General features: G+C 62.5%; 51 protein-coding genes (2 of these 51 cut by a window edge). 22 read left to right on the top strand and 29 right to left on the bottom strand.

Translation table 11 applies throughout. The features are described 5' to 3' along the window. Window positions 1-1,410, top strand: the 3' portion of a protein-coding gene (locus O3303_RS16055; protein ID WP_269559397.1) for a TonB-dependent receptor. 1,329 nt of this gene lie to the left of the window's left edge; 1,410 of the gene's 2,739 nt are visible here — the last part of the coding sequence; its start codon lies beyond the left edge, outside the window; its stop codon occupies window positions 1,408-1,410. A gap of 67 nt (window positions 1,411-1,477) precedes the next feature. After that, window positions 1,478-1,648, top strand: a complete 171-nt coding sequence (locus O3303_RS16050) for a TonB-dependent receptor (protein WP_269559396.1) — start codon at window positions 1,478-1,480, stop codon at window positions 1,646-1,648. 84 nt (window positions 1,649-1,732) lie between these two features. Here O3303_RS16050 and O3303_RS16045 read toward each other — a convergent pair whose 3' ends face one another. The 6 genes from O3303_RS16045 to O3303_RS16020 form a co-directional block, all read right to left on the bottom strand. Next, complete coding sequence (locus O3303_RS16045; RefSeq protein ID WP_269559395.1) at window positions 1,733-2,332, bottom strand: alpha-ketoglutarate-dependent dioxygenase AlkB family protein; 600 nt, start codon at window positions 2,330-2,332, stop codon at window positions 1,733-1,735. Between the two features lie 23 nt (window positions 2,333-2,355). Beyond that, a complete protein-coding gene (locus O3303_RS16040; RefSeq protein ID WP_269559394.1) occupies window positions 2,356-3,066 on the bottom strand; it encodes a hypothetical protein in 711 nt (236 codons plus the stop codon). A gap of 240 nt (window positions 3,067-3,306) precedes the next feature. After that, window positions 3,307-4,590: a kynureninase gene (gene kynU, locus O3303_RS16035; RefSeq protein WP_269559393.1), complete on the bottom strand. Its 1,284-nt coding sequence runs from the start codon at window positions 4,588-4,590 to the stop codon at window positions 3,307-3,309. A 26-nt stretch (window positions 4,591-4,616) separates the two neighbouring features. Beyond that, window positions 4,617-5,642, bottom strand: a complete 1,026-nt coding sequence (locus O3303_RS16030; protein WP_269559392.1) for an amidohydrolase family protein — start codon at window positions 5,640-5,642, stop codon at window positions 4,617-4,619. Window positions 5,643-5,808: 166 nt separating this feature from the next. Beyond that, complete coding sequence (locus tag O3303_RS16025) at window positions 5,809-7,122, bottom strand: glycosyltransferase family 39 protein (protein ID WP_269559391.1); 1,314 nt, start codon at window positions 7,120-7,122, stop codon at window positions 5,809-5,811. Next, on the bottom strand, window positions 7,123-7,659 hold the full coding sequence (locus O3303_RS16020) for a 3-hydroxyanthranilate 3,4-dioxygenase (protein ID WP_269559390.1): 537 nt from the start codon (window positions 7,657-7,659) through the stop codon (window positions 7,123-7,125). It lies immediately after the preceding gene. Between the two features lie 147 nt (window positions 7,660-7,806). On the opposite strand from O3303_RS16020, the gene O3303_RS16015 reads away from it, so the two are divergent. Further along, window positions 7,807-8,592 carry an SDR family oxidoreductase gene (locus tag O3303_RS16015; protein WP_269559389.1) on the top strand — a complete coding sequence of 262 codons (786 nt, stop codon included), beginning with the start codon at window positions 7,807-7,809 and terminating at the stop codon, window positions 8,590-8,592. A gap of 179 nt (window positions 8,593-8,771) precedes the next feature. After that, window positions 8,772-9,494: a glycosyltransferase family 2 protein gene (locus O3303_RS16010; protein ID WP_269559388.1), complete on the top strand. Its 723-nt coding sequence runs from the start codon at window positions 8,772-8,774 to the stop codon at window positions 9,492-9,494. Between the two features lie 98 nt (window positions 9,495-9,592). On the opposite strand, the gene O3303_RS16005 is transcribed toward O3303_RS16010, so the two are convergent. The 3 genes from O3303_RS16005 to O3303_RS15995 form a co-directional block, all read right to left on the bottom strand. Beyond that, window positions 9,593-10,894: a hypothetical protein gene (locus tag O3303_RS16005; RefSeq protein ID WP_269559387.1), complete on the bottom strand. Its 1,302-nt coding sequence runs from the start codon at window positions 10,892-10,894 to the stop codon at window positions 9,593-9,595. 197 nt (window positions 10,895-11,091) lie between these two features. Continuing rightward, window positions 11,092-11,631: a carbohydrate binding domain-containing protein gene (locus O3303_RS16000; RefSeq protein WP_269559386.1), complete on the bottom strand. Its 540-nt coding sequence runs from the start codon at window positions 11,629-11,631 to the stop codon at window positions 11,092-11,094. 66 nt (window positions 11,632-11,697) lie between these two features. After that, a complete protein-coding gene (locus O3303_RS15995; protein WP_269559385.1) occupies window positions 11,698-13,002 on the bottom strand; it encodes a hypothetical protein in 1,305 nt (434 codons plus the stop codon). A gap of 111 nt (window positions 13,003-13,113) precedes the next feature. On the opposite strand from O3303_RS15995, the gene O3303_RS15990 reads away from it, so the two are divergent. After that, window positions 13,114-13,860, top strand: a complete 747-nt coding sequence (locus O3303_RS15990) for a class I SAM-dependent methyltransferase (protein WP_269559384.1) — start codon at window positions 13,114-13,116, stop codon at window positions 13,858-13,860. Then, entirely contained in the window at window positions 13,844-14,839 is a 996-nt protein-coding gene (locus tag O3303_RS15985; protein ID WP_269559383.1) for a glycosyltransferase family 2 protein, read from the top strand. Before O3303_RS15990 ends, O3303_RS15985 begins: the two co-directional genes overlap by 17 nt. Before the next feature lie 172 nt (window positions 14,840-15,011). Here the strand turns inward: O3303_RS15985 and O3303_RS15980 are convergent, their stop codons facing one another. Next, window positions 15,012-16,772 (bottom strand): DUF6311 domain-containing protein, encoded by a 1,761-nt coding sequence (locus O3303_RS15980; protein ID WP_269559382.1) that lies wholly within the window; start codon window positions 16,770-16,772, stop codon window positions 15,012-15,014. Between the two features lie 111 nt (window positions 16,773-16,883). Between O3303_RS15980 and O3303_RS15975 the strand changes: the two genes are divergently transcribed. Next, the gene (locus O3303_RS15975; protein ID WP_269559381.1) at window positions 16,884-18,326 is read left to right on the top strand and encodes an aldehyde dehydrogenase; all 1,443 of its coding nucleotides are present in this window, start codon (window positions 16,884-16,886) and stop codon (window positions 18,324-18,326) included. A gap of 102 nt (window positions 18,327-18,428) precedes the next feature. Here the strand turns inward: O3303_RS15975 and O3303_RS15970 are convergent, their stop codons facing one another. The 3 genes from O3303_RS15970 to O3303_RS15960 form a co-directional block, all read right to left on the bottom strand. Further along, a complete protein-coding gene (locus O3303_RS15970; protein WP_269559380.1) occupies window positions 18,429-19,007 on the bottom strand; it encodes a Uma2 family endonuclease in 579 nt (192 codons plus the stop codon). A 47-nt stretch (window positions 19,008-19,054) separates the two neighbouring features. Beyond that, the gene (locus O3303_RS15965) at window positions 19,055-20,554 is read right to left on the bottom strand and encodes an energy transducer TonB (RefSeq protein WP_269559379.1); all 1,500 of its coding nucleotides are present in this window, start codon (window positions 20,552-20,554) and stop codon (window positions 19,055-19,057) included. Between the two features lie 125 nt (window positions 20,555-20,679). Then, a complete protein-coding gene (locus tag O3303_RS15960; RefSeq protein WP_269559378.1) occupies window positions 20,680-20,952 on the bottom strand; it encodes a hypothetical protein in 273 nt (90 codons plus the stop codon). 205 nt (window positions 20,953-21,157) lie between these two features. Here O3303_RS15960 and O3303_RS15955 point away from each other — a divergent pair, with 205 nt between their 5' ends. After that, window positions 21,158-21,550, top strand: coding sequence for a VOC family protein (locus O3303_RS15955; protein ID WP_269559377.1), 393 nt, complete (start codon window positions 21,158-21,160; stop codon window positions 21,548-21,550). 228 nt (window positions 21,551-21,778) lie between these two features. On the opposite strand, the gene O3303_RS15950 is transcribed toward O3303_RS15955, so the two are convergent. Further along, window positions 21,779-24,004 (bottom strand): S9 family peptidase, encoded by a 2,226-nt coding sequence (locus O3303_RS15950; RefSeq protein ID WP_269559376.1) that lies wholly within the window; start codon window positions 24,002-24,004, stop codon window positions 21,779-21,781. Window positions 24,005-24,132: 128 nt separating this feature from the next. Here O3303_RS15950 and O3303_RS15945 point away from each other — a divergent pair, with 128 nt between their 5' ends. After that, window positions 24,133-25,089, top strand: a complete 957-nt coding sequence (locus O3303_RS15945; RefSeq protein WP_269559375.1) for a hypothetical protein — start codon at window positions 24,133-24,135, stop codon at window positions 25,087-25,089. A 72-nt stretch (window positions 25,090-25,161) separates the two neighbouring features. Here O3303_RS15945 and O3303_RS15940 read toward each other — a convergent pair whose 3' ends face one another. Both O3303_RS15940 and O3303_RS15935 read right to left on the bottom strand, forming a co-directional pair. Then, the gene (locus O3303_RS15940; protein WP_269559374.1) at window positions 25,162-26,706 is read right to left on the bottom strand and encodes an OmpP1/FadL family transporter; all 1,545 of its coding nucleotides are present in this window, start codon (window positions 26,704-26,706) and stop codon (window positions 25,162-25,164) included. Window positions 26,707-26,773: 67 nt separating this feature from the next. Next, the gene (locus O3303_RS15935; RefSeq protein ID WP_269559373.1) at window positions 26,774-28,153 is read right to left on the bottom strand and encodes a hypothetical protein; all 1,380 of its coding nucleotides are present in this window, start codon (window positions 28,151-28,153) and stop codon (window positions 26,774-26,776) included. Between the two features lie 196 nt (window positions 28,154-28,349). On the opposite strand from O3303_RS15935, the gene proS reads away from it, so the two are divergent. From proS to floA, 3 genes are all read left to right on the top strand, one after another. Beyond that, window positions 28,350-29,825: a proline--tRNA ligase gene (gene proS / locus O3303_RS15930; protein ID WP_269559372.1), complete on the top strand. Its 1,476-nt coding sequence runs from the start codon at window positions 28,350-28,352 to the stop codon at window positions 29,823-29,825. A 200-nt stretch (window positions 29,826-30,025) separates the two neighbouring features. Beyond that, window positions 30,026-30,493, top strand: coding sequence for an NfeD family protein (locus O3303_RS15925; RefSeq protein ID WP_269559371.1), 468 nt, complete (start codon window positions 30,026-30,028; stop codon window positions 30,491-30,493). Window positions 30,494-30,598: 105 nt separating this feature from the next. Then, window positions 30,599-31,600: a flotillin-like protein FloA gene (gene floA, locus O3303_RS15920; protein ID WP_269559370.1), complete on the top strand. Its 1,002-nt coding sequence runs from the start codon at window positions 30,599-30,601 to the stop codon at window positions 31,598-31,600. A 263-nt stretch (window positions 31,601-31,863) separates the two neighbouring features. Here floA and O3303_RS15915 read toward each other — a convergent pair whose 3' ends face one another. Further along, complete coding sequence (locus O3303_RS15915) at window positions 31,864-33,906, bottom strand: OmpA family protein (RefSeq protein ID WP_269559369.1); 2,043 nt, start codon at window positions 33,904-33,906, stop codon at window positions 31,864-31,866. Between the two features lie 242 nt (window positions 33,907-34,148). Between O3303_RS15915 and O3303_RS15910 the strand changes: the two genes are divergently transcribed. Then, window positions 34,149-36,266 (top strand): hypothetical protein, encoded by a 2,118-nt coding sequence (locus O3303_RS15910; protein ID WP_269559368.1) that lies wholly within the window; start codon window positions 34,149-34,151, stop codon window positions 36,264-36,266. A gap of 226 nt (window positions 36,267-36,492) precedes the next feature. After that, the gene (locus O3303_RS15905) at window positions 36,493-37,200 is read left to right on the top strand and encodes a DUF4349 domain-containing protein (RefSeq protein WP_269559367.1); all 708 of its coding nucleotides are present in this window, start codon (window positions 36,493-36,495) and stop codon (window positions 37,198-37,200) included. Between the two features lie 73 nt (window positions 37,201-37,273). On the opposite strand, the gene O3303_RS15900 is transcribed toward O3303_RS15905, so the two are convergent. Further along, window positions 37,274-38,107 (bottom strand): hypothetical protein, encoded by an 834-nt coding sequence (locus O3303_RS15900; RefSeq protein WP_269559366.1) that lies wholly within the window; start codon window positions 38,105-38,107, stop codon window positions 37,274-37,276. Window positions 38,108-38,240: 133 nt separating this feature from the next. Here O3303_RS15900 and O3303_RS15895 point away from each other — a divergent pair, with 133 nt between their 5' ends. Both O3303_RS15895 and chrA read left to right on the top strand, forming a co-directional pair. Continuing rightward, window positions 38,241-39,218, top strand: coding sequence for an isopenicillin N synthase family dioxygenase (locus tag O3303_RS15895; RefSeq protein ID WP_269559365.1), 978 nt, complete (start codon window positions 38,241-38,243; stop codon window positions 39,216-39,218). 179 nt (window positions 39,219-39,397) lie between these two features. Then, window positions 39,398-40,645 (top strand): chromate efflux transporter, encoded by a 1,248-nt coding sequence (gene chrA / locus O3303_RS15890; protein ID WP_434086403.1) that lies wholly within the window; start codon window positions 39,398-39,400, stop codon window positions 40,643-40,645. Between the two features lie 152 nt (window positions 40,646-40,797). Here chrA and rfbA read toward each other — a convergent pair whose 3' ends face one another. From rfbA to prmC, 7 genes are all read right to left on the bottom strand, one after another. Next, window positions 40,798-41,676 carry a glucose-1-phosphate thymidylyltransferase RfbA gene (gene rfbA / locus O3303_RS15885; RefSeq protein WP_269559364.1) on the bottom strand — a complete coding sequence of 293 codons (879 nt, stop codon included), beginning with the start codon at window positions 41,674-41,676 and terminating at the stop codon, window positions 40,798-40,800. 145 nt (window positions 41,677-41,821) lie between these two features. Next, window positions 41,822-42,829, bottom strand: coding sequence for an SDR family oxidoreductase (locus O3303_RS15880; protein WP_269559363.1), 1,008 nt, complete (start codon window positions 42,827-42,829; stop codon window positions 41,822-41,824). Window positions 42,830-43,009: 180 nt separating this feature from the next. Next, window positions 43,010-44,062, bottom strand: coding sequence for a dTDP-glucose 4,6-dehydratase (gene rfbB, locus O3303_RS15875; RefSeq protein WP_269559362.1), 1,053 nt, complete (start codon window positions 44,060-44,062; stop codon window positions 43,010-43,012). Window positions 44,063-44,214: 152 nt separating this feature from the next. Beyond that, entirely contained in the window at window positions 44,215-45,240 is a 1,026-nt protein-coding gene (gene galE, locus O3303_RS15870) for a UDP-glucose 4-epimerase GalE (RefSeq protein WP_269559361.1), read from the bottom strand. 91 nt (window positions 45,241-45,331) lie between these two features. Next, entirely contained in the window at window positions 45,332-46,630 is a 1,299-nt protein-coding gene (locus O3303_RS15865) for a nucleotide sugar dehydrogenase (RefSeq protein WP_269559360.1), read from the bottom strand. A 75-nt stretch (window positions 46,631-46,705) separates the two neighbouring features. Then, window positions 46,706-47,299: an acyltransferase gene (locus O3303_RS15860; RefSeq protein WP_269559359.1), complete on the bottom strand. Its 594-nt coding sequence runs from the start codon at window positions 47,297-47,299 to the stop codon at window positions 46,706-46,708. A gap of 164 nt (window positions 47,300-47,463) precedes the next feature. Continuing rightward, window positions 47,464-48,330 carry a peptide chain release factor N(5)-glutamine methyltransferase gene (gene prmC / locus O3303_RS15855; protein WP_269559358.1) on the bottom strand — a complete coding sequence of 289 codons (867 nt, stop codon included), beginning with the start codon at window positions 48,328-48,330 and terminating at the stop codon, window positions 47,464-47,466. A gap of 155 nt (window positions 48,331-48,485) precedes the next feature. Between prmC and ribD the strand changes: the two genes are divergently transcribed. From ribD to O3303_RS15835, 4 genes are all read left to right on the top strand, one after another. Continuing rightward, on the top strand, window positions 48,486-49,547 hold the full coding sequence (ribD, locus tag O3303_RS15850) for a bifunctional diaminohydroxyphosphoribosylaminopyrimidine deaminase/5-amino-6-(5-phosphoribosylamino)uracil reductase RibD (protein WP_269559357.1): 1,062 nt from the start codon (window positions 48,486-48,488) through the stop codon (window positions 49,545-49,547). Between the two features lie 91 nt (window positions 49,548-49,638). Next, complete coding sequence (locus O3303_RS15845) at window positions 49,639-50,121, top strand: GAF domain-containing protein (RefSeq protein WP_269559356.1); 483 nt, start codon at window positions 49,639-49,641, stop codon at window positions 50,119-50,121. 12 nt (window positions 50,122-50,133) lie between these two features. Continuing rightward, window positions 50,134-50,673 carry a dihydrofolate reductase family protein gene (locus O3303_RS15840; protein ID WP_269559355.1) on the top strand — a complete coding sequence of 180 codons (540 nt, stop codon included), beginning with the start codon at window positions 50,134-50,136 and terminating at the stop codon, window positions 50,671-50,673. Window positions 50,674-50,786: 113 nt separating this feature from the next. Then, entirely contained in the window at window positions 50,787-51,683 is an 897-nt protein-coding gene (locus O3303_RS15835) for a hypothetical protein (RefSeq protein ID WP_269559354.1), read from the top strand. Between the two features lie 107 nt (window positions 51,684-51,790). Here the strand turns inward: O3303_RS15835 and O3303_RS15830 are convergent, their stop codons facing one another. The 4 genes from O3303_RS15830 to O3303_RS15815 form a co-directional block, all read right to left on the bottom strand. Further along, window positions 51,791-52,471, bottom strand: a complete 681-nt coding sequence (locus O3303_RS15830; protein ID WP_269559353.1) for a phosphatidylserine decarboxylase family protein — start codon at window positions 52,469-52,471, stop codon at window positions 51,791-51,793. A 267-nt stretch (window positions 52,472-52,738) separates the two neighbouring features. Next, window positions 52,739-54,028, bottom strand: coding sequence for a Glu/Leu/Phe/Val family dehydrogenase (locus O3303_RS15825; protein WP_269559352.1), 1,290 nt, complete (start codon window positions 54,026-54,028; stop codon window positions 52,739-52,741). A gap of 251 nt (window positions 54,029-54,279) precedes the next feature. Further along, window positions 54,280-55,206 carry a phosphatidate cytidylyltransferase gene (locus tag O3303_RS15820; protein WP_269559351.1) on the bottom strand — a complete coding sequence of 309 codons (927 nt, stop codon included), beginning with the start codon at window positions 55,204-55,206 and terminating at the stop codon, window positions 54,280-54,282. A gap of 71 nt (window positions 55,207-55,277) precedes the next feature. After that, window positions 55,278-56,324 carry a CPBP family intramembrane glutamic endopeptidase gene (locus O3303_RS15815; protein WP_269559350.1) on the bottom strand — a complete coding sequence of 349 codons (1,047 nt, stop codon included), beginning with the start codon at window positions 56,322-56,324 and terminating at the stop codon, window positions 55,278-55,280. A 198-nt stretch (window positions 56,325-56,522) separates the two neighbouring features. Between O3303_RS15815 and dusB the strand changes: the two genes are divergently transcribed. Together dusB and O3303_RS15805 are read left to right on the top strand one after the other, a co-directional pair. After that, entirely contained in the window at window positions 56,523-57,512 is a 990-nt protein-coding gene (gene dusB, locus O3303_RS15810) for a tRNA dihydrouridine synthase DusB (RefSeq protein ID WP_269559349.1), read from the top strand. A gap of 154 nt (window positions 57,513-57,666) precedes the next feature. After that, a protein-coding gene (locus O3303_RS15805) for a DMT family transporter (protein WP_269559348.1) crosses the window boundary here: on the top strand, window positions 57,667-57,671 show its 5' portion. Its footprint extends 955 nt past the window's final position; the window shows 5 of its 960 coding nt (coding positions 1-5); it begins with the start codon at window positions 57,667-57,669; its stop codon lies off the right edge, out of view.

The following is a 57,671-nucleotide window of genomic DNA, read 5'->3' as shown; positions in this document are numbered from 1 at the left end:
GCCCCGGTGGCCGATGGCAGCACCGTCCGTAATGTCGACCAGTATTTCGGCACCTACAACGGGGCCTACAAGCAGGCCCGCAGCACCGGCGCCACGCCGGAGCAGGCGCAGGCCGTGGCCCAGACGCAGGCCAACGCCACCCAGCTCGACCCCAATGGTGCGCGCTTCCAGGAGCTGCGCAGCCAGATCATCAACGACGCTACGCCGGGTCGCGGCGCACGCCTCAACCCCAGCTCGTTGCTGAACGAAGGCAACGCCCAGTACAACCTGCCGCTGGCCGAAGGCACCGACCTGATTGTGGGCGCCGCCTACCGCAAGTTCCGCCTGGGCTCCAACGGCAACCTGTACTCCGACGACGACGCCCGCATCCAAAACCGCGAAATGGGCGGCTACGCCCAACTCACGCAGAAGCTGCTGGACGAGCGCCTGAAACTGGCCGTGGCCGGCCGCGTGGATGCCTTCAAGAACTTCGACGCCGCCTTCTCGCCCCGCGCCTCGGTGGTGTACTCGGCCGGCGCCAGCAAGCAGCACAACTTCCGCGCCTCCTACGGCCGCGCCTTCCGCTCGCCCACGCAGCTCGACCAGTACATCCGCCTCGACGTGGGGCAGGTGCTGCTGCTGGGCAACGTAGGCAACGGCTTCCAGGGCTACACGACGGGCGCGGCCACGCAGGCCACCATCGTATCAGCCCAGGCCAACCCGGCCGTGCTGACGCCCTTCGAATACAGCGCCGCCGCTCTTAAGCTGGAGCGCCTGAGCACCTACGAAGCCGGCTACAAAGGCACGCTGGGCGAAAAGCTGGCTCTCGACGTGAACTACTACCAGAGCTATTACAACGACTTCATCGGGGCCCAGCGCTTCGTGGGCAACCGCGACGGCAGCCGCCCAACGCCAACGCAGCTGCTCACGGCCCTGCAGACACCCCAGCCGTTTCAGGGCGCCACCTCCCCTACCCGCATTCTGCAGGCCTGGACCAACGCCAGCCAGGAAGTACGCACCCGCGGCGCTGCCGTGGGCGCCAGCTACAGCGTAGCGCAGCCCCTGACCCTGACGGCCAACTACTCGCTGAACGTGCTGGACAAGAGCAACCTACCAGACAACTTCCAGTCGTTCTTCAACACGCCTAAGCACAAGTACAACGTGGGCGTCAACGGCCTCGTGAACAGCCGCCTTAGCTACGCTGTGAACTACCGCTGGGCCCAGGGCCACCTCTACGAGCTGCCCTTCGCCGTGGGTGAACTGGCCGACTACAGCTCCGTGGATGCCTACGTAGGCTATGCCATTCCGCAGTTCTACACGACGCTGCAGGCCGGCGGCTCCAACCTGCTGGATGCCACCAACACCCAGGTATACGGCGGGCCGAACATCGGCCGCCTCGTATTCGTGGGGTTGCAGGTAGATATCAAGTAGCCCTTCGAAATACCGCATAAGAAAGGCGCCGCCTTATTCCCGTTGTGGGAATAAGGCGGCGTTTTTTATGACTGGCTACAGCACCCTCGACGCCTACCTGGGCTACACGCTGCCAAAGCTGGGCGCCACGCTGCAGCTAGGCGCCTTCAACATCCTCGACAGCCAGAACGTGCAGGTATACGGCGGCCCCGGCGTCGGCCGTCTGGCCTACGCAGGGCTGCTATTTGAGCTGAAATAGCAAGTCGTTACGCTACAGCTGATAACCAAAACGGCCGGCTTCCAGATGGAAGCCGGCCGTTTTGGTTTGGATTGACTTGAGCACTCACACGCCCACAATCTGGCGAAACGTGAGGTTGAGGCGGGGGCCGGCGAAGCGGGCGGTTTTGGGCACGGCGTGCAGCCAGTGCTGCTGGGTGGCGCCGCGCATCAGCAACAGGCTGCCGCCGGGCAAGTCCAGCGAAACGGGGGCGTGGGGGGTACGGGCCAAGTTGCGGGGGCGCAGGCGGAAGCGGCGGGTGCTGCCGAGGCTGAGCGAGGCAATAACGGGCGCGGGGCCCAGCTCGGGCTCGTTGTCGGCGTGCCAGCCCATGCTGTCCTGGCCGGAGCGGTAGAGGTTGAGCAGGACGCTGTTGAAGCGGGCGCCGCTGGCGGCTTCCAGCTGCTGGCGCAGGTGCCGCAGCGCGGGCGTCCAGGGCTGGGGCTCCAGCGCGAGGCCGGAGTAGCGGTAGCGGGCCGTGGGGTCGCCGTGCCAGGCCGTGAGGCGGGGCTGCAGCACTTCCTTGCCGAACAGCTTAATGGGTTCGTGCCGCCAGGCAATGGTGTCGGTCAGCTCCCGGAGCAGAGCCTCAGCGGCGACGGGCGTCAGGAACGCCTCGTCGAGCAGCACGTCGGCGTCGGGCAGAGGCAGAGAAACCAGCGGCACGGGCGAGGGCGGTTAGCGGGCCGTTACTGGCGCTTCATTATCTGCTCCATCTGCTGCTTCACGTCCGGGGGCTGGTTTTTCAGGATGTAAGGCATTAGCAGCTGCAAACCCCAGACGAGGGCGAAGCAGATAATCATGGGCGGCACCAGGCTGCGGCTGCGGTACGTGGCCTTTTGCACGTAGCGGGGCCAGAACCAGAACAGGTAGGCCAGCACGGCCGGCACGTTGAACAGCACGATGGCCAGGTACGGGTTCAGCCCCTGCAGCATGGCCCAGGCCATAACGTTGGACACCACCAGGAGATACACCACCATAAACAGCAGCAGCCCCAGCAACGCGCGCTTGCGCCCCAGCCGAAACAGGTTCATGGCCATTAGCACGCCCCCGCCAATCATCATCGACATGGGCAGCATGGAAAACAGCACGATGGTGCCCGGCGAGTACAGCGCCGGCTCCTCGGCCGCGGCCGGCTGGCCTGCGGCGCTGGTTGGGCGGCTGCCCGGCACGGGGGCGGCGGTGGCTTCGCGGGATTTTTTTTCTTTTTCCTGCTTTTCCACAATCGGGCCGTATTCGGCCCGGATTTCGGCGGCTTCGGGCTGGGGCAGGCCGCGCCGGTCCAGCTCTTCGAGAGCGGCCAGCACGGCATCTTCCCGGTACTCGGCGCGGTTGCGCACGTACAGGAGCAGCTCAGACAGGTTTTTGCGGGGCATTTTCTCCGCGTACTCTTCAGACATGGTACTGGGGGTCAACTAGGAAACCATCGAAGGTCGGTGGTATTACGCAGAACAGCACGGCCCGGGAAATGATGCCCTAAATATTACACGAGCGAGTAGCTGAGTAAAGGAGTAGCTGAGTAGCGGGCAGCAGTAGCGCGAACTTTGTAGTTCGCGCCTCCGCGCCGTTACAATCATCCGAACGGTGCGGGGACGCGAACTACAAAGTTCGCGCTACTGCCCAGTTACTCAGCTACTCTGTTACTCAGTTACTCTCCACTCCGCCAGGGCGGCGCCTACGCGCTGCACGTCCTGGAAGGAGTTGTAGAGCGGCACCGGGGCCAGCCGGATGACGTTGGGCTCGCGCCAGTCGCCGATGATGCCTTTGCTCATCAGGTAGTCGAACAGTTGGCGGCCATCCTTCTGCACCAGAATGGAGAGCTGGCAGCCGCGGGCGGCGGGGTCCTGAGGCGTGATGATTTCCAGCGTGCCGGCCGGCAGCGCCAGCCCCCGGATTAGGAACTCCAGATAGGCCGTAAGCTGCTCGCTTTTGCGGCGCAGCGCGGCCATACCGCCGGCAGCTTCGTGGATATTGAGGGCAGCTTCGTGGGCAGCCAGCGTGAGCACAGCGCCGTTAGAGAGCTGCCAGCCGGCGGCACCCCGCATGGGCCGGAAGCCCTTTTTCATCTTGAACCGCTCCTTTTCGTCGTAGCCCCACCAGCCAGCCAAGCGCAGCAGCTCGGGCTGGTCGGCAAACCGCTCGTGAATGAATGCACCCGACACGCCGCCAGGGCCCGAGTTGAGATACTTGTAGGAGCACCAGCAGGCAAAATCCACGTCCCAGTCGTGCAGCTGAAGCGGAATGTTGCCGGCGGCGTGGGCCAGATCAAACCCGACGCGGGCGCCCACGGCGTGGCCGGCCTGCGTGATGGCCGCCATGTCGTACACCTGCCCGGTGTAGTAGTTGATGCCGCCCATGATGATGGTGCACAGCGAATCGCCGAGCTCGGCAATCTTGGCCACGATGTCCTCGGTGCGCAACGTATGCTCGCCGGGGCGCGGCACCAGCTCCACAATGGCGTCGTCGGGTTGGAAGCCGCGCATCTGCACCTGGGTTTCGAGGGCGTACTGGTCGGACGGGAAAGCGCCGCCTTCCATGAGCACCTTGTAGCGGGTGGGCGTGGGCTGGTAGAAGGACACCAGCAGCAGGTGCAGGTTGGTGGTGAGGTTGTTCATCACCGTCACTTCCAGCGGCTTGGCGCCCACAATGTGGGCCGTGGCCTGCTCCAGGCGCTCATGGTAGGTCATCCAGGGCGTGTCGCCGCGGAAGTGGCCTTCCACGGCCAGCTCCTGCCAGTTCTGCATCTGGCGCTCCACGGCGGCGCGGGCGGTTTTGGGCTGCAGGCCCAGGGAGTTGCCGCACAGGTAGATGCTGTCCTGCCCATCGGGCCCGGGCGGGATGTGAAACTGGTGGCGGAAGTCGCGCAGCGGGTCCTGCGCATCAAGTTGGGCGGCGAATTCGGCGGTGGGTTCGAAGGAGGTCATCAGGGCAAAGATACGGTGCCTGCGGCCTATCGGCCCGCCAGAATTTGGGCCACCTGCGCCTCGGGCAAACCCAGCCAGTCCAGCGCGTTCTGGCCCAGAATTTGGGCCTTCAGATCGGCTGAGAAGGGCATGCTGGCAATCAGCTCGCCCGGCACCAGCTCGCCCAACGGAAACGGGTAGTCGGTGCCGAGCGTGATTTTGTCGGGCCCGAGGGTTTTCACCAGGTAGTCCAGCATCAGTGGGTCGTGCACCAGCGAGTCCACCCAGAAGCGGCCCAGGTAGTCGCGCGGGTTCACGGGGTTGTCGACGGCGCACAGGTCGGGGCGCACCTTGAAGCCGTGCTCGATGCGGCCGATGGTGCTGGCGAAGGTGCCGCCGCCGTGGGCCACAGCCACCCGCAGCTTCGGCAGCCGCTCCAGCACGCCGCCAAACACCAGCGAGCAAAGCGCCAGGGTGCTTTCGGCGGGCATCCCCACCAGCCAGGGCAGCCAGTATTTGGGCATTTTCTGCTGCGCCATCATGTCCCAGGGGTGCACAAACACGCAGGCGCCCAGTTCCTCGGCCGCCTGAAACACCTCGAACAGCTCGGGCGCGTCCAGGTTCCAGTCGTTGACATGCGAGCCGATCTGGATGCCGGCCAGCCCGAGTTGAATGCACCGCTCCAGCTCCCGCACGGCCAGGTCGGGGGCCTGCATCGGCACGGTGCCGAGGCCCACGAAGCGGCTGGGGTAGCGCTGCACCACGCCGGCAATGTGGTCGTTGAGCAGTTGGCTCAGGTCGAGGGCATCGTGGGGGCGGGCCCAGTAGCTGAACATCACGGGCACGGTGCTGAGCACCTGCACCTGCACCCCAAACTGGTCGTACTCGCGCAGCCGCACTTCAGGGTCCCAGCAGTTGTCCTGGATTTCGCGGAAGAACTTGTCGTCCTGCATCATGCGCGCACAGCAGGGCTTGTGGTGCTCCAGCCGGATGAAGCCGCCATAGCCGTACCGCTCGCGCAGATCGGGCCAGCGCTCCGGCAGAATGTGGGTATGGATATCGACGGACAGCACAGGCGGGAGGTTAGAGAGAGTTAGTGGTTTAGCTAGCACCGGGGCCTCACCCCCTAGCCCCCTCTCCCAAAGAGAGGGGGGAACTAACTTTTTAATTTTTAGAGTTAGAGCCCCTCTCTTCGGGAGAGGGGTTGGGGTGAGGCCCCGGCACAAGCTGAAGCTTATGCTACAGCTTCACATCGAAAAAGTGGCTGAAATACGCGTCTGCGGTGGTGCCGTCCCAGCTTATAATTCCGGCGCCGTACTGCCGGGTCTGCCACAAATTCAGCACGATGCCCAGCACCAGCAAGGTCCGTAGCAGCGTGTAGGCGGGGCGGCCATGGGTACGGGCGCGCACCAGCAGCGCCGCCAGCCCCAGCGCCAGCAGCGGATACAAACTGATGAGCGGCCGGGCACTGAAGCCGCCGCCGTACCACCACTGCTCCCAGCTGAACGTGACGTACACCACCACCACGACCGTGGTCAGCGCCGGCAGCCAGGCCGCAGCCAGCTGCCGCCGCAGTGCCCCCACCACGCCCAGCAGCGCCAGCCCGGCCAGCGGCGTATATAATAGCCAGCCTTTGCGGAAGCTCAGCAGCCCATCCAGCAAATGCGGATGCAGGAAGTCGAAGTGCTCGTTGCGGTAGGAATAGAACAGCCAGTGCCCGGTGGTAGCGCGCCAGAACAGCGGCTGCAGGCCCGCCACCAGCCCAAACACCAGTCCGGCCGCCAGCAGCGGGCCGCGGTGCTGCCACCAGAGCGCCACCCGGGCCCGCAGGTCGGCTACGGAAGTCAGGCCCCAGAGCAGCGGCACCAGCGCGTAGAGGATTTCGGTGGGGCGCGTGAGCACCGCCAGCCCCAGAAACAGCCCGATGCCCAGCAGAAATCGAGGTTGCCGGCTCTCATACCAGCGAGCCGTGCAATACAGCAGCGACGCCTGCCACAGAAACAGCGGCGCATGCGCCATAGCCGCCTCCAGGCTGGCATAGCAAAACAGATTGGTGCCCAGGCCGATGGCAGCCAGCGCCCAGGCTACGGTGGGCTCATCGGCGGGGAAGCAGCGGCGCAGCAGCTTCCGCAGCACCCACAGCCCCAGCAGCGCGTGCGCCAGCCCGGCCACCATAATAATCTGCTGGTAGGGCCGCGAGAAGCCGTCGGGGGCGTAGCGCCCCGCCGACATTCCGGCGTAGAGGTGCGCGCCCAAAAACCACGGCACATCGGCCAGGGCCACGCCCAGCGGGTACTTGGTGATGTAGCCGCCCCGCTCCGGCACCGGCACCAACCCGATGTTCACCTCAGTACCGGGCTTGTATGTGCGGTGCAGGATTTCCAGCGAGTCGGCGCGGGCCAGGTCGTGGTAGATAAAGGCCGAGGGCAGGTACACGTAGTAGCCGCCGGGGTCCGTGTCGAACACTTCCAGCGGCTTCCAATGGCGCTTCTGAAACATGAGCAGCGCCAGTAGCGCACCCGTCAGCAGGAGCAGATAACCAGAAGCCCGCATCTACTCCGGAGCCACTACCGGCGCGGGAGGCGCCATTACAGTGCCGCACACTTGGCAGGTGCGCTTGTGCTCATCCTGCCAGAACCGGTTCATGATGGGCGGCAGCTGGCTCACGATGTCCGTGATTTCGGCGTACTCCTCGTAGAGCTTGTGGCCGCAGTTTTCGCAGTACCATTGGAAGCCGTCCAGCTCGCCGGCCGTGCGGTAGCGCTCCAGCACCACCCCTACCGTGCCAGCCGGCCGCCGCGGCGAGTGCGGCACATTGGGCGGCAGCAGAAACATGTCGCCGGCCTTGATGTGGATATCCACCGGCTGACCATCCTCGATGATCTTCACCACAATGTCGCCTTCGATCTGCAGAAACAACTCCTCGCCTTCGTCCACGTGGTAGTCTTTGCGGGCGTTGGGGCCGCCAACTACCATCACAATGAAGTCTTTGTTGTCGAGAAACACCTGCTGGTTGCCGACAGGCGGCTTGAGCAGATGGCGGTGTTCGTCAATCCAGTGCTGCAGGTTGAAGGGGCGGGCGACAGGCATAGTGGTGGGTGGTGAATGGGTGGACCAGGAAACGGGTGGGAGTACGAATGTAGGCGTTTGGCCGATTCTATGATAAAGCCACTTGCTGCATTGTCCGTTGCAGCTCTCCCCGTAATTTGCCCCTCTTCACCTCTCCACCCCGTTTCTATGGACCTCCTCTCCCAACGCGCCCTGGTGGGCGGCAGCACGCAAGGCATCGGCCGGGCCGTGGCCGAAGAGCTGGCGCGCCGCGGCGCCACCGTCGTGCTGCTGGCCCGCAACGAAGCCAGCCTGCGCGAGGCGGCCGCGGCCCTGCCCACGCCCCACGGCCAGCAGCACCACTACCTCGTCGCCGATTTTGCGCAGCCCGACGAGGTGCGCCAGGTAGTGCACGCCTATCTCCAGCAGCACCCCGAAGGCTTCCACATCCTCGTCAACAACACCGGTGGGCCGGCGGGTGGACCTATTCTGGAGGCCCCGGTAGAGGCCTTTCGGGCCGCCTTTGAGCAGCATCTGGTGTGCAACCACCTGCTGGCGCAGGCCGTGGTGCCGGCCATGCAAGCGCGCCGGCACGGGCGCATCATCAACATCATCAGCACTTCGGTGAAGCAGCCGCTGCCGGGGCTGGGCGTGAGCAACACCATCCGGGGAGCGGTGGCCAGCTGGGCCAAAACGCTGGCCAACGAGCTGGGCCCGCACGGCATCACCGTCAACAACGTGCTGCCCGGGGCCACGCTCACCCAGCGCCACACCTCGCTCATCGAGAAGAAAAGCACCCAGACTGGCCAGACCACCGAGGAAATTGAGGCTAGCATGCTGAAGCTGATTCCGGCCGGCCGCTTTGCGCAGGCCGAAGAAGTGGCGGCCGCCGTAGCCTTTCTGGCGTCGGCCGCGGCCGGCTACATCAACGGCACCAACGTGCCCGTAGACGGCGGCCGCACCGGCAGCCTGTAAAGGAACGACGGGAAGTGGCGCGAAGCTTCTGCTGCGCGAACGAGCAAAGCGAGTATCCGGCCCTACCGGGCAGGAATATGGTGCGTCCGTGCGCGCACACAAAGCTTCGCGCAACATTCAATTCTACCATTAAGCCATTTACCCTACTTTTGCCTGCTCTCCGCTAACCCTACTTCCCTTTGGTACACATCGACAAGCTCTCTATCGTCATTCCGGTTTATAACGAGGGCCGCACCATTCACCAGATCCTGGATCTGCTGCGGGAGCTGAAGCTGGTCAACGACATCAAGAAGGAGATTATTCTGGTGAACGACTGCTCCACCGACAACTCGGTGCAGGCCATTGAGGCGTATGCGGCCCTATACCCCGAAATGGGGCTGCGGCTGCTGCAGCACCCCGTGAACAAGGGCAAAGGCGCGGCGCTGCACACCGGCATCCGGGAAGCGACCGGCGACTACGTTATCATTCAGGATGCCGACCTGGAATATGACCCTGAGGAATACAACCGCCTGCTCAAGCCTATTCTGAAGGGCTTCGCCGACGTGGTGTTCGGCTCCCGCTTCATCGGCGGCAACCCGCACCGCATCCTGTTCTTCTGGCACAGCATCGGCAATAAGATGCTCACCTTCCTCTCGAACATGTTCACGGACCTGAACCTGACCGATATGGAGACGTGCTACAAGCTGTTCCGCCGCGACATTATTCAGGGTCTGAAGCTGGAGGAAAACCGCTTCGGCTTCGAGCCCGAGGTAACGGCCAAGGTGTCGCGGGTGAAGGACGTGCGCATCTACGAGGTGGGCATCAGCTACTACGGCCGCACCTACGCCGAGGGCAAGAAAATCGGCTGGCGCGACGGGTTCCGGGCCATTTATTGCATCGTGAAGTACGGACTGTTCGGGTAAGCACAACAGGCAGCGAGGCCGTGAGCTTACCGTAGCTGACGCACGCCGGCGGACAATGCGGAGCCTCGTGCTATCGGAGTATCAGGCGCTGGCTTTTGCTATTTCGCCGGGGGCCACTCCAGCCAGAAAAAATGGTCCTTGTACATCGCCCAAGTGGTATCGCAGCAGTGGAGAATGCCGCGGTAGTACTGCCAAGTTTGGGTGAGATTGAGCAAAATGCACAGCAGCAGCACGAAAGTCACACCGTAGAGCAAGGCGTAAGAGCGGCGGCAGCGGTCGAATACGCTGGCCAGCGGCAGCGCCAGCAGCGGATACAGACTGATCAGCGGGCGCTGGCTGAAGCTGCCTCCGTAGCCCCAGTCCCACCACGACCATGTGACGTAGAGCACCAGCGGCAGCAGCAGCAGCAGCACCGGCAGCGCGGCCCGTACCTGCCGCCGCAGCATCCCTATTCCGAGTAAGGCCAGCCCCATAATCGGGGTGTAAATCAGCCAGCCTTTACGCGGATTGAAAAGACCATCCAGTAGATGCGGGTGGCGGAAATCGAACTTTTCGTTGGGGTAAGAGTCGATAAACCAGGCACCGCCTACGCTGTGCCAGAACCAGGGCTGCACCAGCAGCAGTGCCCCGGCTATGCCGGCTACCAGCCCAATCTGGGCGCGGTGCTGCCAGAGCTGCCGGGCCCGCTCCCGTACTGCCGCCCATGAGGTAAGCCCCCAAAGCGCCGGCACCAGCACCATCCAGAGCTCCGTTACGCGTACCAGCCCAAGCAGGCCCAGCACCACCCCCAGCAACGCGGCATCAAGCCAACGAAAAGCCGACAACCACCTGACCGTGAGCAACACCAGCGCGGCATTGAGCAGAAACAAGATGCCGTGCGACATCGGGGACTCATAGGTGGCGTAGCAGAAAAAATTGGTTGCCAACCCCACGGCCAGGACGGTCAGCGCCACGGTAGTATCGTCGAAGAACCGGCGTAGCACAACCCGCAACAGCCACAAGCCCAGCATAGCGTAGCTGAGGCAGACCAAGACCAGGGACTTTTGGTAAAGCGGAGAATAGCCATCATTCACCGCTCCTGATGCAGTGGCAATACCGTGCGCCAGAAAAAACGCTGGCGCATAAAACAGCGACATTCCCAGCGAATACTTCATCACCTGCCGGCCGTTGGGAGCAGGCACTAGGCCGTAGCGGCTGTCGAGGTCGGGGCGGTATTGGGCGCGCACGGCGGCCGTGTAGGTGCCGTCGCCCACGTCATCGTAAATGAAATGACTGGACAGGTACTGATAGTAACCGGCCATGTCCCATATCAGCACGTCGTGTGCATCCCATTTGCGGGCCTGAAATACGGTTAGCAGTGCCAGCACCACAATCAGCAGATAGGAGGCAAGTGACTTCATAAGCGCAAAGAACCAGAGGCCACCATCAATAGAAGCGGCGGCAACATACTATGGATATACAGGTGTGCCTGGGCTCAAGGTGTAGCCAATAGCCCTAAAGAACGAACAAAACGAGCGTTGCTGACAACAAAACGGCTCTTTGGGAATGGCTCAATACCAACCCCAAAGAGCCGCTTCGCTCCTGCACGCAAGGGCTGCTACTCGCTTTTGCTGATAATCAGGTCATCGATGTAGGCGGCTTCGGCGGCTCCGGTACGCCACAGATACACGCTGATTTTATTGGCGTAAGTGATGTTGTCGGGCAAGGTTATTTCCTTCTCTACTTCCACCCACTTGTTGAACGATTTCACCTGGTCGGTCAGCTTCACGGCCTCCCAGACAATGGGTTTTGCGGCCGGATTGGCAGGGTCCGTTATCTGCGCCACCAGTACGGCTTCGGTTTTGCCGCTGGGCAGGTTCACCCAGGCCTGCACTTTAATCTTGCGCAGCTTGCTGGCGCTGAGCTTGCCCAGCAGGTTGCTGTAGCCCATGCTATACTCTACGGCTGGGCCTACTTTCAGTGCGTAGCGGCCAGAATGCGCTTTTTCTTTGGTCAGGGAGTTTGGCGTGTTGTCGCCCATCCAGCCGTCCACCGATTCGAAGTCGTTGCCGGCAAGTTGATTGGCCGGCAGTTCCGCCGTTTTATCGCCGCAGGAGGCCATGCTCACTGCCAAAAGCGCGTACAGCAGTTTTTTCATAAAAAGGAGACAAAAAGTAATTGTGGACCCAAAACTAGCGGAAAATACGCAGCCTGCCAGCAGATGCTACCGGGATTCAGCCACGGCAGGAGCGGGTTCCTTCAGACACAAAATAATCCAGACCGATAGAAAAGGCACCAGCAATAGCAGGTTGTCGTAGGGAACCTGAATAAAGGCGTAGAAAAAGGTCAGATTCAGTTTCAGGGCCAGCAGGGCCAGATGCCGGTAGTCGAGGGTGAGCCGGGCACGGGTGAGCCAGTACCAGGCGGCTACCGCGGCCACCGAGCCCACCGAAAGGACCATATGCACCAGCCGGAGCAGATTGATGCGGGTGGCAAAGTCGCCGGGGGCATAGGTGTAGAACAGGCTGGCCAGCCCTATCCCCCGGAACAACTGCGCCGGGTGGCCCTGTTCATTCAGGTTGTTCTGCCACTCTGCTACCGCCGCCGCCGTGTAGGCCCCCTGCCCTTTCATGAAAGCCGACCAGTCGGCTGACAGAAACGGCAGTATATAAATCCCCAGAATGCCCAATGCCACCAGCGCCGCCAGCCAGAAAGCCCGCTTAGGTCCCTCGTGCCGATAAATGAGCCACAGGTAGAACGGCACCCAGAACAGCAGCGAAAACCGGGACAGCAGGCACAGCACCAGCCCTACGGCCCGCAGCAGAGTAGACTGGCTCAGCACTCCGGCGGCCAGAATGAAGTAGTACCCGATGATCATCGTCTCGATAGACAAGCCCAGAATGTGCGTGTCGTGCCCCAGCAGCGGCCAGAACAGCAGCAGCGGCAGCAGCAGCTTGGCAACCCCACCGTAGAACGAAGGCCGGGTAGCAGCCAGGCGGTAGGCGTAGAGCAGTGCCCCCAGGCCCAGCACCCACAGTCCCAGCCACCGGTAATCCACGTTCAGCGCGTCGGGCAGCAGATACGGCAGCCACATCATCGGCAGATAGGTCGGCGACAGATCATACCCGAATTCGGTGATGAGCGCATACACTGGCTCGCCGTTCTGCAGGCGCCGCAGGTACACCTCTATGGACGGCAGCACGTCCGACATTTTCACGTCTACCGGATACTGCTCGATGATTTCGCGCACCCGCGGATAGAGGGCCACGGCCAGCAGCCCCATAGCCGCTACATATGCCCAGCGGAGGCCATTACGGCCCGGTTGCTGGCTGCCCAGCAGATACGGTTGCCCACGCAGGGCCCGCCATGCGGCCACCGTAAACAGCACCGATGCCCCCGCATACAGCACGGGGCTCACCAGCGGCCCAAAGGCATTGCGACTGTAGAAAAACAGCAGTAGTTCGGCGGCGAAAGCAGCCAGTACGAGTACAGTCTGAGCAGATGAAGGGCGAGCGGTATTGGGCACCATGGTGGGCAGGCTTCTACTAGCGAGGGGGCAAGATTACTAACTTTGTCGCAGTTATGGCCTACGCCGCCGCCAAGCCAGTATCTTTATGCCTTCGCACTCATTGCCGATTATATGGACCTTACATATGAGCAGAAGTATCATCAACTGGAGGAACAACACTGGTGGTTTACAGGCCGCCGCGACGCTGTTCGTAAGCTGATTAATAGTCTGCGCATTCCTGCTACGGCCGATATCCTGGAAATTGGATGTTCAGCCGGGCCGCTACAGCAAATTCTCCAGGCAGACGGATATCAGCACCTTACAGGCATTGATATCAGTGAAAAAGCCATTTCTCTGGCGCGGCAGCGCGGTGTTGCCAACGTATCAGTAATGGATGGGGCGCGGCTGGACTTTGCGGATGCCTCCTTCGATCTGCTGATTGCCTCCGACGTACTCGAGCACATCGAGGACGAAGCCCGGGCCGTGCGCGAATGGCACCGGGTGCTGCGGCCCGGCGGCCGCATGATTGTGTTTGTGCCGGCCTTTCAGATACTCTGGACCCGCCACGACGAGGTAAACCACCACTTTCGGCGCTACACGGGCGGGCACCTGCGCCGCGTGCTGCAGCAGGCTGGCCTGCAGCTGGAACGCACTTCCTACTGGAACTCGGCGCTGTTTTTCCCTACTACAGCCGTGCGGCTGCTGCAGCGAATGCTGGTCAGCTCCCGCCCCGACCCTAACTACACCGGCGACCTGAAGCAGCTGCCGCCTTGGCTGAACGGCCTGCTCAGCCAGCTGCTCAAAACCGAAAACACTATTTTACAGCACCTGCCGCTGCCGGTGGGTGTCAGCGTGTTTGCCATTGCCCGCAAGCCCTAGCGCCGCGCCCGCCCCCTTCCCCACCCCTGCCCTGCTCCCCGTGGATCTGTCCGTCATCATCCCCATCTACAACGAAGAAGCCAACATCCCGACGCTCTACGAGCGGCTGCGCGGGGTGCTGGATCCGATGGGGCTGCGCTACGAGTTTATCTTCATCAACGATGGCTCGCGGGACAAGTCGCTGCAGCTGGTGCAGACGCTGGCTTTGCGCGACGAGCGGGTGCGCTTCATTGATTTCAGCCGCAACTTCGGGCACCAGATTGCCGTGACGGCCGGCCTGGATCTGTCCGTGGGTGAGGCCGTGGTCATCATTGATGCCGACCTGCAGGACCCGCCCGAGCTGATTGTGCCGCTCTACCAGAAGCTGCGCGAAGGCTACGAGGTGGTGTACGCCAAGCGCCGCTCGCGGCAGGGTGAAAGCGCTGCCAAAAAGCTTACGGCCAAGCTGTTTTACCGGATTCTGGCCAGCATCACCAACATTTCTATTCCGGTGGACACCGGCGACTTCCGCATCATCTCGCGCAAGGTGGTGGATGCGCTCAAGCAGATGCCGGAGCAGAACAAGTTCATCCGGGGCCAGATTTCCTGGATCGGCTACCGCCAGACCTACATCGAATACGACCGGGCCGAGCGGGCCGGCGGCGAAACCGGCTACACCTACCGCAAGATGATCCGGCTGGCCCTGGACGGCATCACCGGCTTCTCCGATGCGCCGCTCAAGGCCGCCACCATCGGGGGCTTTCTGGTGTCGGGGGTGGCTTTCATGGTGATGCTGTACACGCTGTACGCGCGCTTCGTGAGCGGCGACTATCAGCCGGGCTGGGCCTCACTGATGGTGAGCATCCTGTTTCTGGGCGGCGTGCAGCTCATTGCAGTGGGCATCATCGGCGAGTACATTGCGCGCCTCTCGGCCAACGTGCGCCAGCGCCCGCTCTACATCATCTCCGATACCAACATCACCCCCCCCCCCGCACACTGACAAGCAGTTGCGGTAGGCTAAAGATACAGCACGTCATGCTGAGCTTATCGAAGCATCTTTACCGCTTCGTTGCACCACCACTAGCACCGTCAGCACGCGAGATTCCTCGCGCTGCTCGGAATAACGTGCCAACGACGCGGTAGAGATGCTTCGGCAAGCTCAGCATGACGTTCTACTTATCCCTCTTCCGCGGCGCCAGCACCACGTAGCCGTCGGGAAAGCGCTGCTCGGCGTAGTCCGGAAATATGGCGCGCAGGTAGCGGTGGGCGGGGCCGTCGCGCCAGGCGGGACTGACAAGCACGGCGGCGGGCTGGTAGTGCTGCCGGAACCGGGCCGCGGCCGTTGCGGAAGGCTCGGCAAACAGCGTATCTGCGGGGGCGCGCTGCAGCGCCAGCAGGGCGTGCACCACAGTATCAGCCTCGAAGCGGGCAAACTGCTCGGCCCCGACGCGTGAGATGTAGGCGGAGGGCAGCTTCTTGCGGTAGTAAGGCTGGTGCAGGAAGCTGCGCAGCTCCACTTTGCCGAGCTGGCGGTAGCCATCCACCAACCCAAACGGCACCGTGAACAGGGCCTCGCCGGGCAGCGCCGCCACCGCCCGGTAGGCCGCCGGCATCTGCCGGGACGAGTCCAGCGGCGGCGAAACGGGCCAGAACTCTACCAGCACGACAAGCACCAGCGCCCCGCTCAGCAGCGCGCGCAACACCGGGCGGCGCGAAGCATCCCAGGCGGCTTCCAGGACCCCGAACCCCACGATGGGCAGCAGCAGCGTCACCATCAGCACCCAGCGCGTGGGGCAGCGGATGTTGTTGAAGAACGGTACGAAATGCAGCAGGCCGTTGGGCAGATTCAGTTTGACGTGGCCCAGCACCCGCAGCGCCGGCAGCGTGAGCAGCACGAAGAACAGCAGCACCCACGCCAGCGGCCGGCCCTGGTGGTCGAGGTGGCGCACGGAGGCCGGCCGGCGCGGCCACAGAGCCGCCAGCGCGCACACCAGTGGCACGGCGTAGCCCAGGAACATCACGTTTTCAACGGAGCCCGGCATGTTGAACACCTTTGGATTGTGGTAGATCTGCCGGGCCCAGTCGAAGTTCAGCCAGCGGCTGTTGTCGGCCGGAATGAAGTAGCTGGCCAAGTCGCCGCCCCACCAGAAGCCGGCGTTGTCGGGCACGTCGCGCAGGCGCATGAGCCGAATGACGAGGTGGCTGACGACCAGTACGGCGGCCAGAATCAGCCAGGGGCGGCGGTGGCGCCAGTTGATGCTGCCCAGCTTCAGCCAGAACCAGGCGGCATAGGCCAGCGAGAAGTAGAGCAGCGCAAACAGCACGTAATAGTCGCTGAATAGCGTGACGATGCCCAGCACGAAGCAGGCCGCCACGGCTTTCCAGCTGCGCACCTGCGGCCAGAACCGGCCCTGCTCAAACCGAAAGGCGTTCAGAAAAGCCAGCAGGTAAAACGGCACCGTGGCCGTGAGCACCAGATCAAAATGATAAGGCAGCCGCACGGTTTTGTAGGGCGAAAACGCGAAGAACAACCCCGCCAGCCACGCCAGCGCCGGCTGCCGCAGCCAGCGCCGCGCCAGCAGCCACGCCCCCGCCCCCGACAGCGCATACTCGGCGGCCAGCGTGAGGTTGAGGGCCAGCATTTCGTTGCCGATCAGCACATTGACCATGCCCACCACCGGAATGTAGGTGTGCAGCCACAGCCCCGCCCCCTCCGGATAAAGCAGCCAAGTGGAGTAGAACGGGTTGTGCCCGGCCAGCACCTGCTCGCGGAAATGCCACACGTTCCAGAGCTGCATGTAGCCATCCTGGTCGGCGAAGGCGGGGAAGGCGGTGCTCAGGTGCGCGGCCAGCGGCCAGGTCCAGGCTACGAATACGGCCAGATAGGAAGCCACTACCAGCGCCAGCCGCCAGCCGGATGTTGCGTGAGGCATACAGATGCAGAATTCAGCGAAAAAGATAACTGGCCGGCCCACAGCCGGGGCGGGCAAAGGTAGCCGTTGCCGGCTAAGTCGTACCTTTTCGGGCGTTCCTGCTGCTTCGCTATGCTTCACCTCCAGAACTATCTCAACGGCCAGCTGGTGCCGCCCGCCGCCGGTCGCTACCTGCCCAACCTCGAGCCCGCCACCGGCGAGGTGTTCAGCTACCTGCCCGATTCCGACGCCGAAGACGTGGCCCGCGCCACCGCCGCCGCCGAGGCGGCGCTGCCCGCTTGGCGCCGGCTGCCGGCCGAAGACCGGGGCCGGCTGCTGGTGCGCATTTCGGAGCTGATTGAGCGTGACCTGGAGCGCCTGGCCCAGGCCGAAAGCCAGGACAACGGCAAGCCCGTCAGCTTGGCCCGCACCGTAGACATCCCGCGCGCGGCCAGCAACTTCGCCTTTTTCGGCACAGCCGCCCAGCACTTTGCCTCCGAAACCCACTTCCAGGAAGGCGTGGCCCTGAACTACACCGTGCGGCATCCGCTGGGCGTGGTGGGCTGCATTTCGCCCTGGAATCTGCCGCTGTATTTGTTTACCTGGAAGATTGCGCCGGCGCTGGCGGCCGGGTGCACGGTGGTGGCCAAACCCTCGGAAATCACGCCCTACACGGCGTTTCTGCTGAGTGAGCTGTGCATAGAGGTCGGGCTGCCGGCGGGCGTGCTCAACATCGTGCACGGCACGGGGCCGGGCGCGGGCCAGCCCATCATCGAGCACCCGGGCATCAAGGGCATCAGCTTCACGGGCGGCACCAAAACCGGCGAGCAGATTGCCCGCACCGCCGCGCCCATGTTCAAGAAACTCTCGCTGGAGCTGGGCGGCAAAAACCCCAATATCGTCTTCGCCGACTGCGACCTGGCCGAGACCGTGCGCACCAGCCTGCGCAGCAGCTTCGCCAACCAGGGCCAGATCTGTTTGTGCGGCTCGCGCATCTTTATTGAGCGTAGCATCTACGAGCAGTTCAAAACTGATTTCCTGGCGGGCGTGGCAGACCTGACCGTGGCCGACCCGCAGCTGGAAACCAGCCGACAAGGGGCTTTGGTGAGTGAGGCACATTTGCAGAAAGTACTGTGCTACATTGCGCTGGCCCACGCAGAAGGCGGCACCCTGCTGGCCGGCGGGCAGCGCGTAATGCTGGATGGCCGCTGCACCAACGGCTACTTCCTGCAGCCCACCGTGTTCGAGGGCCTCGCGCCCGACTGCCGCGTCAACCGCGAGGAAATCTTTGGCCCCGTGGTCACGCTCACGCCCTTCGACACCGAAGAAGAAGTGCTAACCTGGGCCAACGGCACCGACTACGGCCTGGCCGCCACCATCTGGACCCGCGACCTGAACCGGGCGCACCGCGTGGCGCACCAGCTGCACAGCGGCATCGTCTGGATCAACACCTGGCTGCACCGCGACCTGCGCACGCCGTTCGGCGGCATGAAGAACTCCGGTGTGGGCCGCGAAGGCGGGTTGGAGGCGCTGCGCTTCTTCACGGAGGCGCAGAGCATTACGGTGAAGCTGTAACGCGAAAGTCCGTTTCGCGACGAACACCGCGAGTATCCGGCATTGACTCAGGCGGCACGGTACCGGTTACTCGCGTTGCTCGTCGCGAAATGGAATTTCGCGTTACAGCTCTACGCTGGCATATACATCGGTCAGCGGGACGCGGCAGGCGATGCTGTCCAGTTCCAGTATGGTGTTGCGGTCGGAGGTTTCGGTGAGAATCCAGCGGCCCAGCTCGTCGCGGGTGTGCAGCTCGGCGTGGATGGTTTGCGAATCCAGGAGCAGGTATTGGCGGAGGCTGGGAATCTGCCGGTACAGGAAAAATTTGTCGCCCCGGTCGTTGCTTTTCGTGGAAGCCGACAGCACTTCCACCAGCAGGGTGGGGTTGAGCAGCGTGTCGGGCTTCATTTGGTCCTGAAACTCCCGCGGGCCGCATACCACCGTCAGATCCGGATAGACGAACGTGGTTTCGCTGAGCACTTGCACCCGCTGGTCGCTGCCAACCACGGTGCACGATTTACCTTTTAGCTGCGCGTGCAGCTCAGCACCCAAATTCATGCATATCTGATTGTGGGCGAAACTGGCGCCCGACATGGCGCGGATATCCCCGTTCCAGTATTCGTGCTTGTGTTCGGCTTTGCGCTCCGCTTCCAGGTAGTCTTCGGGCGAAACGTAGGTGAGTGGCGAGGCGGGAAGTCCCATGAGTCAGCAGATTAGGTGCCTGCAAGATACTGCTTGTGCGCTTGCAGTTACAGCCGCTCCAAGCGCCGTTCCAGCTCGTCCAGCGTGACTTCCTGAAACTCCAGCGGGTCGGGCTCCTGGCCGGTGGTGGTTTCCTGCCAGGCTAGGTAGGGCGTGCCGGCTTCGTAGCGCAGGCCGATGAGTACGGCGCGGCGGCCGGCCGGCACGTTGTCGAACTGGTAGCTGCCGCTGCCGGCCTCGGCGGCCAGGATGGTGGGCGTGGCGCCGCGCAGCACCAGCCGGACGGCAGTGCCGTCCGGCATGTTGGCGGAGGACGTTACGGACTCGGTGGCTTGCAGCGAGGTGGTGGCGCCGGTCTGCGGGCGGTCGGCGTTCAGCCAGCCCAGCTGGGCGCAGTGGAACACGTAGCGGTCCGTAGGTTCGGGCTCGGGGGCCGTGGGCTCGTCGGCGGGAAGGTCGGCGGCCAGGGCCTGCTCGGCGGTGGGGGTGCTGTCGGCGGTGGAGAGCTGGCCTTCGTTGAAAGAGAAGCGTACGGGCAGCATCATTTTCACCTTCACGAACTCGCCGTTGCGCTGGCCGGGCGTCCAGTGGCCGGAGGTCTGGCGGAGCACGCGCAGCACCTCTTCGTCGCAGCCGTGGCCGAGGCCGTAGAGCACTTTGGGGTTGAGCACCTTGCCGCCTTCATCCACCACAAACGAAGCAAACACCACGCCCTGCGTGCGGCTGGCCAGCGCCTGCTGCGGATACCGGATCAGGCGGTTGATGTCGGCGGGGCCGCTGCCGTAGGCGGGCATGGGGCGGGCATCGGTGTAGATGGTTTCGGCGGTTTCGAGGGTGGGGGCGGTGGTTTCGGGGGCCAGCTCCCAACGCACGGGGGCGGTGCCCTGGCCGTGGTAGAGGCGCATGTCGGGCAGGGGGCGGCCGTTGGCGGCGGGCAGCTCCAGGCGCACGGTGCGGCCGGCGGCAACCTGCAGGGGCTGGCCGTTTTGGGAGGCTTTCAGCAGCACCATGCCGGCCGTCTGGAGCGGCTGGCCGTCAGTGGTGGCGGTGCTGAGGTTGGTGAGCAGCATCTCGGCGGGCGTGAGGCACTCTTTCAGCTCCACCCACACGGGGCCGGTGGCCGCGCGTTGCTGGGCATCAACCAGCGTGCCGGCGCTGATGCGGACCACGGTGCCGGCGCGGCCACGCACTTCGGCGGCTTGGGTGGGGTCAATCTGGAAGTATTCGCTGGCTTTGCGGGCGACGTCGAACAGGGTGGCGTCGCCGGGCGGCGGCGCGTTGTCCTGGAGGCCGGCCGGGGCGCGGCGCACGCTGCGGTAGACGATGAGCGGGGCCGTGCGCGAGGTGGGCCGGGCCAGGCGGTGCCAGTCGCGGCGCACGGGGGTGGTATCGAGGGTGCCGACGGGGTCGGACAGGGAATCGAGGGCCAGGGAATCGGCCAGGGCGGGGGTACGCCGCTCGGTGGTAGCGGGCTGGTCGGGCTGGCAGGCCACGGCGGCCAGCAGCGTCAGGCCAAGCAGGAAAGAGGAAAGCCGGGGTATTCGCATTGCTAGGGGTCTACGCACAAACGAACAAAAGGCTAGGCTGCGTATGCGGAATAGAGGAGTTGATAGAAGGCTAAGCGTATTACTGGCTCAAGTATAGGTATTTACCCACGAAAGAATTGTGCTGACTATTGGTAGGTGGTATCTGGCAGGCGGTAGATGGTGTCTGGCAAGTGGTAGATGGTATCTGGCAGGCAGTAGATGGTGTCTGGCAGGTGGTAGATGGTATCTGGCAGGCAGTAGATGGCGTCTGGCAAGTGGTAGATGGTGTCTGGCAGGTGGTAGATGGTATCTGGCAGGCAGTGGATGGTATCTAACCAGTGGTGGATGATGGTTGACGTATTTGAGGCGCGAGTGATGCGGGCGGATTCGGGGCACAGCCCCTCAGGTGTAGGGCTCACTCGGCGTAGCCGAGCGAGTGCGGCGGTGGTTAACGTATCTGGGGCTGCGTCCCGTCGAGCGGTGGATGATGGGTGGCTCAGCAGGAACTACGTGGCGCGCTGGATGAAAAAGAGGCGTCAGGTGGTAAGTACAGGATTTGGGTTGGGCCGGCCGTGCACCCCGGTTTACCGTTCAAGACAACCAACACTTTCTTTTTCCTTCTTCATGGCTATCCAACCAAAAACCAAGGGTTTGGCGCACGTCGCCCTGCGTACCACCGACTTCGCCCGCGCCAAGGCGTTTTACCATGGCCTACTGGGCTTCCCCATCGCGCTTGAAACCCCCGAAATCCTGGGCTTTCTGGTAGGCACCATGTTCATCGGCTTCAAAAAGGCCGAGCCCACCCATCCCGGCGGTAACACCTTCACGCCTTTCAATGTGGGCCTCGACCATATTGCCATTGCCTGCGAAGACGAAGCCGAGCTGCACCGTGTAGCGGACGCCCTGCAAGCGGCCGGCGTGGAAAACACTGGCGTCAAGCAGGATACGGTGGGGCCAATGAAGTACGTGGCGTTCAAAGACCCTGACCGTATCGCCTGGGAGTTTTATATGGTTTAAGAGGCGGTTTGAGCTGGTGCTAAACGGTGTAGAGACGCAATCCTTTGCGTCTCATCGTTGAACAGGTGATTCCAATGCCAGCAAATTCAGCAAAGAGAAGCCCTCCAGTGGTAGGTTTTTGGCCTACTGCCGGAGGGCTGCTTGCTTAGGGTCGTTTTCAGCATTGAGAGGAAGGATTAGCTACGCTGTCCTTCGGGTGCTTCGCTTCGCTCGCAATGACAGGCTTGCCTACAAATTCTTCAGCACGAAATCGGTCATCTGGCGGTAGAGGTGCAGGCGGGTGGTGCCGCCGTAGATGCCGTGGTTGCGGTTGGGGTAGTAGAGGGTCTGGTAGTCTTTGTTGGCCTTGATCATGGCGTCGGTGAAGGCCACCGAGTTCTGGAAGTGCACGTTGTCGTCGCCGGTACCGTGGACGAGCAGGAGCTTGCCTTTGAGCTTGTCGGCGTGCTGTACGGGGGAGTTGTCGTCGTAGCCGGCGGGGTTTTCCTGAGGTGTTTTCAGGAACCGCTCGGTGTAAACGGTGTCGTAGTAGCGCCAGTTGGTGACGGGGGCCACGGAGATGCCCATCTTGAAGACGTCGGCGTTTTTGGTGAGGGCCAGGGCGGTCATGTAGCCGCCGAAGCTCCAGCCCCAGATGCCGATGCGGGCCTTATCGACGTAGGGCAGCGTGGCCAGGTAGCGGGCGCTGGCGGCCTGGTCGTCGGTTTCGAGCTTGCCGAGGTTGGCGTAGGTGCTTTTCTTGAACTGCGCGCCGCGGGCGCCGGTGCCGCGGTTGTCCACGCTCACGATGATGTAGCCCTGCTCGGCCAGCAGCTGGTGCCAGAGGTAGTTGGTGAAGGCAATGCCGCCGCCGGCGTCGTCCTTCACGGTCTGGGAGCCTGGACCGCCGTACACGTACATCAGCACGGGGTACTTCTTGCTGGCGTCGAAGTTGGCTGGCTTGAGCACGGAGGCGTTCAGCTCCACGCCTTCGGCCGTTTTGAAGTTGATGAACTCCAGCTTACCGAGGTTGTATTCGGTGAGTTTCTGGCGCAGCTTGGCGTTGTCTTCCAGCGTTTTCACCAGCTTGCCGTCCTGGCCGTTGCGCAGGCTAACTACCTGGGGCTGGCCGGCGTCGGAGCGGTAGTTGAGGTAGTAGCGGGTGTCGGCGCTCATGTTTACTACGTTGGTGCCGGGGCCGGCTTCGCTGAGGCGGGTTTTGCCCTTGCCTTTCAGATCCACGCGGTAGAGGTGGCGCTGCAGCGGCGAAGCTTCGGTGCTGGTGTAGTACACGAGGCCCTTTTTCTCATCGAAGCCGTCGATGCTGGTGATTTCCCAGGGGCCTTTGGTGAGTTGACGCACCAGCTTGCCGCCCATGGTGTAGAGGTAGAGGTGGCGGTAGCCGTCTTTTTCGCTGCTGAACAGGAATTCCTTGCCGCCCTGCAGGTAGCGCAGGTCGTCGTTGACTTCCACGTAGGCTTTGTCGGTGTCGGTGAGGACCACCTGGCTCTGGCCGGTTTTGGCGTTGGCGTGCAGGATTTCGAGCTTGTTCTGCAGGCGATTCATGCGCCGGATGCTGAGCAGGTCGGGCGTCTGGGTCCAGAGGATGCGCGGGATGTACTGGTCCTGCTCGGGGCCCACGTCCAGCTTGGTGGTTTTGGCGGCGGCCACATCGTAGGCCGAAACGCTCACGACGGAGTTTTTCTCGCCGGCTTTGGGGTATTTGTAGCGGTAGTCTTTGGGGTAGAGCGCGCCCCACTCCTGCATGTTGTACTCGGGCACCTGGCTTTCATCGAAGGTGTAGAAGGCCACGTAGCGCGAATCCGGCGACCATTGGAAGCCCTGCGCAAACTCGAACTCTTCCTCGTACACCCAGTCGGTGCCGCCGTTGATGATCCTGTTGAGCGCGCCATCGGTCGTGACGGCGGTTTCGCGCATGGTGGCGAGGTCGGTCACGAACAGGTTGTTGTCGCGCACGAAGGCCACGCGCTTGCCATCGGGCGAGAACGTGGCGTAGAGCTGCTTGCCGGGCGCCTGGCTCAGGGGCGTGAGCTGCTTGCTCTGGCGGTTGTAGATGTAGAACGTGGACTTGCTGGAGCGGCGGTAAATCGGCTCGGTGGCGGTGCTGAACAGCACCTGCTGCTCGTCGGCATTGAAGCTGTAGCCATCCACGGGCAGCGGCTGGGGCTGGCCGGGCAGCTGCAGGGCGGTGGCGGCCACCAGGGTTTGCACGGGCTGGCCGGTGGTCACGTCGTGCTGCACGAGGCTGCCCTCATCAAGCGAGGAGTAGAAGCGGCCGTCGTTCATCCAGTTGAAGCCGGGCACCGATTTGGCGGCAAACGTGCCTTTCTGCCAGATGTCTTCGAGGGTGATATTTTGTTTTTGCTGGGCCGAGGCGGTGGTCAGCAGGGCGGGAACCAGCGCGGGGCCGGCGGTGGCCAGCCACAGGGCCAGCGTGAAAGAGCGGAATTTCATGCAGAAGGAAAATGTCAGGGGAATCGGGACGTTAAGGTAGCCAATGGCGCGGGCTTGGTTGCACGGGCCACCCGGCAAAACCCGGCGGCGTGGCACATCCGCCCGAAACTCCGACCTTTACCGAACCTATGCGTCATCGTCTGCTTCCGCTTCTCGCCTCTCCCCTGCTGCTGGCCGGCTGCAACCCCGAGCCCAACCCCGGCCCGCGCATCGACCTGGTGGGCAGCACCACGCCGCCGCTGCTGAGCGCCAGCCGCAGCAGCACCGTACCTGCCGACACGTTCACAACCCGCGTGTTTGCCGAATCGCGCGACACCGTGAATGGCCCGGCCCTCACCCGCCTGCGCATCACCGTCGACTACTTCCGCAACCGCAACCCCTACATCTACCCCAATCCCTTTGACCCCGACCGGGTACCCACCGAAAAGGAGCCACTCGTGTACCTTGATTCGCTGCTGCCAGCGGGCAAGCGGGCGACGGTGTTTCAGTACACGGGCGGCACGCGCAGCACCTCGGGCAAGGAAACCTGGACTTTTCAGGTGGAAGACACCGAAGGCGCTTCCAACCAGCGCAGCTACCTGCTCACGCTCCGCAACGTCGACTCGCTGCTGACTTATCACCGCTACACGCTGCGGCTGCAGGCGCCGCTCACGCGCCAGTCGCGCAGCTACCTGGCGTTATCGGCGGGGCTGGCGCTGCCCGCGTTTGCGCTGGGCCCGCGCACCGCCCAGAACCGCGACTCCATCGACGTAGTGTATCTGCCGCTGGCGGCCGGCGCCCGGGCCCTGGCCGCCCCCGCCGACCCAGCCCTGACGCTTAGCAACTGGACCACCCGCCGCCGCACCGAGTTCCGGACCACCACCCTCGATGAGGCCGCCTTCACGGCCGCCGACAGCCCGCCGGAGCTGCTGGCCGCCTTCGCAGCCGGCGCGCCCCTCACCCCGAGCACCAACACCGGCGCGCTGGTCATCGGTCGCACCATTGCCTTCCGCACCGCCAGCAATAAGACCGGCCTGATCTACGTCGATGCGTTTCCGACGGCTCCCCGGGCGGCCGTGCAGCTGCGGGTACGCATCACCAAGTAGCTCGGAGCCAAACGCAACAAAGCCCCCGCACCAGGTAGTGCGAGGGCTTTGTTGTGTTTAACCACCAGCTCTCTAAAACAGGAAGCCGGCCGTAACAGTCGTGGTGAAGCGGGTGGCGTCGACGCTGACGACCGGCGTATTGTTGGTGCTCAGGGTATAGGGGCTATAGAACCGCTTGCTGGTACCGTACACGCCGGCTACGTCTAGGAAGAAGTTGTTCTGGCGGATGCCCGCGCCGCCCGTGTAGTAGTTCTGGGTGCGGTCGAAGTCGCTCTGCCGGTAGGCGTCGCCGTAGCGGGCGTAGCCGGCACGCAGCCGGAACACGTCGAGGCGCAGCTCGCCGCCCACCCGCACGTTCACGGCCGACTGGTACAGGCTCTTAATTGCCGTGTTGTCGGGGCCGAAGTCGTTGTCGACTTGGTTTTCGGACGTGTTGAGGCGGGCCTGGCTGTAGTTGACGTATTCCACATCGCCGGTTAAAAAACCATACTTGCCAATCACGGCCGTCACGCCGCCCGACGCCCGGAACGGCGACGTAAGCAAGTACTCAAACGGCGTGGCGCCGGTGCTGACCTCGCGGCTGGTGTAGCTCTGGTTACCTACCCGCACCGGCCGGTCGAAATTGGCACTCAATGCCGAGCTATAGGTTTCCGACAGCGTCGTCAGGGTAGGCGTCTGGATGGATGCCCCGAAGCGTACAGCGTCGTTGAAGCGGTAGATGGCCCCGATGCGGGCGTTGATGCCGTTGCCCCGCGTCTCCAGAATCTCGCGGTACGTGAGGCTGTTGAAGGCCGTGTTACCGTCGGGCGTGGCCTCCGAAGCCGTGAGCGTGCTGGTGGAGTTGTAGCGGGTGCTCACGATGCCGATAGCGCCGCCCACGTACAGCCGGTCGCGGTAGCTGGCACCATAGCCGAAGTCGAACTGGGTCTGGGAGCCGGTGGTCAGCACGGTTTCATCCTGCGTGAGTTGGCCGGTGTCTCCAAACGGCGTCGACAAGCCCAGTACACTGTCCTGCCGTTGGGCATTAGTGTAGAAGTAGTCGGTCAGGAGTGCACCATAAGCCAGACCATCCAGGTTTCTATACCCGCTGCTGAACTGCTGCTCGGCGTTGGCCACGCTGATTTCTGGGTCGTTGAAGCGCTGCAGGATATCCTGGCTGGGGTCGGGCTGGCCGCGGTACCGGAAGCGCTGGTTGTAGTCGTTGGTGCGGTTGAAGCCGATGGCAAACGTGCCGCCACGCCACGCATTGTTGTCGGTATCAGGCCGGCGCCGCACAAAGGCTGCTCCCAGACTGGCAATATGCAGGCTGTTGCGCGAGTCGGTGGTGGTGGTGCCGAAGCCGCTGGCATCGGTGTTGCCCAAACCCAGGCCCGGTGTAAAGCTGAACTCGGAGCGCTGGTAGAGGCCCAGGCCGGCCGGGTTCGTCACAAGGCTGCTCAGGTCGGCACCCACGGCCACATTGGCACCGCCAATACCGAGGGTGCGGGCCGTGCCGCTGGGCTGGGTCTGCGAGAAGCGCAGGGCATCTACTTGGTAGCCCTGGGCTACCTGTTGGGCAAAGCCGTAGCTGGCCTGGCCCGCAAAGGCCACGGCAAGCCAGTATTTCAGGTTTTTCATCTGAGGGAAAGGAAGGCGGCCGCCATGCGGCCCGTCACAGATTCAGTTTCAGAATGCAGCAGGCTGCTTAGTTCACGCGGCCCCGGCCGCCGCCGCCGCCACCGCCGCCACTGTTGCCACCGCCACCGGATGGGGGCGAGTAGCTGCGCGAAGGCTCCGAAGACCGGCTGGGGGCCTCGTAGCTACGCTGCGGGGCCTCAGCACGTTGGGCGCTGCGCTGAGGAGCCTCGTAGGTGCGCTGCGGAGAAGACCGGCGTACCGGCTGCTCCGACGACTGCCCGCTGCTGCCCTGCGACTGGCTCTGGCTGGAGATACTGCGGCTCCGGCCGCGCGACTGCGAGTAGTCGGTGGAGGGCTGCGGCTGAGCGGTGCTGCCGGCCCCGTCCTGGGCTACGCGCCAGCGGCGGCCTTCGTAGCTGCGGGTGGGCTGCTCCGTGGCGGCATCCTGCAGGGCCGGGCTCCGCGTGATACCCGTGTTGCGGTCGGGAACCGTCTGGCCGGCGGCTCCGTCGATGCCAAGGTCAGCATTGCGCGTGCCCCGTACGCCAGGCGTACCATTAGTAGCGCCGCTGGTAGCGGCATCAGTCATGCGCACATTGCGGCGGCCGGGCACAGAAGCGGGGTTGCTCCCCACCACATTGCCGGAAGTGTTGCCGCCCGGGGCCACCAGGCCACCTTCCGTGACGCGGCCCCGGCCTCCGCCAGTGCTCGTGCCCACGCTGGTGCCGGTACCGTTGCCGGTGCGGCCGGAGGTTACGGCTTCGGCGCTGCGGCTGCTCCGCGGGCCATAGCGCTGGTTTACCGTGCCGCCACCGCCGTTGCCGTAGAAGCCACCACCACCGTTGCCATAATAGCCACCGTTGTTGTAGTAGCCGCCGTAGCCGCTGCCATAGTAGCCGCCATATCCGCCACCATAGCCGTTATAGAAACCGTCGTAGTAGCCGCGGCCGTAGCCACCGTAGCGGTTCCAGCCCCAGGGCCGACCCCAGCCCCACGGGCTGCCAAAGCCAATATTGATATTGATGGCACTGCCATAGCCGTAGCCGCCGCCCCAGAAGGGGTCGTAGCCGCCATAGCCGTAGCTAGGCCCGCCATACCAGAAGGGGTCGGCGTAGATGAAGTCGTTGTAGCCGTAGCCGAAGCTGCTGTAGTACGGCTGGTGGAAACGCCGGATGCGCGAAGAATACGCAAAGTCGTCGTCGTAATACTCCGCGCCTTCGTCGGCGGTAGAAGTTGAGCTGCCTTGCTCCGTGTAATCAGGGTTCGTTAGCTCGTCGCGGGTGGCGGGCGTGGCCGCCGCTACCGCCGCCGCGCTTTGCGTGGTGCGGTCAGAGGAAGAATAATAGACGCCGTCGCTTTCCGTAGTGGAAAGCCCGGCGGTGCTTGCGCAACCTCCCAGCGTAAGCAGGGAGAAGGCAGGCAGCAGGGTAGAAAGGATTTTTTTCATGACGGCTAACGCAAAAAGGAGGCGGGCGAAAGAAAGGAGCTACTCAAACACCGAAGGCTTGCCTACACCAGCTGCAGACCGAGACGACAGGCTCCGGTTTAATAACGTAATTTGGCGGCGAAACGGTGCCGAAAAGCCTAACACAAATCTTGGGCCAAACCGGGAACTTTTTCAACTTACCAAAGATACCTGAAACATGAGCAAAAGTTTGCCCAAGCGGAGCGAGGATTATTCCCTGTGGTACAATGAGTTGGTGAAGCGCGCTGGCCTGGCCGAGAACTCTGCAGTACGAGGCTGCATGGTGATTAAGCCATACGGCTACGCCATCTGGGAGAAAATGCAGCGTACGCTCGACGATATGTTCAAGCGTACGGGCCATCAAAACGCTTATTTTCCGCTGTTTGTCCCTAAAAGTCTGTTCGAGGCGGAAGAAAAAAACGCCGAGGGTTTTGCCAAGGAATGCGCCGTAGTAACCCACTACCGCCTGCAGACTGACCCCGATAACCCCGGCAAGCTCCGCGTCGACCCCAACGCCAAGCTGGAAGAAGAGCTGGTAGTGCGCCCCACCTCGGAGGCCATCATCTGGAGCACCTACAAAGGCTGGATCCAGAGCTACCGCGACCTGCCGCTGCTCATCAACCAATGGGCCAACGTGGTACGCTGGGAAATGCGCACCCGCCTGTTTCTGCGCACCGCCGAGTTTCTGTGGCAGGAAGGCCACACCGCCCACGCCACCGCCGAGGAAGCCGTAGCCGAAACCCGCCAGATGCTGGAGGTGTACGCGCAGTTTGCCGAGGAATGGATGGCGCTGCCCGTAGTGAAGGGCGTGAAAACCGAGAATGAGCGGTTTGCCGGCGCCGAGGACACGTATTGCATCGAAGGACTGATGCAGGACGGCAAGGCCCTGCAGGCCGGCACGTCGCACTTCCTGGGCCAGAACTTCGCCAAGGCGTTCGATGTGCAGTTTCAAACCAAAGAAGGCGGCTTGGAGCACGTGTGGGGCACCAGCTGGGGCGTGAGCACGCGCCTGATGGGCGCCCTCGTAATGGCCCACTCCGATGACGAAGGCCTGGTGCTGCCGCCCAAGCTGGCTCCCATTCAGGTGGTCATCGTGCCCATCTACAAATCCGGCCAGCTTGATGAGCTGCTGGAGCGCATCCGCCCGATGCAGATGGGGCTGATTGAGCGCGGCATTTCGGTGAAAGTGGACGACCGCGACACCGAGCGCCCCGGCTACAAGTTTGCCGAGTGGGAGCTGAAAGGCGTGCCCGTACGTCTGGCCGTAGGCATGCGCGACCTCGACGCCGGCACCGTGGAAGTGGCCCGTCGCGACACCAAGGAAAAGATGAACCTACCCTTGGCCGACATCGTGAACAGCGTGGCCGCGCTGCTCGACGACATCCAGACCAACATCTACAACCGCGCCCACAAGTTCCGCGAGACGCACACGCACCGCGTCGACACCTACGAGCAGTTCAAGCAGGCGCTGGAAGGCGAAGGCGGCTTTGTGGTGGCCCACTGGGATGGCACCCCCGAAACCGAGGAGCGCATCAAGGAGGAAACCAAAGCCACCATCCGGTGCATGGCCCTCGCGGAACCCGACGAGGACGGCACCTGCATCCTGACCGGCAAGCCCAGCAAGCGCCGCGTGTACTTCGCCCGGGCATACTAAATCACGGATTCAACCGGATTTTTCGGATTCCACGGATTTCGTGGACGATTGCAAACACAAAGAGAGGCTTGCCGAATGGCAAGCCTCTCTTTGTTGTAGTGTGCTTGAAAGAAGCAAGTCAGCGCCGTCCGCGAAGTCCGTGAAATCCGTGCGAATCCGTGATACTGCGTATCTTTTCTGCGTTCTAACCCTCCCCTGCTATGGACTGGCTTACCGTTGCGCTGCTTCTGCTTTTCGGCCTGGTGTTTCTGGCGGCCGAAGTCATCTTCATTCCCGGCACTACGGTGGTGGGGCTGTTGGGCTTTGCGCTGCTGGCGGCCGGCGTCTGGTTTGCCTACCGTGACCTGGGCTCCGGCACCGGGCATGTGCTGCTGGCCTCGTCGGTGGTGGTGGCGGGGCTGCTGGTGTACGTGGGGCTGCGGCCCAAAAACCTGGCCCGCGTGGCCCTCAACGACGTGAACAGCGGCCACGTGCGCGACGCCCGCCTGCCCGACGTGCAGCCCGGTACCACCGGCCGCACGCTCTCGGCCCTGCGCCCGGCCGGCACCGTGCTATTCGCCGAAAACCGCCGCGAGGTGACTACCCGCGGTGAGTTTGTGGCAGCCGGCACCGAGGTGCGCGTGCTGCGCATCGAGCAAAACCGAATTGTGGTGGAAAGTGTAGCATAAGCTTTAGCTTGTGCCGCCGGCCGGCTTCTCCAACACTGCCGCAGCTGCTGGCCCGGTCTTTTTCTTTCATGGCACAGGCTAAAGCCTATGCTACATTTCGCCCCTATGAACACTCCCTTCTTTCCGATTATCGTCGGGGCCGTCGTGCTGCTGGTCTTCCTCTACTTCTTCCCGATCAGCCTCTGGATTACGGCGCTGTTTTCGGGGGTGAAGGTGAGCTTGTTCCAGTTGGCGTTTATGCGGGTGCGCAAAGTGCCGCCGTCCCTCATCGTCAACTCGATGATTACGAGCACTAAGGCCGGCCTGGAGCTGACTGCCAACGACCTGGAAACCCACTATCTGGCCGGCGGCAACATCCCCAGCGTCATCAAGGCCCTGATTTCGGCCGATAAGGCTAACATCCCACTCACCTTCAAGCAAGCCACCGCCATCGACCTGGCCGGCCGCGACGTGTTTGAGGCCGTGACGACCAGCGTAAATCCCAAGGTGATTAACACGCCCAACGTGGCTGCCGTGGCCCAGGACGGCATTCAGCTGATTGCCAAAGCTCGCATTACGGTGCGCGCCAACATCACGCAGCTGGTAGGTGGCGCCGGTGAGGAAACCATTCTGGCCCGCGTGGGCGAGGGCATCGTGACCAGCATCGGCTCGTCGAAGTCGCACAAGGAAGTGCTCGAAAACCCCGACAAGATTTCCAAGCTCGTGCTCAGCAAAGGCCTCGATGCCGGCACCGCCTTCGAAATCCTGAGCATCGACATTGCCGACATCGACATCGGCGAGAACATCGGCGCCAAACTCCAGATCGACCAGGCCACCGCCGACCTCAAGGTAGCCGAAGCCAAAGCCGAGGAGCGCCGCGCCATGGCCGTGGCCGTGGAGCAGGAAAACCGCGCCAAAACCCAGGAAGCAAAAGCTCTGGTAGTGCAGGCCGAAGCGGAAATTCCGAAAGCCATTGCTGAAGCCTTCCGCTCCGGCAACCTGGGCGTGATGGACTACTACAAAATGCGCAACGTGCAGGCCGACACCGACATGCGCGACTCCATTGCCAACCCCGGCGGCCAGAACAGCAGCAGCAAACCCGGCCGCGACGAAGGTCGGCTGTCGTAGGGCCTCACCCCCCGCCCCGCAAATGCTTGATGCGCATTATCCCGTGGCGAGGGGGAGCCAGCCGACTCCGACGCCGCCACGTCGGCTGGTGCCTCCGCAACGGCTCATCGACTCGCATAGAGCACCAACGCAAAGCGCCGCTACTGACAAGTAGCGGCGCTTTGCGTTGGTGGTAGCAGTGCCCGAGGCGCCAGCCGAAGGTGCTGCGCTGCCGTCGGCTGGCACCCCCTCTCCCATAGGAGAGGGGGCCGGGGGGTGAGGCCCTACTTCTTCGTAATCCGGAACTCTACGCGGCGGTTGAGCTTGCGGGTTTCTTCCTGGTCGTTGCTGGCTACGGGCTTTTTGTCGCCGTAGCCTTCGGTGGCGATACGGGTACCTTTTACACCTTTCGATACCAGATACTTTTTCACCTCGTTCACGCGGTCCAGGCTGAGCTTCAGGTTCAAAGCCGGGTCGCCCTGGTTGTCGGTGTGGCCTTCCAGCTTGATTTCCACGTTCGGGTACTCTTTGAGCGTGCGCACCAGGCGCAGCAGCTCGGGGTAGGAGTTTTCGCGCAGATAGTACTTGCTCTGGGCGAAGAAGATGTTATTCAGCTTGATGGTCTGGCCCACGGCGAAGGGCACGAGGTACAGATCCTGCGTGACTTCGGAGTACTTCTGGCGGTCCGTCACGTCGAGGTTATCGGCTTCGGCCAGGTAGTTGGGGGCCTCGGCGCGGTAGCCGTACTGAATGCCCGAGGGCAGCACGATGGTGTAGGAGCCGTCCACCGGGTTGGTTTCGGCCACCCCGATTTCCTCGCCCGTCAGCAGGTTTTCGTACTTGATGGTGGCCGGCACCGGCTTTTTGGTGGCCGCGTCGAGCACCCGGCCGCGCACCAGCGTCACCACTTCGGGCTTGAACTGGGGCGTGAGGCCGATGCGGAAGATGTCCTTGGAGTTGCCGGTGCCGTTGCGCGTGGAAACCAGGTAGGCATCCTCACCGGCCGCCGACACCACGTAGTAGGCATCGAAGTCGGGGGAATTGACGTTGGGGCCCAGGTTGCGGGGCTTGGTCCAGTTGGTCCAGCTGTCGTCGAGGCGCTTGCTATAGAACACGTCGCTCTTGCCGTAGCCGCCGTGGCCTTCCGAAGCGAAGTACAGCGTGCGGCCATCAGAGGCCAGGAAAGGCGCAAACTCTGGCTTTTTGGTGTTGATGCTGGGCCCAAGGTTGCGCGGCTTGCTCCACGACTTGCCATCGGTACTGCGGAAGCTGACGAAGATATCCTGCTCGCCCTGCCCGTCTTTGCGCTGCACGGCCATCAGCAGCACCTTGCCCGAGGTGCCCAGGAAGTAATCGACGTTTTCCTCGTCGTCGTTATAGAAATCCTCGATGTTGATCTTCTCGGGGCGGCTCCAACCTGTTTTGGTGCGCTTGCTCATGCTCACGCCCTTCGGGTCGAGCGTGCCGTCTTCGTTGTAGACGTTGATGAGCACCGCCGTATTGCCGTCCGACGATACCGACGCCAAGCCGTTGGGGCCGGGCGTGTTGATGGGGCCGCCGATGTTCTTGGCTGGGTTCCAGGCTTTATTCTTGGCGTTGCCGAGAGTACTGTACCACACGTCCTGCACGTCGTTGGCGCCGCCCGTATTCTGGGGGCTTTCCTGACGGGCAAAGAACAGCGTGCGGCCGTCGGGCGAGATAACCGGGTGCGTGTCCACGTACTTGGAGTTAACGTTCGGCCCCAGATTCACCATGGCCGAGTCAATCTTCACGCCTTCCGATTCGCTCTTGAATTCCTTTTTTACCATCGTTTCGGCCACGTCAGCAATGCCGATGGCGTCAATCTGGTTGACGCCGTTCACGGCCTTGGTGTTCATGGTCACGAGCACGCCGATGGTGCGGTAGGTGCCCGGCGCAAACGTCACCTGCAACGACCGGAACTGCTCCGGAATCGGGCCCGGGCTGTCGTTGGCGTACACCTGGTGCTTGCCACCGCGCGTGTCGATCAGCTCTATCTTGACCACGGAGCCGGGGTTGAAGTTCTCCACCACCGTCACCTGCTTGGCAATGAGAGATTTGCCGAAGCGCACCTCTATAAACTCGTCGTTGCTTTCCTTGCGCGGAATCCAAGCTTCGTTGCTGACCTGGCCCAGCGGCTGGGCGTTGGGTTCGCCCAATACCTTTTCCGGCGAGAAGGCCTCTTTGCCCTCCGCTTTCTGCGACGATACCGCCGCAACTTTCGCCGCCCACACGGCGTGCTGTGCCTGTACGCTCACGAACCCTCCCACTACCAACCCTACCGACAGTAGAAATTTCTGAACATTCATAAGCTGATTGACGAAACTATAGCCTGCACCTGAGCACAAGCCGGGAGCGGTGGCTTCCCTTGCAGTGGAGACGTGAGGTTGGGCTCCGAAGTTGCGGCGACTCAACACATGAACCTCAAAGGTACGCAGATAGGAAGCCTGGGCGCGTTAAATTTTGATGAAAGCGCAAAAAATGCGCCCGGTTGCGGCGCGCCACCCGATGCACTAACTTGCTTGTCGTCTGGCGTTGCGCTGCTTTCCTCATGGAGTTTCTCTGTTCCGTTGCAAATTCCGTAGGCGCCGGAGCAGGGCCGATAAGCGCCTGCCGAACAGCCGAAAAACGGCGGGGGTTCCTCGGGCAAATCCTGCTGGCTGGTAGCCTTCTGCTCGCCTCTCTTCCAGGCCTGGCGCAGTCGCTCGTAGATGCCGGCACCCTGCCGCTGCTGGCCCGCACCGTTGCCCCCACTCCCGACTCGCTGCTGCTGCTCACCAGCCAGGCCCGGCGCGTGGGCGTGAGCACCTACGCCCAGCGCACGGCCGTGCTGGGCACGCTGCACCTGGGCCGCCACCAGCAGCTGCGCTACCGCCTCCTGAGCGAATGGATTTACGATTCGCGCGGCCAGCCGCCTTTCGTGCGCGAAGACTACGCCGCCGATGCCCTGCACACCATGGATCTGGGCCGGCGGGGCTGGCGCGCGGGGCAGTTTGTGCGCTACGAGCAAAGCCGCGCCAACGCCACCCGCACCGGCCTCTGGCTGGCCCGCCTCGGCTACGAGCAGGCCCTGCCCCGCCTGCTGCCCTCCCAGGCCACCGATTCGCTGTCGGTGCTGCGGCTGATCGGGTTTGGCGGCGTGGTGCAGGACGTGCGCAACGGCCGCCAGGACACCGGCCCGGCCTACGGCTTCGACTTCTCGACGCTGGCATTTCTGCAGGGAGGGGCCGCGCCGCCGCTGGCGTTGCGCGTGCTGGGCACCCGCGCCCAGCTGGGGCCGCGCGTGTGGCAGCGGCTGCTGGCCGAAGGCTACTATGAGCACACATTCGACCAGTATTCCAGCGGGACGTTACGCGGTGCCTACCGCGCCCACCGCGCCGAAGACTACGTGCCCGGCAACGTGCAGCGCATCCAGAGCGACACGCTGGCCGGCGAGCTGACCTGGGCCTATCGCCTGTCGGATAAGGTATCGTTCCGGTCGGTGAATGCCGTGGCGCTGCCCAGCCGGGCCTTTGCCTACCGCCGCCTGGGGCCCGAGGCCGATACGCTACAGAACCTGGGCTACCGCCAGCGCGAGCTGGACACCCGCCAGGAGTTGCGGCTGGGCTCGCGCAAGGTGCAGGCCGTACTGAACTTTGGCTACCGGCAGCGCAACCGCGCCTACGACCTTAGCAACACCCGCAACCTCGCGCCGGCCCAATACGAGCTGGCGTTGGCCCGGGAGCGAATCAAGGACATCACCGAGCAAACCACCCAGTGGCAGGGCGAGCTGACCTGGCTGCCGCTGCCCCGCCACGCGCTTTCCCTGACCGGCGCGGCCCAGCTGCTGCGCGTAGCGGCTCCCAGCAAAGACAACCAGCAGGACCGCGACGAGGCCCAGCACCAACTACGCCTCACCTGGACCGGCCGCTGGCGCGGCAACTTCCGCACCAGCCTGGCCGTGGCCGGCGAGTACCGGCAGTTTGTGTTTATCCGGGCAGCGCTCAGCGCCGAAAACTACACCGACCGGCTGCTGCACTGGGAGCCGGGCTTTACGTGGGCGCCGGGGCACTTCAGCATCCGCAGCACCTACCACCTGTGGGTGAGCTACCAGGTGCGCGACCGGGCCAGCGAGCAGCTGCGCAACCGCGCCAGCCGGGTGCTGGAGCAGCAGCAGAACCTCACGTACCAGCTCACGCCCCGCCTGCTCACGGTGCTGGACTACGCCCGCCGCGAAAACCGCGTGGGGCTGCTGCGCTGGCCGGCCTTCCGGGAAAGCCCCCTCGATACCACCATCACCCACGACCTGCGCGGCGGCCTGCGCTACGGCTGGACTGGCCGCCGCCGGCCGGTGGCCAGTTCCAGCAGCCTGCGCCTCGGCTACCGGTTTCTGGAGCAGCGCACCCACGCCCGCGCCGCGCTGGTGCAGAATGCAGGCGGCTCTTCGCTCATTTATCTGCGCGCCCTCACGCGCCAGCAGGGCCCCGACGTGGCCTACGAGCGGCGGGCCGGCGCCCTGGCTTTCTCGGCCAGCCTATGGCTGCAGGAGCTGCGCACGCTCTACCGCTACCGCCCCGGCACCGGCCCGTTCGTAGGGCCCAGCTACACCCCCGAAGACCTGGACCGCGCCACCCACAGCCTCTACCCCTATTTCGAAGTGGCCCTGGCTTGGCGCGTGAGGCAGTTTTAGGGTGTAGGAATTGGGGATTCGGGCTTAGAAAGTACTCATTTGGTGACGATAAGGGAAGCCGGAAATATAGGGGTGGGCCACACGAATGGCGTACACTGAAGCATAAGCCCCCTGCCCTATCTGCTGCCCATTCGCTGGCTTGGGCTGGGTTACGTTTCGCTGCCTGCTGTATGAACCAGCAGAAGCTGCGCAGCTTTTTCATTTCATCCCAATCCCCTTTCCTTCGATGAAAAAGTTATGGCAACTGCTCCCGCTGCTGGGGCTGCTGCTGGGCGGGTGTGCCCAACAGCAGGAAGCTGATACAACTGCTGCGGCTGAAGCACCAGAAATAGTGGTACCCGCCCCGGCGCCCATGCCGGACGTACCGCTGGCCAGCCTGTGGCAAACCAACCGCCCCGTTATTTACCAAGGCACCATGAACCTGCTGGTGTCCGACTTTGCGGCCACCACCCACCAACTGGACACGCTACTGCACCGGTACGGGGCGTACCTGGCGCAGGCCCACGAAGACGCCGAAGATGGCCGCCATACTCAGCAGCTCACCATTCGCGTGCCGTCGGCGCGGTTTGTGCCGCTTACGTTTGCACTGGGCGAGCTGGGCTATGTCGAGAACAAGGACATCAGCTCCCGCGACCTGACCAGCACCCAGCTGCGCGTACGTGTACAGGACACGGCGGCCAAGGCCTTGTCGGCTCACGACAAGCTGCTGGCCGACGAGGCCACCATGGGGACGCTCACGCTGCGCTATTACCAGCTGATTCCGGCCGAAATGGCCCCACAGCCGCCGCTGGCCCCGCGCCTCACGGCCGGCCTGCGCTTTGGCTGGCACCTGCTGGGCGAAGTCCTGGTGGCCTGCACCTACTTCTGGCCCCTATCCCTGCTGCTCATCGGCTGGCTCGTGTACCGCTACTCCCGCCGGCCAACTACCCACTAACTGCAACGCTCGCTAACGCAACGGGCCCGGCAAATCGAATGGATAAGCCGGGCCCGTTGCGTAAGTCCTGAACCTACGGCTGCAGCGAGAACGTGCGGGTGACGGAGTTGTAGGGGCCGGGGATGAGGTTGCCGCTGGCATCTACCAGCTCCAGCTTCACCGTGTTTTCGCCCATTGGCAGGCCTTCCATCATGTAAGGAGCCCACTGATCCAGCATGAACTCGGCGCCGTTGATGGTGGCACGCACCTGCGTGCCGCCGGGCTCCAGCGTGGTGTTCACGAGGAAGAAATCCAGCATCACCTTCTCCTTATCGGCACCGGTGTATACGTCTTTGGGGCGGCTGTAGAACAGGTGCGGCGCTTTCAGGTCGAAGGCCGGGGTGCCGGGGGCGACCTTGCCGACGGTAATCACGCGCAGGTCGTAGGCGCTGCGGTGCTTGAGGCTCTCGTGGTAGGAGCGCGACAGAAACGACAGCACCACGTGCTGGCCATCGGCCACGGGTTTGGTGAACTCAGTTTCGTAGTGCGCCGAGTAGGGCTGGTTGTCCACGATGTTGTGGATGTGCTGGCCCTTCTGCGAGTTGGCCAGGTGGCCGGCGTGCGCGCCGCCGGTCATTTTGGTGAGCTGAAAATTGCTCAGGTCGTAGTCGAACGCTACGGCGCCGCTGGGCACCACCGAGCCGGCCGGCGGCGACTTCAGCGCTAGCTGCGCTTCCGGAAACCGGGGCGAGTTGGTGAAGGGCGTGAGCCGGATGCCGTTTTTTTCCAGCGTAGCGGCCGTGTTGGCCATGGTGGTGGCGGCGGTATCGGTGGTGGAGGCCGAGGATTCCGTGGCTTGCTTGGCGGTGTCGCAGGCAGCCAGGCCCAGCAGCACAACCGTGCCAAGCATCAGGGGAGAGAAGTTCATACTACGCTGAAAACAGGTGTGAAAGTGGGAAAGAGCGAAGCCTCCGGAAACATCCGGCGCCGGTAAAGCGTTGGGTTTTTGAGTACCTTGCGCGGTACGCATTCATTGTCCAAAAGTATAGTGATTTTCTAAGATGGAAGAAAAACTGCTGGAAGAAATTCCCTCCCTCGACCTGGCCGACTTCCGTTCCGGTGACCCGGAGCGCAAAGCCCGCTTCGTACAGCAGCTCGGCGAAGCCTATCAGAGCATCGGCTTTGTGGCCCTCAAGAACCACGGCCTCTCCGACGAACAGACCACGTCGCTGTACGACGACGTTAAAAACTTCTTTTCGCTGCCCGACGAAACCAAGCAGCGTTACGAAAACCCTGAACTGGCAGGCCAGCGCGGCTACATCAGCAAAGGCAAGGAGCACGCCAAAGGCCGCAACACCGGCGACCTGAAGGAGTTCTACCACGTGGGCCAGGAAGTGGAAGACCACACCGACCCCATCGGCAAGGAGTACCCCGCCAACATCTGGCCGTCGGAAGTACCCGGCTTCCAGAAGAGCACCTTCACCACCTACCGCACCCTGGAATCGGCCGGCCAGGACGTACTGCGCGCCATTGCGCTGTACCTGGAGCTGCCCGAGTCCTATTTCGACGACAAGGTGCGCAACGGCAATAGCATTCTGCGCCCCATTCACTACTTCCCCATCGAAGACCCGGATGCCGTACCGGCCGATGCCGTTCGGGCCGCCGAGCACGGCGACATCAACCTCATCACGCTGCTGATGGGTGCCTCGGCCGATGGCCTGCAGGTGAAGCGGCGCGACGGCAAGTGGATTCCGATTACGGCTTTGCCCGACCAGATTGTGGTGAACGTAGGCGATATGCTGCAGCGACTCACCAACGGCGTGCTCAAGAGCACCATTCACCGCGTAGTGAACCCGGCCCGCGAGAAAATGAACTCCTCGCGCTTCTCGGTGCCGTTTTTCATGCACCCGCGCTCCGAAATGAGCCTGGCCGCGCTGGAAAGCTGCGTCACGCCCGAAAACCCCAAGAAGGAAGCCGACATTACGGCCGGCGAGTTCCTGAACGAGCGCTTGATTGAGCTGGGCCTGAAGAAGAAGTAACAGGCTATAGAAACTGTCATTCCGACGAAGGAGGAATCTGAGTGAAACCGTTCATCGGCTTTATCCAGATTCCTCCTTCGTCGGAATGACAGTTTTTAAGGCCTTCCTTTTTCCGTATCAGCCGCACATTTTCGCTGCCCTCTGCCGGCACAAACTAAAGCTTCTGCTACCTTAGGTCTGTGCTTTCCACTCCGCCACTTCCGCCCCCCGATGACGTGCAGCTGGCGCCGCCGCCCCGCCGCACCGGCGCCCGGACCCGGCGGGTACGGGGGATTATCTTTCTAAAAGACGTGGCGGCGCTGGCCGTTACGGCCTTTGGTGGGCCACAGGCCCATACCGCCATGATGCTGCGCCTGCTCGTAGACAAGCGGCGCTACCTCACTTCGGCCGAGTTGCTGGAAATTATGGCGCTCTGCCAGCTGCTGCCCGGCCCGACGTCCACCCAGACTATCACGGCCATCGGGTTTCGCCTGGGCGGGCCCAACCTGGCCTACCTTACCCTGCTGGTCTGGATGCTGCCCGCCGTGAGTATCATGACGGCCGCCGGCGTGGCCATGAGCTACCTCGATAAGGAACAGGTAACACAGCTGGTGCGCTTTGTGCAGCCCATTGCGGTGGGCTTTGTGGCGTACTCGGCCTATAAGATTGCTGAGAAGGTCATCCATACCAAAACGTCGGTGGCGCTAATGGTGGGCGCGGCCATGCTGGCCTACCGCTTTCAGCTGCCGCAGTTGCTGCCGCTGCTGCTGCTGGGCGGCGGCCTGGTTACCACCTTCCGCTACCGCAAGCACGCCCCCATCCTGGATAAGCAGCCGTTGCGCATCGAGTGGGCCAACTTCATGCTGTGGGGCGGCGTGTTCATCGGGGCGGCCGTGCTGGGCCACTACACCCGCGAGCTGCCGGTGCTACTATTCGAGAACTTCTACCGCAACGGCAGCCTGGTATTCGGGGGCGGGCAGGTGCTGGCGCCACTGCTGTTCGCGGAGTTCGTGGAATTCAAGGAGTACCTGACGGCGCCGGAGTTTTTGTCGGGCTACGGCCTCACGCAGGCGCTGCCGGGCCCCAACTTTGCCTTTGCCTCCTACATCGGGGCGCTGGCCATGCGCGACTACGGCATTGGCGGGCAGGTGGTGGGGGCGCTGGTGGCAGCGGCCGGCATCTTCATGCCCGGCACGCTGCTCATCTTCTTCCTTATCCGGTTCTGGGACCAGCTCAAGCAGTACCGCGTTGTGAAGGCGTCGCTGGAGGGCGTCAATGCCGTATCGGCCGGGCTGGTGTGCGCGGCGGTGTTCCTGCTCTACCACCCGCTACCCGATACGCCCATCAACCTGACGCTGATTGGCGCTACGTTTCTGGTGCTGCTGTGGGAGAAGATTCCGTCCTACGCCATTGTTCTGGCAGGGCTGCTGGCCGGAGCGGTATTTTAGGGAAGTAAACGGGTGAATAAAAACGGTCATTCCGAGCGAAGGCGCAGCCGTAGTCGAGGAATCTCGCCAGCGTAGTAAATGATTTTACCACACTAGCGAGATTCCTCGGCTACGGCTGCGCCTTCGCTCGGAATGACGTGCTGACTTCTCGACTACCCTTTCAACATCAGCTGCTCGGGCAGGCGCATGAGGTAGTCGCCGTAGCCACTTTTACGCAGGGGCTCAGCCAGTTTACGCAGCTGGTCGGCGTCGATGAAGCCTTGGCGGTAGGCCACTTCCTCAATCGAACCCACCTTCAGGCCCTGACGCTGCTCCAGTACGCGCACGAACTCGCCGGCCTGCATCAGGCTTTCAAAGGTACCCGTGTCGAGCCAGGCGGTGCCGCGGCCCAGGATGCCCACTTTCAGCTTACCGCGGCGCAGGTATTCCTGGTTCACGTCTGTGATTTCGTACTCGCCGCGGGGGCTGGGCTTCAGGTCTTTGGCAATCTGCACCACATCGTTGTCGTAGAAGTACAGACCCGGTACAGCGTAGTTGCTCTTGGGCTTGGCCGGCTTCTCCTCAATGCTGAGGGCCTTGTTGTCGGCATCGAACTCCACCACGCCATAGCGCTCCGGGTCGTGCACGTGGTAGGCGTACACCACGCCGCCGTCGGGGTTACTGTTGCTCTTGAGTAACTCTTCCATGCCTTCGCCGTGGAAGATGTTGTCGCCGAGTACCAGGGCCACCTTATCGTCGCCGATGAAGTCAGCACCCAGCACGAAGGCCTGGGCCAGGCCGTTGGGCACTTCCTGCACGATGTACTCAAAGCGGCAACCCAGATTGGCACCGTCGCCGAGCAGCTTCTTGAATTGCGCCTGGTCGTGGGGCGTAGTGATGATGAGGATTTCCCGGATCCCGGCCATCATCAGGATGGACAGCGGGTAGTACACCATCGGCTTGTCGTACACCGGCATCATCTGCTTGGATACGGCCAGGGTAAGGGGGTGCAACCGGGTGCCGGAGCCGCCGGCGAGAATGATGCCTTTCATACGTGTGTTTTTGGAGGGCTTAATAATGTTCTGTCATCCTGAGCTTGCGAAGGATCCTGTCACGATAGAACGAATCGTTCGGTAGTAACGCAGACGTGACAGGATCCTTCGCAAGCTCAGGATGACAGGCGGTGTGGTGAGGCGACTAATTCCGCTCGGCAATAAACGCCTGATTTTCCTTGAACCAGCTCAGCGTCTTCTGCAAACCTTCCTGAATGCGGATCTGAGGCTGGTAGCCGAGCAGGTTGTTGGCCTTGCTGATGTCGGCCAGGGAGTCACGGATGTCGCCGGCGCGGTCGGGGCCGTACTCGGGCGTGATGTCGGAGCCGGCTTCTGCCTTGAGGATGTTGAACAGGTCGTTGAGCGAGGTGCGGTCGGCTACGGCCACGTTGTACACCTGGTTCACGGCCTCGGGGTTCTGCACCAGCGCCGCCTTGATGTTGGCCTGCACGCAGTTTTCCACGAAGGTAAAGTCGCGGGTCTGGCCGCCGTCGCCGTTCATTTTGGGCGGACGGCCTTCCAGCACGGCATCAATGAACAGCGGAATCACAGCGGCGTAAGCCCCGTTGGGGTCCTGGCGCGGGCCGAAGATGTTGAAGTACCGCAGCCCGATGATTTCCATGCCGTAGGTCTTGCCGAATACGTCGGCGTACAGCTCGTTGGCGTACTTGGTCACGGCATAAGGCGAGAGAGGCTTGCCGATGCGGTCCTCCACCTTGGGCAGGGCCTTATGGTCGCCGTAGGTGGAGCTGGAGGCGGCGTACACGAAGCGCTTCACGCCCGCTTCCTTGGCTCCCACCAGCATGTTCACGAAGCCGCCCACGTTCACGTCGTTGCTCGTGATGGGGTCGTTGATGGAGCGCGGCACGGAGCCCAGGGCCGCCTGGTGCAGCACCACATCCACGCCTTGGCAGGCGTCGATGCAGGTCTGCCGGTCGCGGATGTCGCCCTCGATGACGCGCAAAGCCGGATTGCTTTCGAACAGCGCCACGTTCTTGCGGAAGCCATTTGAGAAGTTGTCCAGCACGCGCACCTCTTTGGCGCCGTACTTGAGCAGATATTCCACCAGGTTCGAGCCGATGAAGCCGGCCCCGCCGGTAACGAGGAAGCTCAGGCTGTCGAGCGGCTGGTCGTGAAAAGGAGTGTTGTACATTTCTTGGGGATAATCAGCACGTCATGCTGAGCTTGTCGAAGCATCTCTACCGATTCGCGTGAATTCTTATTCCAAACATCAGCATGCGAGATTCCTCGCATGCTCGGAATGACGTTCATGCGAAGCGGTAGAGATGCTTCGGCAGGCGTACGCCAGATGAGGTATGACGTTCTTTCTGACCTAGCGGTTATACTGCTTCTGGTAGTAGTCCTGATAGGTGCCGCTGGTGACGTTATTGAGCCAATCCTCGTTTTCCAGGTACCAATCCACCGTCTGGCTCAGGCCCTGCTCGAAGGTCACGGACGGTTTCCAGCCCAGCTCGTTCATGATTTTGCTGCTGTCGATGGCGTAGCGCAGGTCGTGGCCGGCGCGGTCCGTCACGAACTTGATCAGCTGGCGGGAAGTGCCTTTTTCCTTGCCGGTTTTCTCATCCAGCGTGTCGCAGAGCAAGTGAATCAGCTCCAGGTTGGCCCACTCGTTTACGCCGCCGATGTTGTAGGTATCGCCCACAGTTCCCTTGTGGAACACGGCGTCGATGGCAGTGGCATGGTCCTTCACGAACAGCCAGTCGCGCACGTTTTCGCCCTTGCCGTACACCGGAATGGCCTCGCCGTGCTGAATGCGGTGGATAGCCAGCGGAATCAGCTTCTCGGGGAAGTGGTTGGGACCGTAGTTGTTGGAGCAGTTGCTCAGTTTCACCGGCATGTGGTAGGTGTGGTGCCAGGCCCGCACAAAGTGGTCCGACGACGCCTTACTAGCCGAGTAAGGCGAGCGGGGGTCGTAGCTGGTTTCCTCGGTGAACATATCGGGGCCGAAGTCCAGCGAGCCGTACACCTCGTCGGTGCTGACGTGGTAAAACACCTTGCCCTCGTAGTTCAAGGGCTTCCACAGATTCTTAGCGGCATTCAACAGGTGTACTGTACCCAGCACGTTGGTCTTCACGAAGGCCAGCGGGTCGGTGATGCTACGGTCCACGTGGCTTTCGGCTGCCAGGTGAATCACGGCGTCGGGCTCCTCGGTGGCAAACAGATTATCCACAAAGGCCTGATCGGTGATGTCGCCTTTCACCAAGCGGTAATTGGGCGCGTTTTCAATGTCGCGCAGGTTTTCGAGGTTGCCGGCGTAGGTCAGCGCATCCAGGTTCAGAATCTGATACTCCGGATACTTGGTCACGAACAGGCGCACCACGTGCGACCCAATGAAACCGGCCCCGCCGGTGATGATGATTTTCATGGCTTAAATTGTTTATTACCCGTCATGCTGAACGAAGCGGAGCGTAGTCGAAGCATCTCTACCGCTTCGTTGTGGGGTAAATGATTACCCTCGGTAGAGATGCTTCGACTGCGGCTGCGCCTTCGCTCAGCATGACGCTCTTTTTTTCTCGTTTACTTACCCAGCGTCAGCTGCCACTTCCAGGAGCTGGCCAAGGCTTCTTCTAGAGAAACCGAGGTTTGGAAACCCAGGGTTTCCACCGATTTGGTGACGTCGGCGTAGATGGCCGGTACGTCGCCGCCGCGGGCCGGGCCAATTTTGTAGTTGAGCTTCTGGCCGGTGGCGCGCTCGAAAGCCTGCACCACTTCCAGCACCGAGTTGCCGCGGCCGGTGCCCACGTTGAAGGTTTCCACCGTCTCGCCTTTCTGGTCGAGCAGGCGCTGCACGGCCACCACGTGGGCCTTGGCCAGGTCCACCACGTGCACGTAGTCGCGGATGTTGGTGCCGTCGGGCGTGTCGTAGGTGTCGCCGTTCACCGTGAGCTGCTCGCGAATGCCGGCGGCCGTCTGGGTTACGTACGGAATCAGGTTCTGGGGCACGCCCAGCGGCAGCTCCCCGATTTTGGCTGAGGCGTGGGCTCCAATCGGGTTGAAGTAGCGCAGCAGAATGGTGCGCAGCGTGTTATCGGGCGCGGCGGCTACGTCGCGCAGGATGTCTTCGCACATCTGCTTGGTGGCGCCGTAGGGCGAGTTGGCCTTTTTGGTGGGCGTCTGCTCGGTGACGGGCAGCGCCTCAGGCACACCATACACGGTGCACGACGACGAGAACACCAGGGCCTCCACGCCAAACTCGCGCATCACCTGCAGCAGCGTCAGCAACGAGCCCACGTTGTTCTGGTAGTACTCTAGTGGCTTGGCCATCGACTCGCCCACGGCTTTGTAGGCCGCAAAGTGAATCACGCCGCGCAGGCTGCCTTCCTCGGCAAACACGGCGCGCAGGGCCTCCGCGTCGTTGCAATCAATGCGGTGCAGCGGCACTTTCACGCCCAGAATTTCTTCCACGCCCGCCAGCGCCGACTCCCGCGAATTCGCGAAGTTGTCAATGATAATCGGCTGAAAACCGGCCTCATACAGCTCCACCACTGCGTGCGAGCCAATGTAGCCCGCACCTCCCGTTACCAGTATTTTCGTACGTTCCATCTATGTTGAGTAGCTGAGTATTTGAGTAGCTGAGTAAAAACCAAGCATACCAGACGGCCTACTCAGTTACTCAGCTACTCAGTTACTCGATTTAGAGGCTCCAGTACTGCATATCCTGCACCTTGCCGCGGAACAAGCCCTTCAAATCTACCAGCACGGCGTTGTCGCCGGTGATGGACTGGAAGTAGGCTTCGTTGTGCTGGGTGTAGGGCTGGTGGCTGACGGCCACGATGACAGCGTCGTAATCGGTGCGCACCTCGGCGGCGGGCGTCAAGCGGAAGCCGTACTCGTGGTGCAGCTCGTCGCTATCAGCATGCGGATCCACGATGTCCACGTTCACAGAGAAGTTCTTCAGCTCCTGAATCACGTCGGCCACCTTGGAGTTACGGATATCCTCCACGTTTTCCTTGAAGGTCGCGCCCATCACCAGCACCCGGCTCTTGGCCACGTCCTTGCCCTTCTTGATCATCATCTGCACAGTTTTCCGTGCGATGTAGGCGCCCATATTGTCGTTGGTAGTCCGGCCGCTTAGAATCACCTTGGCGTCATAGCCCAGCTCCTTGGCCTTGTAGGTGAGGTAGTAGGGATCCACGCCGATGCAGTGGCCGCCCACCAGACCGGGCGAGAACTTCAGGAAGTTCCACTTGGTACCGGCGGCTTCCAGCACCTCGTAGGTGTTGATGTTCATGCGGTCGAAAATCATCGACAGCTCGTTCATCAGCGCAATATTCACGTCGCGCTGGGTGTTTTCGATGATCTTGGCGGCCTCGGCCACCTTGATGCTGCTGGCGCGGTGCACGCCAGCCGTTACCACCAGTTCGTAGGTCTTGGCAATTTCCTCCAGCGACTCATCATCGCAGCCGGCTACCACCTTCACGATGCTGGCCAGCGTGTGCTCCTTGTCGCCGGGGTTGATGCGCTCGGGCGAGTAGCCCACCTTGAAGTCGCCATTGGCGAAGCTCAGGCCCGAATGCTTCTCCATCACCGGAATGCAGTCTTCCTCGGTGCAGCCGGGGTACACGGTGCTTTCAAACACCACGTAGTCGCCCTTCTTCAGCACCTTGCCTACCGAGGAGGACGCGCCAATCAGCGGCTTCAGATCGGGCTGGGCGTGCTCATCGATGGGCGTGGGCACGGCCACAATGTAGAACGTGGCTTCGCGGAGCACGTCCAGCGAATCAGTGAACGTGATGTCGCAGCCTTCGAAGTCCTTGGCTTCCAACTCGCCGCTGGGGTCCACGTGGTTGCGCATCATGTCCACGCGCTTGGCGTTGATGTCGAACCCGATAACCTGAATTTTGCGGGCGAATTCGAGGGCGATGGGCAAGCCGACGTAGCCGAGGCCGATAACGGCCAGCTTGGCCTCTTTGCGAAGTAGTTGCTCGTACACGATTGGAATCTTAGGGACGTAAAGTCTTGAATTTCGGAGTTTTGAAAGCTGGTTGCCAGCAGGAAGCAGGTGCGGTCAGGAATCGGGGCTAATACGCGAAACCCGGCCTTCGGTTAGCATGTACTGCTCGCCGCTACCGGAGCAGACGGCCCGGTTCGCGGCATCAAACACCAGCCGGTGGCCCTGCTCGCTCATCCAGCCGCGCTGCCGCGCCGGGTTGCCGTAGGCCAGCGCATAGGCCGGCAGGCTGCGCGTCACGACGGACCCGGCACCTACAAAAGCGTATTGGCCCAGCCGCACGCCGCACACCACGGTGGCGTTGGCCCCGATGCTGACGCCGCGCTCCAGCACGGTGGGCTGGTACTCGTGGCGGCGCACCACGGCCGCCCGCGGGTTGAGCACGTTGGTGAATACTGCCGATGGCCCGATGAACACATCGTCGTGGCACTCGACGCCGGTGTAGAGGCTCACGTTGTTCTGCACTTTCACGTTGCAACCCAGCGTCACGCCGTCAGCCACAAACACGTTCTGGCCCAGGCTGCAGCCTTCGCCCAACGCAGCGCCCGCGCTTACGTGGCAGAAATGCCAGATCCGGCTGCCGGCACCGATACGGCTGCCCTCGTCGAGGACGGCGGTAGGGTGCGCGAAATAGGCAGGGGCATCAGTCATAGAGGGTACGCGGTTCGGCGGGCAAAGGTAAGGCTTTTGCAGATGTGGTACAGGCTCACATTTGGGCCGAGCCGTAAACGGTAGGTGGTAAGCCACAGGCTTCTAGCAAAAACCGCCGGTGAGGCAAGCAGACGATCTGGCCGCAAAATGGCGCTAACTGCTACTTACGCCACCTTTTCTCGGCTGGCTCGCACCAGCCGCTGCTTGCCAAATATATCCGGCCGGGCCACGGCCTGCGTGTAGTCAAGGCCAGTAAGCAGGTCCAGCGTCTGGGAGGCATATTGCTCGTTGATTTCGAAGTAGAGCGCCCCTCCCGGCCGCAGCAGCGTGGTGCCCAGCTCGGCAATGCGGCGGTAGAACAGCAGCGGGTCGTAGTCGGGCACAAACAACGCGGTGGCGGGCTCGAAGTTGAGCACGTTGGGGCGCATCAGGGGCCGCTCGCTTTCCAGCACATACGGCGGGTTGCTGACCAGCACATCTAGGCTGTGGGGCTCCACAGTGGGGGTTTGCGTCAGGATATCAAGCTGCTGGAAATCGATTTCGCAGCCGTAGCGGCTGGCGTTGCGGCGCGCCACGGCCAGCGCGTCGGCTGAAATATCCACGGCCACGGTGCGGATGGGCTCCAGCGCCTGGCACAAAGCCAGCGGAATACAGCCACTGCCCGTTCCCACATCCAGCACCGACAGCGCCGAACGGTGGCGCTGCTCCTCAATGATCAACTGCACCAGTTCCTCGGTTTCGGGGCGCGGAATGAGGGTAGCGGGCGTCACCTCCAGCTCCAGCCCGGCAAAGTGAGCCACGCCCAGCACATATTGCATCGGCTCGTGGTGGAGCAGCCGCGCCTGCAGGGCCGGCAGCTGGTCGGCCACCTCCGGCGGCACGGGCGCGTCGGCCTGCATGCGGCGCTGCAGGGGCGTGAGCTGCAGCAGGTGCTCCAGGATCTGGCCCGCTATGCTCCCTGCTTCCGAAGCCGGATAGATGGTTTCCAGGGCAGAAGAGAGGTCGGCAGTGAGCTGGCGGAGCGTGGGCATGCCCCAAAAGTACGACCAAGTGCCCGCTTCGGCCGCCCGCCGCCCCAATCGGACTCACCGGGCAGAGCGGCCGGCCAAATTCTATACCGGGCCGGCGCGCCATCAACCGGACGCTTCGCGCTACTTTCGCTTTTCCGCACCTCCACCACCCCGCCATGCCCGCTTCTCCCGACTTCGACCTGCTGATGATGCGCCGCGCCCTGGACCTGGCCCGCCTCGGCACCGGCTACGCCCGCCCCAACCCGCTGGTAGGCTGCGTTATCACCCACGAGGGCCGCATCATCGGGGAGGGCTGGCACCGGCAGTACGGCGGCCCCCACGCCGAGGTGAATGCCGTGGCCGCCGTAGCAGACCCGACGCTGCTGCGCCACAGCCGCGCCTACGTGACGCTGGAGCCCTGCGCCCACCACGGCAAAACCCCACCCTGCGCCGACCTGCTGATTGCCCAAGGCATTCCGGAAGTGGTGGTCTGCAACCTCGACCCCAACCCGCTGGTGGCCGGGCGGGGCCTGGAGAAGCTGCGGGCGGCCGGCATCCGGGTGGAAACCGGGGTGCTGGAAGCCGAGGGCCGCTGGCTGAACCGGCGCTTCTTCACGTTTCAGGAGAAAAAGCGGCCTTACGTGGTGCTGAAATGGGCCGAAACCGCCGACGGCTATCTGGCCGGGCCCTACTTTCAGCCGGTGGCCATCAGCGGCGAGCTGGCCCGCGTGGCGGTGCACCGCTGGCGCAGCGAGGAGCACGCCATCCTGATCGGGACGCGCACGGCCCTGCACGACAACCCCCACCTGAACGTGCGCGAGTGGCCCGGCCCCGACCCCATCCGGCTGGTCATCGACAAAAACCTGAGTTTGCCGCCCACGCATCACCTGTTCGATGGCCGCCAGCCTACCGTAGTGTACACGTACCGCGAGCGGGCTACCAAAGACAACCTGGGCTTTGTGCGGTTGTCGGAGGCCGAAGACCTGTTTCCGCAGATTTTCAGCAACCTGCACCAGCGCAACGTGCAGTCGGTGCTGGTGGAGGGCGGGCCCACGGTGCTCAACTCGCTGCTGAAAGACGGCCTCTGGGACGAAATCCGGATTCTGCGCAGCGCCCGCCGGCTGGGCGGCGGCGTGGCGGCCCCCAGCCCCGGCCTCTGCGGCATGCGCCAGCACACCCGCCTCGGCGACGATGAGCTGTTTGTGTACGTGAATGAGCGGGAGCAACCGAACGGATAGCCCACGCAGTTGGTTTTTGCCCCAACCTATTTCCCGTTTGCCTCGTCTGCTGTTACCTCATTGCCTCCCCCATCCAACCCAACCCAACCAAATGGCTGAAGAACTCGCCCTCGACACCACGCTCACCAAAGCCGCGCAATACCGCCAGCTCCTACCCCAGATCGAAGCCCTGACTGCTGGTGAGCCCGACCTGACCGCCAACCTGGCCAACACGGCCGCAGCGCTGCGGCAAGCATTCGGCTTCTTTTGGGTGGGCTTCTACCTCGTGAAGGGAGAGGAACTGGTGCTGGGGCCGTTTCAGGGGCCGATTGCCTGCACCCGCATCCGGCACGGCAAAGGCGTGTGCGGCGCCAGTTGGGCCCAGGCCGCCACGCTGCTCGTGCCCGACGTGGAACAATTCCCCGGCCACATCGCCTGCAGCTCGGAAAGCAAGTCGGAAATCGTGGTGCCGGTGTTGAAAGACGGCCAGGTGGTAGCGGTGCTGGATGTGGACAGCGACCAGCTCAACGACTTCGACTACGACGATCAGCGAGCCCTGGAGCAGCTGATGCAGGTAGCCGCCACTTGGTTTTAGGTCCGACTGGCTATGCGCAAAGTTGTTCTATACATCGCCACCAGCCTCGACGGCTACATTGCGTCGCCGGATGGCTCCGTAGAATGGCTACCCACTCCTCCGCCCGGTGAGGACTATGGCTACGCCGACTTCCTGGCCACGGCCGATGCCACGCTGCTCGGCCGGGCCACCTACGAGCAGGTGCTCATGCTGGGTGAATGGCCCTACCCCACCCTCACCAACTACGTATTCAGCCGCAAGCCGTCCACTGAGTCGCCCGAGCCCTCAGTCCAGTTCGTTAGCACCGATCCGGTGGCGTTTGTAACACAGTTGCGGCAGCAGCCGGGTGGCACCATCTGGCTGATTGGCGGTAGCACGCTGGCGTTGCTGGCCGCGGGCCTCGTAGACGAGTTGATGCTGTTTGTGGTGCCGCGCCTAATTGGGGCCGGCATTCCGCTCTGGCGCCTGCAGGACCGTCCGCAGCCGCTACAGCTATTACACACCCAAACCTGGCCCGATGGCATGACGTTACTGCACTACCGTCTGGCTGACGTATTGAAAACAGTGAACTGACAATTGAGGTAAGATTTATCTCCTTTTCAGAAAACGGAATAGATTCGTGGCCCGAACTATTCCGTTTTTTTATGCTCTTTTCTATTCATTTATCCTTTCTGACTGCATTACTGGTGGGTTTTACCCAACCGCTGTTGGCCCAGCGCGCCCTCACCGGCACCGTGCACGATGCCCAGGGAGCAGCAGTGCCTTTTGCTGTAGTGGAGCTACCTGCTCGCCACTTAGGGGTGCAGGCTAATCAGGATGGGTACTTTTCACTGCCGCTGCCTACTGACCTCATCCCTGCCGATTCGCTGGTTGTTTCGGCGTTGGGCTTCCAGCGGCGGCGGCTGATACCAGCCACCGCAGCGGCCCGATTGCAGTTGCAGGCGTTGCCAGTGGCTCTAACGGGCGTAACCGTGCACGCCGCAGCCACTCCGCCCCAATGGTTAGGTCCCGAAGAGGATACGGATCGGTTTGGGTTCAGCCAGAATGGCCTCTCGCTCGAAAAAAATACGGGTTGGCAGATAGCCCGGTATTTCCAGCCGACGGCCACCGGTTACCTCACTGGAGCCCGGTTCTTTGTAAAAGCCGACGGCGCGGGTAACTGCGACAAATCGCTGCTGAAGACCCCATTCCGCGTTCGGGTGTACACGGCCGACGGCCCCAACGGCGGCCCCGGCACCGATTTACTGACGACCTCCGTACTGGCATCTGCTACCAAAGCCGGCTGGGTCACTGTAGACCTGAGGCCCTACAACCTCGCTTTTCCGGCTCAGGGCGTTTTCGTGGCAATGGAGTGGGTGTACACGTCCGACCAGTTCCTGTGCTCATACCAATATACGCAGCTACTTACCAAAGACAAGAAGACGGGCACCCGCTACGGGCAGTCGTTGGGCGGACGACTCACGACCCAAACCCAAACGTGGTACTACACCATTGTCTACGGCTGGCGGAAGTTTCAAAGTCGGAACCAAACTGGTCAGCTGCGAATCGGCGACGCCGCCATTCAGGCCCAGTATATGCCCTGACGTGACGAATGCTACTGATCACCACGCAAAACGGCCACCCCGTATACTGGGGCGGCCGTTGACGTTTTTACGCCGGAATAAATCAGTGCAATCCGGAAAATCCGTGATTAAAAGAGGCTGGGCGCATTGGTTTTAAGCTGCGCCACAATCGTCTGGCCGCCTTTCACTTTCTCGCCTATCTGCACTTTCACTTCGGTGTCGATGGGCACGAAGATGTCGACGCGGGAGCCGAACTTGATGAAGCCGAACTCTTCGCCCTGGCTTACCTCGTCGCCTTCGTTCACATACCACACAATGCGGCGGGCCATGGCGCCCGCAATCTGCCGGAACAGCACAAACGGGCCGGCCTCCGACTCTACCACCACGGTGGTACGCTCGTTTTTGGTGCTGCTTTTGGGGTGCCAGGCCACCAAGTAGTTGCCGGGGTGGTACTTGAAGTAGCGTACGATGCCCGAAATCGGGTTGCGGGTGATGTGCACGTTGATCGGCGACATGAAGATGCTGATCTGCTTGCGCATGTCGTCGAAATATTCCGGCTCGAACACGTCCTCAATCACCACCACTTTGCCGTCGGCGGGTGCAATGATGAGGTCTTCGTGGGTGAACAGGCGGCGGGCCGGACTCCGGAAAAACTGCAGCAAAATCAGAAACGCCACCACCGAGGCACCGGCAAAAATCTGGTTGAACAGCAGATTGCGCGCATTCACGCGAAACAGCAGCAAGTTGATGGCCAGCAAAGCCAGCAGCGTAAAAAATAGTATCCGTCGCCCTTCTTTGTGAATCTTCATGAATCGCTGGTTTGCGATGATTACGTTGGTTTCGCCAACTCAGCCGCCTTTCGGTCACTGATTTGCGCAAAATGGCCTGAAACAACAAATTCAGGCGCTTCTTCTCTGAACAGGTATCGGCCGGTCTTCGCTCCCGAAAAATAAAATATTCCTGGCCGGACTACACAAAGATAGCCCGAGCCACCGGGCCCGGGCTATCGGAGAGCAAATATAATACGCGCCGCGACAACAGCCTCGCGCGCACCGGCCTGGCCGGTTCTGCCCGGCTTAGAAGCCGCCGCGGAAGCGGTAGGTCTGGGCCACTTTGTCGATGGCTACTACGTAGGCCGCGATGCGCATCGGGATGTTGTACTTCTGGCTGGTCTGGTACACCTTCTCAAACGCGTCGGACATGATCCGGTCGGCGCGCTCAGTCACCATTTCCTCGGTCCATTTGAAGCCCTGGCGGTTCTGCACCCACTCGAAGTAGGAAACCGTTACGCCGCCCGAGTTGGCCAGAATATCGGGCACCACCATGATGCCTTTCTCGTTGATGATGGGGTCGGCGGAGGCCGAAGTCGGGCCGTTGGCGCCTTCCACAATCAGCTTGGCCTTGATGGCGTGGGCATTGTGCTCGGTGATGACGTCTTCCACGGCGGCCGGTACCAGCACGTCCACGTCGGAGGTCAGCAGGTCGTCGGCGTTGTCCATGAGCGTGGCACCCGTGAAGCCGTCGAGGCGGCCTTTATGAGCGTTTTTGTAGGCCACGGCCTCATCGATGTTGATGCCGTTGTCGTTCCAATAAGCGCCGCTCACGTCGGATATGCACTTGATTTTCACGCCCTGCTCGCTGAGCAGCTTGGCCGCCCAGGAGCCTACGTTGCCGAAACCCTGCACGGCGGCCGAAACATCCTTGGGATTGAGGTTCAGCTTCTTGAGTGCCGCCAACGCCGAAACCATCACACCACGGCCAGTAGCCTCGGTGCGGCCCAGTGAGCCACCCATTACCAGCGGCTTGCCCGTCACGACGGCCGGCGACGTAGCGCCTACCGTCTTGCTGAACTCGTCCATCAGCCACGCCATTTCGCGCGGGCCGGTACCCATATCGGGGGCCGGAATGTCCTTATCGGGACCGAAAACGTCTTTCAGGGCCAGGGTGTAGCCGCGGGTGAGACGCTCGATTTCGCCGGCGCTCATGCTGGTGGGGTCGCAGATGATACCGCCCTTGGCGCCGCCGTACGGAATGTCTACCACGGCGCACTTCCAGGTCATCCAGGCCGCCAGGGCCTTCACCTCGTCGAGGTGCACGTTTTTGTCGTAGCGGATGCCGCCTTTCGAGGGCCCCAGGATGGTGTTGTGCACCACGCGGTAGCCTTCGAACACGCGCACTTTGCCGTTGTCCATCGTCACGGGAATGTGCACGATAACCTGCTTGTCAGGGGCTTTGAGTACGTCGTAGGTTTCTTCGTCGAGGCCGAGAATCTCGGTGGCCACGTTGAAGCGCGACATCATGGACTCGAGCGGATTTTCGGCATCTACTCTAGGGGCCGGTTCTTTGTACACCGTGGTGGCAGCCATGCGGAGTGGGGTTTGGGGGGTGGTGGTGGGGATAACACAGCCGGTTTTGCGGGGGATGCGCCGCCAGCTATGCGGGAATTATGGCGTCAAAGGTAAACGGTTTACGTGGAGTTGCGGGCGAGTGAATTTTGGTAGCTGAGCGCCTCGCCGCGGCCCGCTACAGTTTGCGCAGCCGGAGGCAGAGCCGTTCAACGGCAACGGCCAGCCTTGGGTGAGGCTGGCCGTGGAATAAATCTGCAGAAACAGGAAAATCAGCCCCAAAGCAGCTGCAGCAGTGCCAGCACCGGCAGAATAAACAGGAAGGCATCGAACCGATCCAGCAGGCCGCCGTGGCCGGGCATGATGCGGCCGGAGTCCTTCACGCCCACGCTGCGCTTAAGCATGGACTCGGCCAGGTCGCCGAGGGGGCCGAAGATGGCTACCACGCCAGCCGCCACGAGGCGGTAGGTGAGCGAGAGTTCGGGCAACAGATAGCCCAGCGCCCAGCCCATGCCCAGCGTCAGCAGAAAGCCCCCGATGGCGCCTTCCCAGGTTTTGCCAGGCGAGATTTTGGGGGCCAGCTTGTGCTTGCCGAACGTTTTGCCGGCCGCATACGCGCCGGTATCCGAGGACCAGACTAGGAACAGCAGGGCCAGCACGCGGCGGTAGTCGTAGCCGGCTTCGGTGAAAGCCACCACGTTGAGCAGACTCATAGGCAAACTCACGTAAAGCAAACCCAGCAGCGCCACGCCTACGTTGGAAAACGGTGAGAAGTCCTGCTTTTCGCGGGGCCAAGCGGCCATTTCGCGCAGGATGAGGATGGTGGGTAGCAGCAATAGCAACCCAGCAGCTACTACCGAAAACAGGTTTCCGTAACCGCGGAAAGCTATTGTATCCAGCTTGGTAGCACCTTCCACCTTCATCAGGAACAAGGTGAAAAACAGCCCTACACTTAGCCCGCCGCCTAGCAGCGCGGCGGGCTTGTAGCCGGCTTCGCGCATCATGCGGTAGAACTCCCAGAGCATCCGCATCTGCACGGCTCCGAAGAACAGGGCGAACGTCCAAGCGCCGTACCAGATGCTTCCCAACAGCATGGCGGCCCCAATCAGCCCGAAAACGACCCGCTGCGCGAGGTTGGACATGGGCTTTTTACCGGGCGCGGCAGGGTCGGTGGGGGCAGTGGCAACGGTATCGGACAAGGGAGGTAGCGTAAGGGCGGGCGGGGCGCGCCAGGATCAGGAGGGAGAGAGAAACGGGAGTGGCCGGGACGCTACCGCGTGGTATCGACGCCGTCGTGGCTGAGGGTACGGGCGGCGGGGGGCGGAGTTGTGGGCCGCGCAATAGCCTTGCCGCCGCTGCCCAGCGTGTGCATCTGGGTAGGCAGCGGATCGGGGCGCAGCTCGCGGGTGCGCTTGTAGAGCAGCCACAGCACCGCCCCGGTCAGCAGCAACGACAGCACCTGCCACCACCACGGCAGTGCGTCCGTCGATTCGGGGTCGAAGCCGGCCCCCTTCAGGGCGCCGCGCTGCTGGGCGTAGAGCAGGATGATCTGGAAGGCATTCTGGGTGAAGTGGGCCGCCATGGGCACCAGAATATTACCGCTCCACTCATATAAGTAGCCCAGCACCAGCCCCAGCACGAAGCGCGGCACGAAGCCGAAGAACTGAAAGTGAATGGCGCTGAACGTGGCCGCCGCCAGCCAGATGCCCACGTGGCGCGAGCCGGTCCACTGCACTAGGTTGCGCTGCACCACGCCCCGAAACACCAGTTCCTCACTGATGGCCGGCACCACGGCAATGACCAGCAGCCCCACCACAAACCGGGTGGGCGTGCTGAACTGGGTGAGGTAGCGCGTCAGGTCCTGGGCGCGGTTTTCCATTTCGCGAGCCCCGGCTTCCCACCCTTTCAAAAAGCCGGGGAAGTGAGCGCTGGCGTTCCACTCAATCAGCCCCGACATGAACGGCACGCTGAGCAGGATGATACCGGCGGCGGCCAGCAACCAGTCCAGCGGCACTGGCCGGCGCGGCGTGAAATAGTCGGCGAGCGAGTAGCCGGTGAGGCGCGGCAAGGCCAACGCGGCCCCGCCAAAACCGATAAACAGCAGCATGCCCTGGCTGAGCATCGACACACCCCAGCCCTGCGGATGGCCCGAGGGCTCCTGCGTGACGTTGCCGATTTCGCGCAGCCCCACGCCGAAGAATAGGTTGCTGAATACGGCCATGAAGAAGCCGGCCACGCAGAACGCCAGCAGCATCAGCCCCACCAGCAACAGCAGATTGGCCGCCGGGTGCAAGCGGCTGGATACGAAACCTTTCATGGATATTTGGTGCTTAGGTTATTCTCTGTCATCCTGAGCTTGCGAAGGATCCTGTCACGTCAGCACGAAACCGTTCGGTAGTATCCCTGATGTGATAGGATCCTTCGCAAGCTCAGGATGACAGGCTGCTCAGGATGACAGGGCTTTGTCAAGTTCCTACGTCGTAAATTTGCGTAAAATCCGCTAACTCCCCTACCCGTGGTCTACATCCGCGACATTGCTTTGCCCGATTTCCCGTTGCTGCTCGCGCCCATGGAGGACGTGTCGGACCCGCCTTTCCGGGCGGTCTGCAAGGCCAACGGGGCCGATTTGATGTACACTGAGTTCATCTCCTCGGAAGGCCTCATCCGCGACGCCGCCAAAAGCCGCAAGAAGCTCGACGTGTTCGACTACGAGCGGCCCATCGGCATTCAGCTATTCGGCTCCGACGTGGAGACGATGGGCGAATGTGCCCGCATCAGCACGCTGGCCGGCCCCGACCTCATCGACATCAACTACGGCTGCCCCGTGAAGCAGGTGGCCTGCCGCGGTGCCGGCGCCGCCCTGCTCCGTGACATTCCGAAGATGGTGGAAATGACCGCCGCCGTGGTGCGCAATACCCACCTGCCCGTGACCGTGAAAACCCGCCTCGGCTGGGACGACGACACCAAGAACGTGGAGGACGTGGCCGAGCGCCTGCAGGACATTGGCATTGAGGCGCTTACCGTGCACGGTCGCACCCGCGTGCAGATGTACAAGGGCGACGCCGACTGGCGCCTGATTGCGGCCATCAAGAACAACCCGCGCATCAAAATCCCCATCTTCGGCAACGGCGACATTGACTCGCCGCAGAAAGCCGTGGAGTACAAAAACCGCTACGGCGTGGACGGCGTCATGATCGGGCGCGCCAGCATCGGCTACCCCTGGATTTTCCGGGAGGTGAAGCACTTTGTGGCCACCGGCGAGCTGCTGGCCCCGCCCACCGTGGAGGAACGCGTGAACATGTGCCGCATGCACTTCGAGAAGAGCATCGAGTGGAAAGGCGGACGCGTGGGCATCTTCGAGATGCGCCGCCACTACGCCCAGTATTTCCGCGGCCTCGAAGGCGCCAAGCAGTGGCGCATGCGCCTCGTCGAAACCGACTCCGTGGACGAAGTACACGCCATCCTCAACGAAATCATTGCCGCCGAGCCGGTGCTGGTGGGGTAGTTTTTTGTCATCAGAACGTCATGCTGAGTTTGCCGAAGCATCTCTACCGCAGTGGTAACCATAAATTACTTCGGCGGTAGAGATGCTTCGGCAAGCTCAGCATGACGTTTTTTCTTTACTCCGGCTCCGCCGGATCAAGTTCCTTTCCTTTCCCATGCC

The sequence above is a fragment of the Hymenobacter canadensis genome (assembly GCF_027359925.1).
In the GTDB taxonomy this organism is placed as follows: Bacteria; Bacteroidota; Bacteroidia; order Cytophagales; family Hymenobacteraceae; genus Hymenobacter; species Hymenobacter canadensis.
Note: the sequence above shows the minus strand (reverse complement) of the source record. Positions and strands in the feature narration are given on the sequence as shown.

Coding starts and splice junctions, on each gene's coding strand:
- O3303_RS15955 (WP_269559377.1), top strand. CDS start 21,158: ATGGCTATCCAACCAAAAACCAAGGGTTTGGCGCACGTCGCCCTGCGT.
- O3303_RS15970 (WP_269559380.1), bottom strand. CDS start 19,007: ATGGGACTTCCCGCCTCGCCACTCACCTACGTTTCGCCCGAAGACTAC.
- O3303_RS16000 (WP_269559386.1), bottom strand. CDS start 11,631: ATGAAAAAACTGCTGTACGCGCTTTTGGCAGTGAGCATGGCCTCCTGC.
- ribD (WP_269559357.1), top strand. CDS start 48,486: ATGCCCGCTTCTCCCGACTTCGACCTGCTGATGATGCGCCGCGCCCTG.
- O3303_RS16040 (WP_269559394.1), bottom strand. CDS start 3,066: ATGTCTGAAGAGTACGCGGAGAAAATGCCCCGCAAAAACCTGTCTGAG.
- O3303_RS15995 (WP_269559385.1), bottom strand. CDS start 13,002: ATGGTGCCCAATACCGCTCGCCCTTCATCTGCTCAGACTGTACTCGTA.
- O3303_RS15950 (WP_269559376.1), bottom strand. CDS start 24,004: ATGAAATTCCGCTCTTTCACGCTGGCCCTGTGGCTGGCCACCGCCGGC.
- O3303_RS16015 (WP_269559389.1), top strand. CDS start 7,807: ATGGACCTCCTCTCCCAACGCGCCCTGGTGGGCGGCAGCACGCAAGGC.
- O3303_RS15880 (WP_269559363.1), bottom strand. CDS start 42,829: ATGTACAACACTCCTTTTCACGACCAGCCGCTCGACAGCCTGAGCTTC.
- O3303_RS15965 (WP_269559379.1), bottom strand. CDS start 20,554: ATGCGAATACCCCGGCTTTCCTCTTTCCTGCTTGGCCTGACGCTGCTG.
- kynU (WP_269559393.1), bottom strand. CDS start 4,590: ATGACCTCCTTCGAACCCACCGCCGAATTCGCCGCCCAACTTGATGCG.
- O3303_RS15980 (WP_269559382.1), bottom strand. CDS start 16,772: ATGCCTCACGCAACATCCGGCTGGCGGCTGGCGCTGGTAGTGGCTTCC.
- O3303_RS15840 (WP_269559355.1), top strand. CDS start 50,134: ATGCGCAAAGTTGTTCTATACATCGCCACCAGCCTCGACGGCTACATT.
- floA (WP_269559370.1), top strand. CDS start 30,599: ATGAACACTCCCTTCTTTCCGATTATCGTCGGGGCCGTCGTGCTGCTG.
- O3303_RS16020 (WP_269559390.1), bottom strand. CDS start 7,659: ATGCCTGTCGCCCGCCCCTTCAACCTGCAGCACTGGATTGACGAACAC.
- O3303_RS16050 (WP_269559396.1), top strand. CDS start 1,478: ATGACTGGCTACAGCACCCTCGACGCCTACCTGGGCTACACGCTGCCA.
- rfbA (WP_269559364.1), bottom strand. CDS start 41,676: ATGAAAGGCATCATTCTCGCCGGCGGCTCCGGCACCCGGTTGCACCCC.
- O3303_RS15915 (WP_269559369.1), bottom strand. CDS start 33,906: ATGAATGTTCAGAAATTTCTACTGTCGGTAGGGTTGGTAGTGGGAGGG.
- O3303_RS15990 (WP_269559384.1), top strand. CDS start 13,114: ATGGACCTTACATATGAGCAGAAGTATCATCAACTGGAGGAACAACAC.
- O3303_RS15925 (WP_269559371.1), top strand. CDS start 30,026: ATGGACTGGCTTACCGTTGCGCTGCTTCTGCTTTTCGGCCTGGTGTTT.
- O3303_RS15910 (WP_269559368.1), top strand. CDS start 34,149: ATGGAGTTTCTCTGTTCCGTTGCAAATTCCGTAGGCGCCGGAGCAGGG.
- O3303_RS15845 (WP_269559356.1), top strand. CDS start 49,639: ATGGCTGAAGAACTCGCCCTCGACACCACGCTCACCAAAGCCGCGCAA.
- O3303_RS15900 (WP_269559366.1), bottom strand. CDS start 38,107: ATGAACTTCTCTCCCCTGATGCTTGGCACGGTTGTGCTGCTGGGCCTG.
- rfbB (WP_269559362.1), bottom strand. CDS start 44,062: ATGAAAATCATCATCACCGGCGGGGCCGGTTTCATTGGGTCGCACGTG.
- O3303_RS15860 (WP_269559359.1), bottom strand. CDS start 47,299: ATGACTGATGCCCCTGCCTATTTCGCGCACCCTACCGCCGTCCTCGAC.
- O3303_RS15825 (WP_269559352.1), bottom strand. CDS start 54,028: ATGGCTGCCACCACGGTGTACAAAGAACCGGCCCCTAGAGTAGATGCC.
- O3303_RS15905 (WP_269559367.1), top strand. CDS start 36,493: ATGAAAAAGTTATGGCAACTGCTCCCGCTGCTGGGGCTGCTGCTGGGC.
- O3303_RS15940 (WP_269559374.1), bottom strand. CDS start 26,706: ATGAAAAACCTGAAATACTGGCTTGCCGTGGCCTTTGCGGGCCAGGCC.
- O3303_RS15830 (WP_269559353.1), bottom strand. CDS start 52,471: ATGAAGATTCACAAAGAAGGGCGACGGATACTATTTTTTACGCTGCTG.
- O3303_RS16025 (WP_269559391.1), bottom strand. CDS start 7,122: ATGCGGGCTTCTGGTTATCTGCTCCTGCTGACGGGTGCGCTACTGGCG.
- O3303_RS15815 (WP_269559350.1), bottom strand. CDS start 56,324: ATGAAAGGTTTCGTATCCAGCCGCTTGCACCCGGCGGCCAATCTGCTG.
- O3303_RS15935 (WP_269559373.1), bottom strand. CDS start 28,153: ATGAAAAAAATCCTTTCTACCCTGCTGCCTGCCTTCTCCCTGCTTACG.
- O3303_RS15895 (WP_269559365.1), top strand. CDS start 38,241: ATGGAAGAAAAACTGCTGGAAGAAATTCCCTCCCTCGACCTGGCCGAC.
- O3303_RS16005 (WP_269559387.1), bottom strand. CDS start 10,894: ATGAAGTCACTTGCCTCCTATCTGCTGATTGTGGTGCTGGCACTGCTA.
- galE (WP_269559361.1), bottom strand. CDS start 45,240: ATGGAACGTACGAAAATACTGGTAACGGGAGGTGCGGGCTACATTGGC.
- O3303_RS15975 (WP_269559381.1), top strand. CDS start 16,884: ATGCTTCACCTCCAGAACTATCTCAACGGCCAGCTGGTGCCGCCCGCC.
- prmC (WP_269559358.1), bottom strand. CDS start 48,330: ATGCCCACGCTCCGCCAGCTCACTGCCGACCTCTCTTCTGCCCTGGAA.
- O3303_RS15945 (WP_269559375.1), top strand. CDS start 24,133: ATGCGTCATCGTCTGCTTCCGCTTCTCGCCTCTCCCCTGCTGCTGGCC.
- proS (WP_269559372.1), top strand. CDS start 28,350: ATGAGCAAAAGTTTGCCCAAGCGGAGCGAGGATTATTCCCTGTGGTAC.